General features: G+C 35.3%; 46 protein-coding genes, 1 tRNA gene and 2 pseudogenes (2 of these 49 running past the window's edge). 31 read left to right on the top strand and 18 right to left on the bottom strand.

The genetic code is table 11. The features are described 5' to 3' along the window. The 5 genes from fumC to NOX90_RS03460 all read left to right on the top strand — a co-directional run. On the top strand, positions 1–1,348 hold the 3' portion of the coding sequence (gene fumC, locus NOX90_RS03480; RefSeq protein ID WP_375604521.1) for a class II fumarate hydratase. It extends 47 nt beyond the left edge of the window; 1,348 of the gene's 1,395 nt are visible here — the last part of the coding sequence; the start codon falls outside the window, past its left edge; it ends in the stop codon at positions 1,346–1,348. Between the two features lie 387 nt (positions 1,349–1,735). Further along, positions 1,736–1,813, top strand: a tRNA-Arg gene (locus NOX90_RS03475). A gap of 82 nt (positions 1,814–1,895) precedes the next feature. After that, the gene (gene dnaJ, locus NOX90_RS03470; RefSeq protein ID WP_375604520.1) at positions 1,896–3,014 is read left to right on the top strand and encodes a molecular chaperone DnaJ; all 1,119 of its coding nucleotides are present in this window, start codon (positions 1,896–1,898) and stop codon (positions 3,012–3,014) included. 192 nt (positions 3,015–3,206) lie between these two features. Continuing rightward, on the top strand, positions 3,207–4,841 hold the full coding sequence (locus NOX90_RS03465) for a ribonuclease J (RefSeq protein ID WP_375604594.1): 1,635 nt from the start codon (positions 3,207–3,209) through the stop codon (positions 4,839–4,841). A 5-nt stretch (positions 4,842–4,846) separates the two neighbouring features. Beyond that, positions 4,847–6,109 (top strand): protein TolB, encoded by a 1,263-nt coding sequence (locus NOX90_RS03460; protein ID WP_375604519.1) that lies wholly within the window; start codon positions 4,847–4,849, stop codon positions 6,107–6,109. A gap of 280 nt (positions 6,110–6,389) precedes the next feature. Here NOX90_RS03460 and gatC read toward each other — a convergent pair whose 3' ends face one another. From gatC to NOX90_RS03445, 3 genes are all read right to left on the bottom strand, one after another. Further along, positions 6,390–6,743 carry an Asp-tRNA(Asn)/Glu-tRNA(Gln) amidotransferase subunit GatC gene (gene gatC, locus NOX90_RS03455; protein WP_065094978.1) on the bottom strand — a complete coding sequence of 118 codons (354 nt, stop codon included), beginning with the start codon at positions 6,741–6,743 and terminating at the stop codon, positions 6,390–6,392. Beyond that, the gene (locus NOX90_RS03450; RefSeq protein WP_375604518.1) at positions 6,733–7,659 is read right to left on the bottom strand and encodes a ribose-phosphate diphosphokinase; all 927 of its coding nucleotides are present in this window, start codon (positions 7,657–7,659) and stop codon (positions 6,733–6,735) included. The genes gatC and NOX90_RS03450 overlap by 11 nt, the downstream gene beginning before the upstream one ends. A gap of 258 nt (positions 7,660–7,917) precedes the next feature. Further along, complete coding sequence (locus NOX90_RS03445) at positions 7,918–11,310, bottom strand: UvrD-helicase domain-containing protein (protein ID WP_375604517.1); 3,393 nt, start codon at positions 11,308–11,310, stop codon at positions 7,918–7,920. 81 nt (positions 11,311–11,391) lie between these two features. Here NOX90_RS03445 and NOX90_RS03440 point away from each other — a divergent pair, with 81 nt between their 5' ends. From NOX90_RS03440 to NOX90_RS03405, 8 genes and pseudogenes are all read left to right on the top strand, one after another. After that, on the top strand, positions 11,392–12,258 hold the full coding sequence (locus NOX90_RS03440; protein ID WP_375604516.1) for a 4-(cytidine 5'-diphospho)-2-C-methyl-D-erythritol kinase: 867 nt from the start codon (positions 11,392–11,394) through the stop codon (positions 12,256–12,258). A gap of 3 nt (positions 12,259–12,261) precedes the next feature. Then, positions 12,262–12,618, top strand: a complete 357-nt coding sequence (locus NOX90_RS03435) for an Mth938-like domain-containing protein (RefSeq protein WP_375604515.1) — start codon at positions 12,262–12,264, stop codon at positions 12,616–12,618. Between the two features lies 1 nt (position 12,619). Further along, positions 12,620–13,429, top strand: a complete 810-nt coding sequence (locus NOX90_RS03430; RefSeq protein WP_375604514.1) for a metal ABC transporter permease — start codon at positions 12,620–12,622, stop codon at positions 13,427–13,429. 131 nt (positions 13,430–13,560) lie between these two features. Next, positions 13,561–13,770 (top strand): hypothetical protein, encoded by a 210-nt coding sequence (locus NOX90_RS03425; protein ID WP_250296900.1) that lies wholly within the window; start codon positions 13,561–13,563, stop codon positions 13,768–13,770. Between the two features lie 5 nt (positions 13,771–13,775). Further along, on the top strand, positions 13,776–14,780 hold the full coding sequence (gene holA, locus NOX90_RS03420) for a DNA polymerase III subunit delta (RefSeq protein ID WP_375604513.1): 1,005 nt from the start codon (positions 13,776–13,778) through the stop codon (positions 14,778–14,780). Positions 14,781–16,323: 1,543 nt separating this feature from the next. After that, a pseudogene (gene proS / locus NOX90_RS03415) lies at positions 16,324–17,589 on the top strand (proline--tRNA ligase); the annotation flags it as partial. Next, positions 17,590–17,955, top strand: coding sequence for a holo-[acyl-carrier-protein] synthase (locus NOX90_RS03410; protein ID WP_375604593.1), 366 nt, complete (start codon positions 17,590–17,592; stop codon positions 17,953–17,955). It abuts the pseudogene before it with no gap. A gap of 124 nt (positions 17,956–18,079) precedes the next feature. Then, complete coding sequence (locus NOX90_RS03405) at positions 18,080–19,579, top strand: proton-conducting transporter membrane subunit (RefSeq protein WP_375604512.1); 1,500 nt, start codon at positions 18,080–18,082, stop codon at positions 19,577–19,579. Between the two features lie 611 nt (positions 19,580–20,190). Here NOX90_RS03405 and NOX90_RS03400 read toward each other — a convergent pair. Next, positions 20,191–21,594 (bottom strand): NAD(P)H-dependent flavin oxidoreductase, encoded by a 1,404-nt coding sequence (locus NOX90_RS03400; protein ID WP_375604592.1) that lies wholly within the window; start codon positions 21,592–21,594, stop codon positions 20,191–20,193. A 166-nt stretch (positions 21,595–21,760) separates the two neighbouring features. Here NOX90_RS03400 and coaE point away from each other — a divergent pair, with 166 nt between their 5' ends. Further along, positions 21,761–22,348, top strand: coding sequence for a dephospho-CoA kinase (gene coaE / locus NOX90_RS03395; protein WP_375604511.1), 588 nt, complete (start codon positions 21,761–21,763; stop codon positions 22,346–22,348). Positions 22,349–22,472: 124 nt separating this feature from the next. Here the strand turns inward: coaE and NOX90_RS03390 are convergent, their stop codons facing one another. Next, the gene (locus NOX90_RS03390) at positions 22,473–23,651 is read right to left on the bottom strand and encodes a ribonuclease D (protein WP_375604591.1); all 1,179 of its coding nucleotides are present in this window, start codon (positions 23,649–23,651) and stop codon (positions 22,473–22,475) included. A 186-nt stretch (positions 23,652–23,837) separates the two neighbouring features. Beyond that, positions 23,838–24,080: pseudogene (locus NOX90_RS03385) on the bottom strand (PD-(D/E)XK nuclease family transposase); the annotation flags it as partial. Between the two features lie 456 nt (positions 24,081–24,536). Between NOX90_RS03385 and ltrA the strand changes: the two are divergent. After that, the gene (ltrA, locus tag NOX90_RS03380) at positions 24,537–25,880 is read left to right on the top strand and encodes a group II intron reverse transcriptase/maturase (protein WP_375604510.1); all 1,344 of its coding nucleotides are present in this window, start codon (positions 24,537–24,539) and stop codon (positions 25,878–25,880) included. Positions 25,881–26,150: 270 nt separating this feature from the next. Here the strand turns inward: ltrA and NOX90_RS03375 are convergent, their stop codons facing one another. Beyond that, positions 26,151–26,273, bottom strand: a complete 123-nt coding sequence (locus NOX90_RS03375) for a hypothetical protein (protein WP_375604509.1) — start codon at positions 26,271–26,273, stop codon at positions 26,151–26,153. Positions 26,274–26,301: 28 nt separating this feature from the next. Continuing rightward, on the bottom strand, positions 26,302–26,925 hold the full coding sequence (locus NOX90_RS03370) for a hypothetical protein (RefSeq protein ID WP_375604508.1): 624 nt from the start codon (positions 26,923–26,925) through the stop codon (positions 26,302–26,304). 154 nt (positions 26,926–27,079) lie between these two features. Here NOX90_RS03370 and NOX90_RS03365 point away from each other — a divergent pair, with 154 nt between their 5' ends. The 11 genes from NOX90_RS03365 to NOX90_RS03315 all read left to right on the top strand — a co-directional run bounded on the left by NOX90_RS03365 (position 27,080) and on the right by NOX90_RS03315 (position 41,101). Then, positions 27,080–29,527, top strand: coding sequence for a valine--tRNA ligase (locus NOX90_RS03365; RefSeq protein WP_375604507.1), 2,448 nt, complete (start codon positions 27,080–27,082; stop codon positions 29,525–29,527). Between the two features lie 744 nt (positions 29,528–30,271). Further along, positions 30,272–30,742 carry a hypothetical protein gene (locus tag NOX90_RS03360; protein ID WP_375604506.1) on the top strand — a complete coding sequence of 157 codons (471 nt, stop codon included), beginning with the start codon at positions 30,272–30,274 and terminating at the stop codon, positions 30,740–30,742. Further along, positions 30,679–31,152 carry a hypothetical protein gene (locus NOX90_RS03355; RefSeq protein ID WP_375604505.1) on the top strand — a complete coding sequence of 158 codons (474 nt, stop codon included), beginning with the start codon at positions 30,679–30,681 and terminating at the stop codon, positions 31,150–31,152. Before NOX90_RS03360 ends, NOX90_RS03355 begins: the two co-directional genes overlap by 64 nt. Positions 31,153–32,281: 1,129 nt before the next feature. Further along, positions 32,282–32,587, top strand: a complete 306-nt coding sequence (locus NOX90_RS03350) for a hypothetical protein (RefSeq protein WP_375604504.1) — start codon at positions 32,282–32,284, stop codon at positions 32,585–32,587. 36 nt (positions 32,588–32,623) lie between these two features. Beyond that, complete coding sequence (gene pyrF, locus NOX90_RS03345) at positions 32,624–33,295, top strand: orotidine-5'-phosphate decarboxylase (RefSeq protein ID WP_375604503.1); 672 nt, start codon at positions 32,624–32,626, stop codon at positions 33,293–33,295. 478 nt (positions 33,296–33,773) lie between these two features. After that, a complete protein-coding gene (locus tag NOX90_RS03340; RefSeq protein ID WP_375604502.1) occupies positions 33,774–34,973 on the top strand; it encodes a phage major capsid protein in 1,200 nt (399 codons plus the stop codon). 142 nt (positions 34,974–35,115) lie between these two features. Beyond that, on the top strand, positions 35,116–35,793 hold the full coding sequence (locus tag NOX90_RS03335) for a hypothetical protein (RefSeq protein ID WP_375604501.1): 678 nt from the start codon (positions 35,116–35,118) through the stop codon (positions 35,791–35,793). A 217-nt stretch (positions 35,794–36,010) separates the two neighbouring features. Next, the gene (gene rmuC, locus NOX90_RS03330; RefSeq protein WP_375604500.1) at positions 36,011–37,342 is read left to right on the top strand and encodes a DNA recombination protein RmuC; all 1,332 of its coding nucleotides are present in this window, start codon (positions 36,011–36,013) and stop codon (positions 37,340–37,342) included. A gap of 158 nt (positions 37,343–37,500) precedes the next feature. After that, positions 37,501–38,886, top strand: coding sequence for a hypothetical protein (locus tag NOX90_RS03325; protein WP_375604499.1), 1,386 nt, complete (start codon positions 37,501–37,503; stop codon positions 38,884–38,886). Between the two features lie 288 nt (positions 38,887–39,174). Next, a complete protein-coding gene (locus NOX90_RS03320; protein WP_375603768.1) occupies positions 39,175–39,942 on the top strand; it encodes an IS5 family transposase in 768 nt (255 codons plus the stop codon). Between the two features lie 391 nt (positions 39,943–40,333). Beyond that, entirely contained in the window at positions 40,334–41,101 is a 768-nt protein-coding gene (locus tag NOX90_RS03315; protein WP_375604498.1) for an IS5 family transposase, read from the top strand. Between the two features lie 2,323 nt (positions 41,102–43,424). Here the strand turns inward: NOX90_RS03315 and NOX90_RS03310 are convergent. From NOX90_RS03310 to coxB, 5 genes are all read right to left on the bottom strand, one after another. After that, positions 43,425–46,511, bottom strand: coding sequence for an AsmA-like C-terminal domain-containing protein (locus tag NOX90_RS03310; protein WP_375604497.1), 3,087 nt, complete (start codon positions 46,509–46,511; stop codon positions 43,425–43,427). Beyond that, complete coding sequence (gene rnhA, locus NOX90_RS03305) at positions 46,504–46,941, bottom strand: ribonuclease HI (RefSeq protein WP_375604496.1); 438 nt, start codon at positions 46,939–46,941, stop codon at positions 46,504–46,506. The genes NOX90_RS03310 and rnhA overlap by 8 nt, the downstream gene beginning before the upstream one ends. 175 nt (positions 46,942–47,116) lie before the next feature. Continuing rightward, positions 47,117–48,004 (bottom strand): heme o synthase, encoded by an 888-nt coding sequence (locus NOX90_RS03300; RefSeq protein WP_375604495.1) that lies wholly within the window; start codon positions 48,002–48,004, stop codon positions 47,117–47,119. A 1-nt stretch (position 48,005) separates the two neighbouring features. Then, positions 48,006–49,556, bottom strand: coding sequence for a cytochrome c oxidase subunit I (gene ctaD, locus NOX90_RS03295; RefSeq protein WP_375604494.1), 1,551 nt, complete (start codon positions 49,554–49,556; stop codon positions 48,006–48,008). 15 nt (positions 49,557–49,571) lie between these two features. Then, on the bottom strand, positions 49,572–50,336 hold the full coding sequence (gene coxB, locus NOX90_RS03290) for a cytochrome c oxidase subunit II (RefSeq protein ID WP_375604493.1): 765 nt from the start codon (positions 50,334–50,336) through the stop codon (positions 49,572–49,574). Between the two features lie 734 nt (positions 50,337–51,070). Here coxB and NOX90_RS03285 point away from each other — a divergent pair. Next, positions 51,071–51,313, top strand: a complete 243-nt coding sequence (locus tag NOX90_RS03285; protein WP_375603621.1) for a transposase — start codon at positions 51,071–51,073, stop codon at positions 51,311–51,313. A 64-nt stretch (positions 51,314–51,377) separates the two neighbouring features. Beyond that, on the top strand, positions 51,378–51,836 hold the full coding sequence (locus NOX90_RS03280) for a transposase (protein WP_375604575.1): 459 nt from the start codon (positions 51,378–51,380) through the stop codon (positions 51,834–51,836). On the opposite strand, the gene NOX90_RS03275 is transcribed toward NOX90_RS03280, so the two are convergent. The 4 genes from NOX90_RS03275 to NOX90_RS03260 all read right to left on the bottom strand — a co-directional run bounded on the left by NOX90_RS03275 (position 51,827) and on the right by NOX90_RS03260 (position 54,731). Beyond that, the gene (locus NOX90_RS03275; RefSeq protein WP_375604492.1) at positions 51,827–52,108 is read right to left on the bottom strand and encodes a transposase; all 282 of its coding nucleotides are present in this window, start codon (positions 52,106–52,108) and stop codon (positions 51,827–51,829) included. The two genes, NOX90_RS03280 and NOX90_RS03275, sit on opposite strands and share 10 nt — an antisense overlap. 60 nt (positions 52,109–52,168) lie before the next feature. Continuing rightward, a complete protein-coding gene (locus NOX90_RS03270; RefSeq protein ID WP_375604491.1) occupies positions 52,169–52,720 on the bottom strand; it encodes a hypothetical protein in 552 nt (183 codons plus the stop codon). A gap of 146 nt (positions 52,721–52,866) precedes the next feature. Next, complete coding sequence (tatC, locus tag NOX90_RS03265; RefSeq protein ID WP_375604490.1) at positions 52,867–53,625, bottom strand: twin-arginine translocase subunit TatC; 759 nt, start codon at positions 53,623–53,625, stop codon at positions 52,867–52,869. Then, positions 53,622–54,731 (bottom strand): type I glyceraldehyde-3-phosphate dehydrogenase, encoded by a 1,110-nt coding sequence (locus tag NOX90_RS03260; protein ID WP_375604590.1) that lies wholly within the window; start codon positions 54,729–54,731, stop codon positions 53,622–53,624. The genes tatC and NOX90_RS03260 overlap by 4 nt, the downstream gene beginning before the upstream one ends. Positions 54,732–55,309: 578 nt before the next feature. Between NOX90_RS03260 and NOX90_RS03255 the strand changes: the two genes are divergently transcribed. The 3 genes from NOX90_RS03255 to NOX90_RS03245 all read left to right on the top strand — a co-directional run bounded on the left by NOX90_RS03255 (position 55,310) and on the right by NOX90_RS03245 (position 57,573). Beyond that, complete coding sequence (locus NOX90_RS03255; protein ID WP_375604489.1) at positions 55,310–55,843, top strand: HK97 family phage prohead protease; 534 nt, start codon at positions 55,310–55,312, stop codon at positions 55,841–55,843. Between the two features lie 124 nt (positions 55,844–55,967). After that, on the top strand, positions 55,968–57,179 hold the full coding sequence (locus tag NOX90_RS03250) for a hypothetical protein (protein WP_375604488.1): 1,212 nt from the start codon (positions 55,968–55,970) through the stop codon (positions 57,177–57,179). Beyond that, positions 57,151–57,573, top strand: a complete 423-nt coding sequence (locus NOX90_RS03245) for a hypothetical protein (RefSeq protein ID WP_375604487.1) — start codon at positions 57,151–57,153, stop codon at positions 57,571–57,573. Before NOX90_RS03250 ends, NOX90_RS03245 begins: the two co-directional genes overlap by 29 nt. A 15-nt stretch (positions 57,574–57,588) precedes the next feature. Here the strand turns inward: NOX90_RS03245 and NOX90_RS03240 are convergent, their stop codons facing one another. Beyond that, positions 57,589–57,671: the end of a transposase gene (locus NOX90_RS03240; protein ID WP_375604573.1), read on the bottom strand. Its footprint extends 301 nt past the window's final position; only the last 83 of its 384 coding nucleotides appear in the window; the start codon falls outside the window, past its right edge; the stop codon is at positions 57,589–57,591.

The raw sequence follows: 57,671 nt of genomic DNA, 5'->3' as shown, positions 1-57,671 counted from the left end.
AGTACCAAGTGAACATTACTGGGGAGCGCAGACTCAGCGTTCTTTAGAAAATTTTAAGATTGGCACAGAAAAAATGCCAGAGCCTCTGATTAAAGCATTAGCAATAGTAAAACTTGCAGCAGCGCGTGTTAATATGAAACATGGTGGTATAGATGATAGGGTAGGGGACGCAATTTGCACAGCCGCGAGGGAAGTAATAGATGGCAAATTTAATAATGAATTTCCGCTTGTTGTTTGGCAAACCGGATCCGGAACGCAGACTAATATGAATATGAATGAAGTGATCAGCAATCGTGCAATAGAGATTTTAGGTGGTAATTTGGGTAGTAAATCTCCGATACATCCAAATGATCATGTGAATTATGGTCAGTCGTCAAATGACACCTTTCCAACAGCAATGCATATAGCAGCAGCAGAGCAAATAAACTGCTTGCTTATTCCAAATCTTGAAAAATTGCATAAGGTGCTGGATAATAAGGTTCAGGAATTTAAAGATATAATAAAAGTAGGACGTACTCACTTACAAGATGCAACGCCCCTAACACTAGGACAGGAGTTTTCTGGCTATGCAGCCCAGATTAAAAAGGGGATAGAGAGAGTAAAATCAACTTTAAGTGATATATACGAGCTTGCACAAGGTGGCACTGCGGTTGGCACGGGACTCAATACTAAAAAGGGTTTTGCTGAAGATTTTGCTAGAGAAGTTGCAAAAATCACTAATCTTCCATTTACTTCAGCAGGTAATAAATTTGAAGCGCTAGCAGCAAATGATGCTTTAGTTGAGCTCAGTGGAACACTCAATACAGTAGCAGTCAGTTTAATGAAAATTGCAAATGATATAAGGCTGCTTGGTTCTGGTCCAAGATGCGGAATTGGGGAAATAATGTTACCGGAAAATGAGCCTGGTTCTTCAATTATGCCAGGTAAAGTGAATCCAACTCAGTGTGAAGCGGTGACTATGGTATGCACTCAAGTTATGGGAAATCATGTTGCTGTAACAATTGGTGGCTCAAGTGGTCATTTTGAACTGAACGTATTTAAGCCAGTGATAATTTACAATGTTTTGCAGTCTATAAGACTTTTAGCTGACGCAAGTTTAAATTTTGCAGAAAAATGTGTAATTGGTATTAAGGCAAATGAAGAGAGGATAAAAGATTTACTGAACCAGTCGTTGATGTTGGTCACTATATTAAATACGCATATAGGGTACGACAATGCAGCAAAAATAGCAAAGCTTGCTTATAAAGAAAATATCACTTTAAAAGAAGCAGCAGCAAAACTTCAACTGCTCACTGAGGAGGAGTTTGAAAGGATAGTGAAACCAGAGAAAATGGTGAATTATTTGTAACCGCTCACAGATTTCCACGCAATCTCATCAAAGACGTTTTTTTAGCATAAGACAGCTGCTTTCTATGCTTACCAGCTCAGTTATACTTATTTACAATCAAAATGTCTGGATTCTAGTGTCTGGGCACTACCTTTGTGTTTTAGGCAAAACTGACTATAACATTTCTTCGCAAACAAATGTTCGTACAGTTATGCGTCACGAGCTGACCATTTGTTGTACTTAACAAAAGCAAATGTTCGTATAGGTGTGGGCTTGACCATAAAATGATTCTTAAGAAAGCAAATGCAATTTTTTGCAGGTTTCACGCATGATAAAAATTAACAGTTTTATTTTTAGCCAAATTAATTGAATCAAGCTACAAAACCTGCTAAAGTTAACTTTGTGAAAGCACCCTTAGCTCAGTTGGATTAGAGCATTTGACTACGGATCAAAAGGTCGGGCGTTCAAGTCGCTCAGGGTGCACCACATTTTATAGGAAACAGAAGTCACACTTGAAATTAATATATGCAATACCTATCTTTAAAGGTTAAACATTAAACTATTATATATGAGCAAAAAAGACTACTATGATCTGCTGGAGGTAGGAAGAAATGCCAGTATTGATGAGATAAAAAAAGCGTATAAAAAATTAGCGTTAAAATATCATCCTGATAGAAATCCTGGCAATAAAGAAGCAGAGGAAAAATTTAAAGAAGTAACAGCTGCATATGAAGTTCTGTCTGACTCTGAGAAAAGGGCAGGCTATGACCGTTATGGCCATGAAGGTGCTTCTGGTGGGTTTCAAGGCTTTAGCTCTGCAGGAGATTTTAGCGACATATTCAATGACTTCTTTGGTGGAGGATTCGGTGGTGATGCAAGTAGATCGAGAGCAAAAAGGAGTACAACAGGAGTATCTGGAGCAGACCTACGTTATGATCTTGAAATTACCTTGGAAGATGCATTTAAAGGAATACAAGCGCCTATACATTATGTGACAAATGTAAAATGTGATACATGCCAAGGCACAGGTGGCGAAGGAGCAATTAAACCAGTTCAGTGCCACACATGCCAGGGAAGCGGTAGGGTTAGAACTCAACAAGGCTTTTTTACCATCGAAAGAACATGTACTACATGCTATGGGGAAGGAGAAATAATACGAAATAAATGTAAGAAATGTGGTGGAAGTGGACGTAGAAGAGATGAAGTAAATATATCCGTTTCAATTCCAAAAGGCATAGAAGAAGGAGCTAAGGTAAGGGTAAGTGGTAAAGGAGAAGCTGGAGCAAGAGGTGGAAAAAGTGGAGATTTATACGTATACGTGAAAATAGCTCCCCATAAAATCTTTACTCGAAATAAGGCAGATTTACACTGTAAAGTGCCTATAAGGATGACATTAGCAGTGCTTGGTGGTGAAATCAATGTACAATCAATTGATGGAGCTAAAATAAAAGTAAAAGTTCCAGAGAGCACTCAAACTGGTACCAAGTTACGTTGTAAGGAGAAGGGTATGCCATATATGAACTCATATGCTCGTGGTGATTTGTATGTACAGGTAATAGTTGAGACTTTAAATCCAAAAAATTTAACTAAAAAGCAAATTGAACTATTAAAAGCGCTTGAAGAAGAGGAAAATGCAAATGTACAACAGCAATCTGAAGGGTTTTTTAGTAAAGTAAAAAAAAAATAAGAAATCTGCTAAATGACATGAAGGGGTAACTGTTTATACTTAATCCTGCAATTCTTTGATCTTATTAATGGAAAACTTAACAATAATTAGCCAACAGAAACTTCTCAGTTCCTTAAAATTATATAAAAGCAATAAATTTCTTTATTTAAGACCGAAGTTTTGCTATTCTCGAGTTTTAATAATTTAAAATTAATGAACATAAACAAAAATGAGTTTTTATTTCTTCCGCTTGGGGGAGTAGGAAGAATCGGGATGAACGTTAGCCTATATCATTACCAAGGCAAGTGGATTATGATCGACCTTGGTATCGGTTTTGCAGATGAAACTATGCCAGGTATTGAGCTGCTCATTGCTGATGTGGATTTTATTGCTCAAAGAAAAAAAGATTTGCTTGGAATAATAATTACACATGCACATGAAGACCACTGCGGTGCAGTGCCCCACTTGTGGGAAGAATTGCAGTGCCCCATATATACAACAAAGTTTACGGTTAATTTTCTCAAGGAGAAACTAAAGGAGTTTCGATTGGAAGGTGTGGTACCTGTGAAAGAGGTAGACATAAATGGCAGCATAAATTTGGGTCCTTTTACCGTTGAGTTTATAAATGTAACTCATTCAATTCCTGAGGCAAATTCAATATTAATTAGCACTGAAATGGGTAGTGCACTTCATACTGGAGACTGGAAATTTGATCCAAAACCTGTTGTTGGATTAACTTCCAATATGGAGCGTTTAAAAGAAATTGGCGATAAAGGTAATCTGCTTGCAGCAATTTGCGATTCAACCAATATATTAAGCAAGCACCACCCTGAGTCAGAAGGTGAAATTTATAATAACATTTATAACATAATAAAGCGGTCTAAAAAATTAGTTGCTGTATCGCTATTTGCTTCAAATGTGGCACGAATTGAAACGATAAGCCAAGCTGCGAAAGCACTAAATAGAAAAGTGGTTTTACTTGGTAGATCTTTATGGAGAATAGTGAAAGTTGCTCAAGATAGTGGTTATTTAACTGATTCTCCTCAGTTTCTTGAAGCAAAGGAAGCAGTAAATTTTCCAAGGGAAAAACTGGTGCTACTTTGCACAGGTTGTCAAGGTGAGCCACTGGCAGCTACCGCAAGATTTGCTGCTAAGAGTCATCAAGCATTTAAAATGCAGCAAGGTGATACCATGATCTTTTCGTCAAAAATCATTCCTGGAAATGAAACTCGTGCGCACAACATGCTCAATGCCTTTATTGAGATGGGGGTAGAAGTTGTTACTGAAAAAACAGAGCATGTTCATGCTTCTGGGCATCCAACAAGAGAAGAGTTAAAGGAAATGTATTCTTTAATAAAACCGAAGATGTCTATTCCAGTTCACGGCGAATATATTCACACGCATGCACATGTAAGATTTGCTAAAGAGTGCGGTGTGGCAAAAGCAATAATGATTGCACCAGGTGATATCGTTAATTTGGAGAATGGAGAAAAAGTTAATTCAATCGATGTTGACTACTTTGGTATTGATGGTATGTTGCTACGTCATCCGGAGTGCAGTGTTATAAAAATGCGTAAGAAAATGAGAGATGCTGGAGCTATTGTAGTGACAGCAGTTGTAAACAAGAAAAATAAATTGCTTGCTAAGCCAAAAGTATTTGCACCAGGTGTTTTCGAAGCGCAAGAAGATGCAGTCATTGTGCAAAGGATCATAGAGAAGGTTGAGTCAGCGTTTAGTTTACAGCCAACAAAAAAAATAAGAAATAAGATTGAGAGTTCAATATTTAGTATCTTAAAGGAATATTTACTAAAAAGGCCTATAATTGAAGTCCAGATAGAACAGGTATGAAATGAATGAAGTTATTCGTTCAGCTGGTGTTATTTATTTCGTTATTTATTCCTTATTTTACAAAAGCTGCTTTATATGTTGATATAAAAAAAAGCAGTGTTGGTAACATCAGTCTTGTTGTATCTAAATGTACATGTAAAACAGCGCTGGAAAGCGAATTAAGCGAAAATATTGCAAAGGTAATTGGAACAAATTTATCTAATTGTGGCTTATTTAATGTAAAACGTGGCGTAGAAACTGAATCTAAATCTTGGAAAAGCGATACTGTAGTCACAGTAAGTTTAAGTGAAATATCTGGTAGTGCATTAGAGCTATCATTTCGTTTATTTGACACTTTTACAAAAAGAGAATTACTTACTCAGTCAGTTGTTTTTCCAGCAAAAGACTGGAGAAAAATTGGTCACCTCGTTTCGGATGTGATACATGATAGATTGATTGGTGAGAAAGGGCACTTCAACACAAAAATCACGTATATTGCTGAAGAAAAAGATAGCAATTATAAATCCGTACGTAAAATTGCTGTGATGAATCAAGATGGGAGTAATATAAAATACTTAACAAATGGCGATAGATTTGTGTCAACACCGAGATTTGCGCCGAATGGGGAGAATATTGTTTATATCTCATACGCAAATGGTAAAAGTTATATAATATTAAAAAATTTAAAAGATAACACTGAATCAATAATCAGCACATTTGAAGGAGTTATTTCTGCTCCTAGATTTTCTCCTGATGGTAAATCTCTTTTAATTTCCCACTCATTGGGTGGTGAAACGAATATATTATCTTTAGATTTAAACAGTAAACGGACAAAAAAAATTACTAAAGGTTCAGCTATAAGCACTTCTCCCTCTTTTTCTCCAGATCAAAAGTACATGGTTTTTAGTTCTGACATAAGTGGAAGTCAGCAACTATATATCATCGATTTCACTACAAAAAGCAAAAAACCTAAGAGAATTAGTTTTGGAAGTGGAAGATATGCTACGCCTGTTTGGTCGCCAAAAGGAGATCTGATAGCTTTTACAAAGATTCAGTCGGAAAAATTTTACATAGGAGTTATGAAGCCAGATGGCAAAGAAGAACGTCTGCTTTCAGAGGGGCATAAAATTGAATCCCCGGCATGGCTACCAAATGGTAGAGAAATCATTTTTACAAGAACAGAATCACCAAGCAACTCTAAACTATATTTAGTAGACTTAGTAAAGAAAAATCAAAAAATGGTTTCCACTCCCACAAATGCTTCTTTACCGGATTGGTCTTATTTTTGAAAGTAGATTTATTGTATCTGTTCAGATGCATGGCTAATGCTGAAACAAAAATTCCAGTGCTCCCTTTCTTGTCATCCCAGTCTGGGATCCAGATTGGGCACTAAGTTGGTAAACACGAAAGCGCTCTACAACGTTTTTGATGGAACTGTGCAAAAGCCAGTGTCAAGCACTGGAATGACACCCATTTGTTCCTATAGTTGTCTTTTCTCGTCTACCTTATTTTGCCACTCTGCTGAACAGATACGATCTATTATAGGTTTGATATAAGCCTTGTTTTACCTTAATCGTTTATAACCTTTGGCACTACGAAATACCCATGCTCAGGTTTTGTATTGGACAATATCTCTTCTTTAATGTTTTGAGAATTTATAACATCATCGCGTACATGAATGTCCTTGTCTATACTGCCATAACGCATAGGAGAAACACCTTCAGTATTAACTTGCAATAAAGTATCATGTATCCAATCCAGCATTGTCAGTTCTTTGGAGTAGTGATCAATCTCGTCATTTGATAACTTAATCCTTACAAGCTGTGCAATTTTAAGCATTTCTTCCTTGGTAATTGTTATTTTTCTCTTATTTGCAAATTCTATTAGTGAAGTAATAACGTCTTCTGTTGACTTAGCTGGCATTTCTACCTCCTTGGATGAAGTGAGTTAAAATATTTACAACCGAAACAACTTCTATTTTACCAGTTTTTTCAAGTTTGTGAAGTATGGTATCCGTAATCACTAATTTATCTAAAGAAGAGGAAGAAATTTTTTCAACTGCACTTCCTGAAAGCACGCCATGTGTGATGCATGAAATTACGGACTTTGCTCCGCAATTTTTTAAAGCAAGGGCTGCATTACACAATGTTCCACCAGAATCAACTATATCATCAACAATGACACAATTTTTATTCGCAACTTCTCCTATTATGTTCATTACTTGAGATGTGCCTGCTTTCTCCCTATATTTATCTACTACAATAATCTTATCACTCAGCTCCATCTTGTACTTTTCCTCTAAAGCCCTCGCAAAAGCACGTGCTCTGCCGATTGCTCCAACATCAGGTGCAACAATTGCCAAATTTTCCGTGTGTATACAGTCAACAAATGCTTCAAAACAGTTCAAATTAGTTATCGGTACATCAAAGAATCCTTCAATTTGATTTGAGTGCAAATCAATAACTGCGACACTACTTGCACCTGCAGTTTGAATAAGATTTGCAACTAATTTGGCACTTAAAGCAGATTGCATATTATTGTTTTTGATAATTCTATCTTGCCTGCTATATCCATAATAAGGAATAATTGCCGTTATTCTTTTTGCTCCTGACCTATTTACTGCATCAATTATAAGCAGAAGCTCCATAAGGTTATCATTCACAGGGGGAGAAAGAGATTGTACTATGTATACTTCTTGATTATATAGATCATTTGCTACTTCTACATTGACCTCACCATCAGCAAACTTTGATATCCAAGCAGAGGATGGTTGAACATCTAGCTGGTTAACTACTGATTCCCCTAATCCTTCACTAGCACTACCTATTATTATCTTCATAATATACTAATTGAGTTTTTAAGATTATACAGAAATTGTAAAATAATTGAAATGTAAGTTTCTTTATCTGTATCTGTTCAGCAGAGTGGCAAAATAAGGTAGACGAGAAAAGACAACTATAGGAACAAATGGGTGTCAAGCACTGGGATGACATTATAGAGGCACTGGGATGACAAATTTGTCGTTTTTTAAATTGTTGCTAAACCAGAATTACTTTAGCTATAGATTCTTTTACCGCACTCTTGCAATCAAGTTTCATCAAAAGTCAGATTGCAGAGTTAAATCTTCCACCCAAATGACCATGAACTCTACCTGCTTGTTTGGAGATATTTCTTGTACTAAGGTTTTATAGGTCAACATTTGCTTTTTTATTTCATTTAATGAGGAAACAGAAACGTTACGGTGTGATTTGTAGTCAATTATGATTGCTTTGTCTTGCGTTATGCATAGCCTATCTAGTCGTACTAATACTGACTTGCCATCAATTATTCCACTCAGTGTAATTTCTGACTTACCTTCCAAATCAAACAAATAGCCATATTTTTCATTAAAAGCTAATATTTTACTATAAATTTCATCCTTATCTTCACTGGTGTTTATATTGTCAAGATATTTTCTGACCCAATTTTTTCTCCTTTCTTTTTCTATCTTGGGCATATACTGCAATATGCTGTGAATGATCAGGCCTCTTGCATAACCATCTGTCATCCCAGTGCCCCTTTTATTGTCATCCAAGTAGCCAGACACTGGCTTTTTTTCTCCAGGTTCCAGCGTCACGTGCTGAAATGACATCGAAGAGTGAGTAGCTGATGCTGGCTTTTCTTCTTTTTCCAGTGTCAAGCACTGGAATGACATTGATAGGTTTGGCGGAAGCGAAATCACTGGAACGTCAAAATAATCACGTTTTTTATAAATGTAAGGGTAGTTTGCGTTCACACATAGCACTTCAACTTTTTCTTTAAATATTGGCTGTAAGTATGCTTGTTTCTTTTCATATGGTTCTCCATACTGAGTGATTAGATCATACCAAGAGCCCTTTTGCACTGGCTCTTTACTTAAGATGTATAACTCATCTTCAGCACGTGTGAGTGCTACGTATAATAAACGCAAATATTCATTATAATCCTCTAGTTTTTTCTCTCTTTTTACTTGATCACAATAAGCGTTGTTGTTTTTTCCACACCAAAATGGCACTTCTGTTCCATCAAAGATAATGCTTTCACTGTTTCTTGGCACTGTGTTTGTATCAACCAAAAATACTATGGGAGCTTGCAGACCTTTTGATTTATGAATTGTCATTATTCGCACAGCATTGCGTTCTGATTGCATATCATTCTTAATCTCCGGGTTATTCTCCTTGATCCACTGAACAAATGCTTGAAGAGATGGGTTTTCAAATTGCAACACAAGGTTCATAAATTCGTCTAGAACCTCGAAGCACTCAAGACCTAGCCTTGCAGCAAATTTCTTCTTACCTGTGCGCAATATATGCGTGAATAATGCAAGAGGGGATTCTGTGCGAGATAAGTTAATGAGATAGTTTAATTCACTATAGATAACCCCATGATAATCTTGAAGTCTTTCCCATAGTGAATGCTCTTTACGGTCATATGCAATGTTAAATAAATCATCCTCAGTGAAATTAAATAGCGGTGATTTTAAAGCATTTGCAAGAGCTAAATCATTTGCCGGAAGGAGTAAAAACTCAGCCAAAGCTATTAAGTCCTGCACAGCTATATAGTCCATAATCCTAAAATAGTCCCGTCCTACAACTGGCACGTTTGCTTTTTTAAGTTCGCTTATTATGTAATCAACTAAGACGTTTCGTTGCCGTACCAAAATCATAATGTCTCTTGGTTCTATATGGCGATCTTTAGCGACTAAAATCCGCCCTTCGTTTAACCAATTGTGAATTCTGTTGGCTATTGTTTGAGCAAGTAATCGGTCTGTTATTATATAATTTTCCCTGCATGTCAGAGGAATTTGTAAAGCTTGCTGTTCTTTCTCTTTACACTTTGGTAACGCTGGCCAAATTTCAATATACCCTTGGTCATTTTCTCTATGTAGAACATGTTTTATTTCATTATCAACAAAAGATATTTCTGCGCGGAAGTTATTAAATATTCTATCTACAAGCATCAAAACTTCTGGAGTTGAGCGGAATGACTTTTCAAGTTGGCATGATATCCAATCTCTACCACCAGTTTTCGTATGAAAGTATTGTTGCATATAGTTAAATAGATGGGGATTTGCTCCTTGAAATCTGTATATGGATTGTTTCACGTCACCAACTACAAATAAGGTTCGCTTTTCATCATTACCGGCAAAAAATTCATCGCAGAGATTTGTTATAATTTTCCACTGGCTGATGCTATTGTCTTGCGCCTCATCAACAAGAATGTGATCTATTTTTTGATCTAAGTTAAACAATATCCAATCTTTATGATCTGGGTCGCTGAGAAGATTTGTTGCTAAATCAATTATATCATTGTAGTCAAGCAGTGCATTTTTTGATTTTTCGCTACTATATAGATCAACATATACTTTAAATATACTGAATAAACTACTGGTTCTCTTGAATATTTGATAAGAGTTTATGTCTTTTATATGAGTAAACACTACATTCTGAACGCTCTCTATTATTTGCTCTGCATCTTTGAATTTCTCCAAAATACTTTTTGTTGCAATGGATGATATGCTCTTTTTTTCGTGCGATTCTGATTTGAGAAATACCTTGGCTAGGTTCTCTATTCTGGTATCTTTCCGCTCCATTCCGGTGTCATCCGAGTAGCTGACACTGGTTCTTTTTTTCTGGATTCCAGCGTCACGCGCTGGAATGACAGCAGAATAAAGCATTGCACTATAACTCTGATCTCTTTTACTGCCTTCACTTAATATCTCTGCTAATCTTTTTATGTACTCAGTTGTTTCACTCTGTAAGTCATGAATTCCATCTGGAGCATTGAGTTTATCTTTGATATATTCCAAGCTATTAGATATCACGCACGTATTTTCTTCATAGATCCCAGTGTCAGCTACTTGGATGACAGAAAGTGCTCTTTTTATACATAAAGTATAAAGCAAATCGCGTAGTTTATTTTCATCAATTTCAGTTGCAATAGAGTTTATATCATCCTGCACAGTTTCGTTATGAAGCACTTTATTGAATATGATGGGATGTAATTCTTTGCATTCGCTCAGCGTGCAATTTGGGGCGATGCCAGCTTCTATAGGAAAGCTGGAAATTAATTTGTAACAGAAAGCGTGTATGGTTTGTATAGTTAAACCAAGATTTTCCAGTTCAGAGAAAAGCCTTCTTGCTCTTGCTAAATAACGATCAAGTGCTTCATTTTTTCTGGATCCCAGTGTCACGCACTGGGATGACAAGTAGGGGTACATCGGAAAGAAATCTAGTTGTTCCAGATCCATTATTAATTCACTGCCTGAACATATTGCCCACCTACTAAGTGTACTGTGAATGCGGTTCTCCATCTCATTTGCTGCAGCATTGGTAAACGTTAAGCAAAGAATATTTCTTTTGTTTTCTAATAAAAGTCTCAATACTCTGTCTATTAAGATTTTTGTTTTGCCTGTACCAGCGGACGCATTTACCCATACAGAGAAATTAGGATTTATGGCATTTGATCTCATCAGAAGTGCGAAAACCTTATAAAAGTTGACTAGAATAGCATTATACATATAATGTAAAAATAATCTTAGTGAAGATATATAATGAAAAGTTTTTGTGTAAAGGCGCCTGCAAAAATCAATCTTTTTTTGCATGTTGTAGACAAAAAAGAAACAGGGTATCACTTGATTGAAGGTTTATTTGTCTTTGCTAATCTCTCTAATTTTTTGGAAATAAAAGTAGGTGAGAAGGATTCTAGGTACGATAACTCTACAGTTGAATTTATAAACTCCGAGTCTAAAATAAATAACCAGTATAACACTGTAATGAAAGCGGTTAATCTGCTGCTTAGACATGCTCCTATACGCACTAAAGTCACTGTAAAGGTTGTAAAAAATATACCAATTGCTGCAGGACTGGGTAGCGGGTCCTCAGATGCTGGAGCTGTGATACGCACGCTAGGGAAGCTGTGGGAGGTTGATAGGACGATTTTAAATGAAATAGCCCTAAGCGTTGGCGCTGATGTTCCAGCAAGCGTAGATAGTAAGCCTGTTTTTGTTAGAGGTATTGGTGAAGAATTGTGCCACATTAAAAAGTTCTCTTTACCCACGAATGTGGTGCTTGTGAAACCGAAAAAAAAGTTTTTGAGTACACCAGAGGTATTTTCCAAACATGAAGGAAAATTTTCTGAGCCAATTAAATGGAGCGATGACGCTGAAAAGGATTTGTTGAAGCTTCTTAAAGAGATGAGAAACGATCTTCAAGAAATAGCAATAAGCCTTGTTCCTGAAATTAAGGATGTGATATCAATACTTGAGTCACAAGAAGGCTCTATACTTTCTCGCATGTCGGGCAGTGGTGTATCATGCTTTGGAATATTCGATAATGAGGAAAATGCAAAAGCTGCTGCAGTTAATATCGGAAAAAAGCAACCAGAATGGTGGGTATGCAACACTCAATTAATAGTTTGACTTATGGATATAACTCCTTTAATTCTCAAGGATAAAAATCTTATAAATGGTTATAGGGAAGGAAAATTTTTAGTGAATAATAGAGAATATTGCGGCTCAATTATAATTTTTCCTGAAAAGGTGATTAAATTGAAAGAAAGTGATATAAATAATTTTAAATCTTTTTTAACAGAGGAAATAGAAATTTTGTTAATAGGTACTGGTAAAACACGCAATATACTAAGTTCTTCAGTGAAGTCCTATCTTATGGAACAAAAAGGTTTAAATTTTGAATTTATGACAACCAGTGCAGCATGCAGAACCCATAACGTTTTAATATCCGAAGATAGATTTGTTGTCAGTTATCTAATAGCCATATAGCATGCTTGAAATGTTTACCCAGGACTTTTTCATCAACAGTCTAATTGCAGTAGTTATGATTAGCCTAGTAACAGGCGCTTTAGGATCGTTTATGATATGGCAAAGGTTATCTTATCTTGGTGATAGTTTGTCCCATTCTTCATTGCTTGGTATTGCACTTGCTTTAATCTTTAAGATTAGCCCATCGCTTAGCATAATGCTCATTGCAATTACATTTGCTATACTACTTTCTCTTAATTTTAACAGATTATATTCTGCTGATACGATATTGAACATTGTTACCAATGTAGTTTTATCATCGAGTTTAATACTTATGTCTTTTCTTCCATCGGGCAATAATAGTATTATTAGCTCACTGTTTGGTGATATATTAACGCTCGATCAGAGTGATATAGTATTGATTTTTTTAACCTCTGCAGTAGTTACTTTGATATTAATATTTAGATGGCGTTATTGGTTAATGATTTCAATTAATCAAGATTTAGCAGTAGTTGAGAAGATTAATGTTAATTTTGTTAGACTAGAATTTTTAATCACTCTTGCTATATTTATAGCAATTGCTGCCCAATTAATAGGAATATTACTTATTGCTGCATTTTTGCTAATACCAGCAGCATCTGCAAGGCTCATCTCAAAAACTCCAATGCAGATGATTATTGTTGCAACAGTTTTTTCTGTGATCTCTGGGATATCGGGTCTCATGTTATCTGCAAGTTTTGATTTGTTAACTGGACCTGCAATTATACTTATTTCAGCTGTATATTTAATTATCGCTTATTTTATAAGGCTAGTATTAAGTAGGTTGGCTTAATTTTAGTCTCGAATGTTAATAGTTTTGTAATATACTCATTATAAAACATCACTATCTTAGCACAAAATAGTCTTTGCTATACTATTATTTATATGCTAATGATAAGCTGTTAATTTTATGGAGTAAGCAATATGAGCGAAGAAGGATTTTTTTCCAAATATATATCTCAACCTGTGAAAAAATTTTATAATTATATTACAGGAAAAACAGAAGAGTCGGATAATGTGCAGAGTACGGCAGATGATCTGCAAAGTACAGCAAATGATGTACACAATATTGTGCAAGAAAACTCAGAGTCTTTGGATACTCATGTACAATCAAATGAGAATGATATCATATAGGTGGCATGAGGGTTACACCATCCAAAGTTAAAAGATTCCTAGAGAAACCTGATGCTTTACGTGGTGTGTTAATTCATGGAAGTGATAACAGTAGGGTTGATTTTTATGTACAAGAAATAATTGCCAGTTTGGATGAGTATTCAGTTCAGGTGATGGATTTTGCAATAGTAAATAAGTCACCCGGTTTACTGTTTTCTGAATTGGCAAACATTTCGATGTTTACCAGCAAAAAATTAATTAAGCTGATAAATGTGAGTGGAGGTATATCCAAAGAGTTAAAAAATGTATTGGATTATAACGCAAGTGGTCACTATGTAATGATGGTAGCAAGTGATCTTCCATATAATTCTGCGACTAAAAGTTATATGGAGAGTTCAAAAATTTTTGGTGTAATTGCTTGCTATAAGGACAGCAACAGCAATCTTTATGACATTATATCAAGTTACTTGAAACAAAATGATATAAAATGCACAAATGAGATAATCTACCATTTGCAATCTTACTTTAATCATAGCAAGCTGCCTATATGTTCAGAACTTGAAAAGTTAGTTTTGTACTTAGGGGAGAGAAAAGACCTAAAACTTACTGATATAGAATTATGCTTTTCAACTTCCGGCAACGACTATGCTACACTTGATGATCTATGCTCTGCCATAGCAAGTAAAGATATGTCGCGCTTCATTAGAATTTCTGATGCATTGATATCGCAAGAAAATTTTTCACCGATAGCGCTGATTCGTATTATATCAAATTACTTTTTGCGTCTTAAAAACGTTTTGCTGTCAGTGCAAGGTGGAATGAGTGAGCAGGTTGCAATTGATCAGCTAAGCCCTCCATTGTTTTTTAAACAATTGCAAAGTTTTAAATCTCACTTGAGAAGTTTGCAACTTTCAGAACTTAAGAAGATTTTGGAAAAATTGATAAGCTTAGAAGTTACCTGTAAAAAAACTGATTTAGATCATAAAATGATTTTTCAACATGAGATTAACTACTGGTGTAGCCCCTTATGATGTCATCCAAGTAGCTAATACTGGTTTCCATCCAAGACGGTGTCATCCGAGTAGCCCCTCTTCTGTCATCCCAGTGCGTGACACTGGGATGACAGAAGAGGGGCTACTCGGATGACATTAAGGGCTACTCGGATGACAGGCTAACCGTCCCCGCTACGTGTTAGCGGGATCTAGAGATACCACGGCGGTATAGCTACACCTTTTACTTAATGCAAGAAGTCTATTATTACTGATCGTATATTATTCAAATTGTAACTTTATTTTTCATAATTAATTTATTGACAAAATTTGATAATTGAGTTATTATTAAATTATCGTTAACAAGTGAGGTAAAAAAATGATGACATCCAATAATTCTCCGTTGCTAAAAGGTAGTCAGAAAACTAAGGGGACTATATGGAAACCTTTAATTGCTATTTCATCATTATCTATATTTAGTTTTATATCTGGTCAATATCTTTCTTATGTTATTGTAGCAGTTTCTGGTTCTGGTGCCATTGCAGCAGTTCCTTTAGCAATTTTTGCTGTTTCTACGGTTGTTGCACTGGTTTTAGCGACATATCTTATTAAACTTGCCGTTTCTAGAGATGATAATAAGAAAGAAGTAGGTCCTGATGGAGAGGAATCTGGCCATATTGCATCTCAAGAACCACAAAAATTTGTGTGTGAAAGTTGTACTAATCTGGAAAATCGATCAAGTGTACCTACTCCTACACCGCCTTCAGTAACATTGGGTACACAACCAAATCCAAGTGTCAGTGCACCACCTTCGCCACCTCCTATACCAACTACTCAATCACCTCCAGTAACGCTTGGAACACAGCTAANNATCCAAGGTGTCAGTGCACCACCACCACCACCTCCTCCTTTGCCTACTGAAGGTTTGAAAAATTGGAACCCACTAAAGAATAGTGCTACTGGTAAAGGATCTCCTGTTGGTACTACACAAAAAAACGCTTCCTATCCTAAAAAATCCACATCCCCGGAAGATAAACCATCTGTTAATCTGAAGGATATTCTAGAAAGTAGGGAAAAACTTAAGAAAACAGGTGCTAAAGAGGGACAAAAGCCGGATGGAGGAAATAGTCACTCAATGAGTATTGGTTTGATTCTTATGAGGAGACCAGCCATGGCACACTCAGATGATGAAGACGAGCATGAAAATGACAGTGATATATCTAATGACGAATGGGATGAGTCAAATGACAAACATTCAACACCTCAAAACCCTCAACTAGACAGTAAAAAAAGAAGCAAAAGTCCCGATAGTGATTATGGATCTGGTTCTGAACTCACATCTCCGTCACATTCTGTGCCAAAGGCAAAGTCACCAGAATCGCCTAAGCCTGTTAATTCAAAAACGAAATCTGAAGCTCCTCCTGCAACAACAGTGACTGAAGTGAAAGACTCATCTACTCGTTCTGTTAAGGGTCTCACGGAGATGTTTAACAATTTGGGGGGTAGCCCGGCCTTCTCTTCTTAAAATAAGTTTACCTACAGGTCTGATTGTACTAAGATTACTTAGTACAATCAGATTTATCAAATGCGTTTATCTCAATATTACCTACCAACTCTAAAGGAAAAGCCTGCTCATGCTAAAATTATCTCCCATCAATATTCTTTGCGTGCAGGTTTAGTAAAACAGATAGCATCTGGTATCTATACATGGTTACCACTTGGTCTGCGAGTACTTAAAAATATTGAAGATATTATCAGAGATGAAATGGATAAATCTGGTGCAATTGAAGCATTAATGCCTTGTGTGCAACCAGCGAGTCTTTGGCGAGAATCAGGACGCTATGATGATTACGGTAAGGAAATGCTACGCATAAGGGATAGGCATGAGGAAGATATGCTTTTCGGTCCAACGCACGAGGAGGTGGCAACTGATTTAATTAGAGATGTGGTAAAAAGTTACAAAGATTTGCCACTTTGTTTATATCAAATTCAATGGAAGTTTCGTGATGAAGTAAGACCACGTTATGGCGTTATGAGGGGTAGGGAATTTTTGATGAAGGATGCATACAGTTTTGATGTAGATTACGAAGGCGCACTGAATTCATATAATTTGATGTACAAAACTTACATAAAAATCTTCAAACGCATGGGACTTACTCCAATTGGAGTTCGAGCTGATACGGGGCCAATTGGAGGAAATTTGAGCCACGAGTTTCATATATTGGCAAACACTGGTGAGAGCACTTTATATTATGACAATAAATTTTCTGAACTACTGGAAAGTGAAGATATTGAAAGTCTGAAGAGCATATATGCAGTTGCAGACGATATGCATGACCCTAAAAGTTGTCCTATACCGCAAGAACAGTTAAATGTTAGTAAAGGTATTGAAATAGGGCATATTTTTTATTTTGGCGATAAATACTCAAAAACAATGAATGCAAAAGTCACCTCACAAGATGGAAAAAATGTCAATATACATATGGGTTCGTATGGCATTGGGGTTTCAAGGCTTGTTGGTGCAATTATAGAAGCTTTTCATGACGATAAAGGAATTGTCTGGCCGGAGGCAGTAGCTCCTTTCAGAATTGGTTTAATCAATTTACAACCGAAAGTAACGGAGGCTGCAGATAAAATATACAAAGCTTTAAAGAGCGATGAAGTGCTTTACGATGATACGGAAGGAAGTGTAGGAGTAAAATTTTCTAGAATGGATCTGATAGGCTTGCCGTGGCAAATAATTGTCGGAAAGAAAGCGGTAAGTGAAAATATAGTTGAAATAAAAAATAGAGCAACTGGGAAAATAGAGGAAATAAAGATTGAAGAAGCGATAAATCACTTTAGCNACAAAATGATACGCGGTATCGGCACTGACATAGTATATATACCAAGAGTATCGAGGATATTACAAAAATACGGGGAAAAATTTCTCAATAGAATCTACACTGAAAAAGAAATAGAGCTAAGTAGAAAGTATAATAGCCAAGAAGTAAGGGCAAAATATTTTGCTAAACGCTTTGCGGCAAAGGAGGCTTTTATTAAAGCATTAGGCAGTGGTCAGGGCATTACAATGAAAGGTATAGAAATATACAGCGATGTAAGAGGAAAACCATATATTGCTGTCAGAAAGGATTTCATCTCAAAGGACTACAAGATTCACCTTTCTTTAAGTGACGATGGAGATTACGCTACTGCATTTGTTGTAATTTGTGGCTAGCAGATATTGTTTCAATTTATGCAGTTGACTTTATGCTATTTATAGCATACACAACAACTAAAAAAACATAGCGGTTTTTCTATGATTTGAATATAATTCTAGCTTTACCTAAACAAAAAATTTAATGGACTATATCTTAATATCTCTTTCCTTACCATTTTTTATTACTGAGAATTATTTGTTAATTACTGCGTTGATTCCGCTTTTAAGTGCTTTTGTTATTTTTTTTACTAGTAAATGGCCAAAAGTAAGCAGTAGCGTTACTGTTGCTTCTTCTATGCTTCTGTTTGCGTATACGTGTCTATGTACTTTATATTGGGTATATGGTGATCATTCTCAATTTATTCTCATGGATTTTGGTAATAGTTTGCATATTAGTTTAAAGCTAGAGTCTACCGGAGTAATATTCAGTTTATTGATATCGTTTTTATGGATACTAACCAGTATATATGCAATATGTTATATGCAGAATAACTATGCTGATAGCAATCACTCAAGTTTTCTATGCTTTTTTTCAATATCGATTAGCTGTGCAATGTTTATTGCTTTTTCTGGAGATTTGCTTACTACATTTGTCTTTTATGAGCTTCTAACTATTAGTACATACCCTCTGATTACTTATAACTCAACAAATGAATCAGTTGTTGCAGGACGCTATTACTTTGGTGTGCTATTTTTCTCTTCTTTGGTATTATTTTTTCCTGCAATAGGCCTTTTATATAATGAATTTCATACTTTAGACTTTGTAAGTGGTGGAATATTCAAATTTGATACTTCACTCATCACTTTCATTGCGGTATGTTTTGCTATGCTGATTTACGGAATAGGAAAGGCTGCATTAATGCCAATGCATTTTTGGTTACCAAAAGCAATGGTTGCACCAACTCCTGTGAGTGCACTACTGCATGCTGTTGCTGTTGTGAAATCCGGAGTTTTCATCATCATAAAAGTTATATTATACACCTTCGGCGTCGATAACATGCAACGTTTTGCGCAGCAAAATTGGTTTGCTGGAGGGTGGCTTCCGTACGCTGCTGGATTTACTATTATTACTGCATCATTGATTGCATTAAAGCAAAAAGAATTAAAGAAATTGCTTGCTTACTCTACCATCTCTCAGTTGTCGTATATTATATTATTCGCTTCAATTTTTAGTGAGCCCAGCATGAGGGTTGCAATTTTCCAATTAGTTTGCCACGCATTTGCAAAAATCACTTTGTTTTTCGTTGCCGGAGCAATAATAACAAGAGCAGGTGAGAAGTATATAGATAAGATTTACGGTATAGGACGCAGTATGCCAATTAGCATGACAGCATTTGCTATAGGTGCATTATCTATGATAGGGGTGCCGCCTGCTCCGACTTTTTGGGGTAAATTTCTCATTTTTCAAGCTGTTTTCAACTCTGGCAATGTAATACTTTCTGTGTTTGTAACTCTAGTGTTAATTGTTAGTACTATACTCAACGCTCTGTACTTTTTACCGATAATTTACAACGCTTTTTTCTTAAAACCTTCTCAGAATTACTTTATTAAAAAAACGCCAATTCTTCTAGTTTTACCTCCAGTTATTACTGCTACATGCACTTTAGTTATTTTTTTGTATATGTTCAGCATAGAGGTTTAAGAAATAATAGATAGAAGGTTTTGGTATCCGTTCAGCCAATGGCGTCAACTTAAGGACACATTTTAGACTTCTTTGTTGAAATAAAACAGCAACAAAAGTGCTATTTATTGCAGCTTTTGGGTAATTTAATGGTAAAAATTTTAGAGAGAAATTTTATACACTATCACCGATATTTTTCCTTAAGTTGACGCCATTGGCTGAACGGATACACAGACCGAAAGCATCACCAACACAATATGTTTTGGTAAAGAACTTGCTAGGAAAGCGTAGTGCGGATGCTGCGTTTGACGAGGCGGGAGCTGGAAACGTTAACATGGGAATTTGGATTGAGGCCCACAGTGAAAACGACGGAATAGCCACTAAACCCTAAAGGAGGCGCGCCAGTTCTCGACCCTACAGATTTTCTTGAAGGTTAGGTCTAATTTTGGATCGAGAAATTTTGATGGCCAAAATGCTTAAAAAATATTAATAATTATACACTATTCTATACCAATATTCAATCTTTTTTGATATTCGTTCAAGTGTGGCAGAAGAACTTATTCAAATAAAGTAGGTAGTAAAATATAAACATTTTATAAAGTGAAAAATGGACTTTTCAGGCCACTGCTGACTCAATACCCAGTCAATATCCTTTCCACCAGCTCTTTTACTGTCGGTACGTAGCCATTCTCATAAAACAGATCTTGCTTAAATTTGTACACGTTGTGCCCGGAAAACATGAGTTCATTTTCAATATCGCCGTCATGTATAATGTTTTGCAGTGTTTTTTGTATACAAAAACTCCGTGGATCTGGCTTTCGTCCTGTGGAATGGTCGCCGTGATCCTTCCAATTGCTAAACAAACAATGACTTAAGCATCCCATACAATTGATTTGATCTTCTCTTATTTGTTTAAATTTATCTGGTGTCACAAAAATAACAGTTGTATCTGGAGTTTTCATTGCTTCTGTATACCCTGCTTTAGTCCATGTATTTGCCAGCTCTTTGTCTTTTGAAGTAAGGTAGATCTTCCTACCTCTGCTACCCATTGCAAATTCACTACTAAATTCTTCGCTGGCATTTTCTGAAAATTTTATTTGACGTAAGTTTCTCTCCTGTAACTCACGTATGAAGTTATTTTTTACTGCAGATGAGTAAAACCCTGTTGGACTGAATTTATTTAAAAATACATCACCTTCTTCTAAAGTGAGTAGCTTCTTTTTCCACTCTGCAGAAATTGGGCTTTCTTTCGTCAAAAGTGGACGAGTGCCAAACTGAAAAGCTATTGGTCCAATTTGCAGATTGTCAAACCAATGTTCCCAATCTTTCAAATGCCACACTCCTCCTGCCATAACAATTGGTGTTTCTGAAAGACCGATCTCGTTCATGAAAGATCTAAGCTCTGCAACTCTTTCAAATGGAGCCTGTGGTAGCTCTGGGTCTTCACTGTTACTGAGTCCATTGTGCCCTCCAGCAAGCCATGGATCTTCATACACTACTCCACCAAGCAAATAGGAAGATATTCTTTGGTAAGTACGCTTCCATAATGCTTTAAAAGCACGCACCGATGAGACAATAGGGTAATAATAAACCTGATATTTAGCTGCAATCTCTCCAAGCCTATAAGGCATACCAGCACCGCAGGTAATACCATGAACTAAGCCTTTTGCTTTTTCTAATATGCCATGAAGCACGCGTTCTGCTGCTCCCATCTCCCAAAGCACATTCATATGTATTCTTCCATGACCTTTTGATATTTCATTCGCTATTTTTGCCTGACTGATTCCAGCTTTAATACTATACTCAATCAATTCACTGTGTTTTTCATTTCTTTTTTTGCCTTTGTAAATCAGCGGCACTAACTCACCATTATCATCAATAAGCTTAGCATTTGCACCAGAAAACGTACCCACAGCATCTGCTGCAGCAAATGCTCCACTTGACCTTCCATCACTGATTGCGATGCCTTTGCCGCCCTCAATGATTGGCCACACTTCCTTTCCTGAAATTACTATCTTTTTTATCTTATTTTTCAAAACTTCCTCGCAATCTTTCACTCTATTTTACTTAATTACTAAAAAAATAATAGCTGTTTATTTTTTCTTATATCATCAGAGCCTCTGCATAGCCAAATTTGGGTTTTTAGTAGACACAGCAGCTACTGTAAATATAGTTTCGAAAGAAGTTAATGTATTTTGCTATATGATCATAGGTCTAACAGGCGGAATTGGGGTAGGAAAGAGCTTTGTAACTAATTGCTTTCAAGAGTTTGGTGCTGCTGTGTTTGATGCTGATTCTGTTGTACACCAACTTTATAAAGTGGATAAAAGCATAATAAGTTATGCAGAAAAAAATTTTCCTGGAGTGGTGGCAAATGGTGAAATAGATAGAACAGTACTGTCTAAATATTTCTTAGCCTACGATGAAAATTGGAAACAATTTCAATCTTTGGTTCACTCTGCTGTGCTGCGTGAATTAGAATTTTTTATTGCTAAGGAAAAAAAGATCGATAGAAAGCTTTTAGTTTTAGATGTGCCACTTCTATTAGAAACAAAATTTCATTCATACTGTGACCTTATTATTTTTATCTATGCAGATAGCGTTGTGCAAGCTCAAAGACTTAACGAACGCAACATAGATAAAGAAAAGCTAAATTTAATCTTCAATGTTCAGTTATCTATTGAGGAGAAAAGGAAGATGAGTGACTTTATTATCGACACCAGTGTAAGCAAAGAGTATGTTTTTTCTCAAATAAAAAAAATAGTGAATTCATTAAACCTCAACACGTAGCTCTACGTCATACCGCCGCGGTATCTCTTAGCCGCTAACACATAGCAACTGTTCTCCCTTGTCATACCGTCACTTGGCCGCTAACAAGCAGCAGAATGACGATTGTCGATAAATCTAAGTTACTTTAGCAACAGTTATTCTCCACCAAATCACTCCGAATTTTAGTTGTATTATTTGCGGATTTCACTGCTGAAATCTCAAATTTTGAGCTTGTGTTCAAAAATGATTCAACTGACCTGCCAAAAAAATCATATCTCCATCCCTTGAATAATTTATCTGTCTGTCCAGATATTGACCCGGTTAACTCATCTTTTGAAGAAACTAATTTCCTTGATATGTTACTTTCTTTACATTTACTATCTAAAATAATTGAGAGTATATCAAGTACAGATTTGTCATAATTACTCGATAAGGTGTTGTTTTGCTGCATCCAATTTCTCTCATTTTCATTAAAAATATTCACAAACTCTAGTAAATCCGCATCTTTTATATTTTTTGTATTCCTCTTGAGATCATCTAAAATCTCATCAACATGCTCTACATTTTTTTCAATAAAATCAGCTATTACAGCATTATTGATTATTTTATTACGGTTCATATTATAGCGCTGTGCTAAGGTCTCTTGCCATTCACTAACTGCTTTAACAGTTAATACCAATCTTGGATTTGCTTCATAATTAAATTTAATTCTCTTCCATGCATCTTTTGGACTATGTAAATACTTATTTATATTAACTATTGATTCCATCTCTTCTTGAAACCAACACATCCTATTATTTTCTTCAAGTTTATTGCACAATATTTGGTATAAGTCATATAGGTGTACCACGTCGTTTATTGCATAGTCTAACTGATCCTCGGACAACGGACGCCTTAACCAATCTGAATTTTTAGCTTTAATTTTATCCAGCACTACTCCTTGATATTGCTCTACTACTTTTGAGTAACCAATAAAGTCATGATAATAATGACAAAACATAGCAGCAACTTGGGTATCAAAAATGGGAGTGGGAATACATTTAAACACAGTGAGTAAGGATTCTATATCCTGCCGGCAGCTATGAAACACTTTAGTTATTTCTTGATTCAGCATTATTTTCTTAATGAATGACAAATCAATTTCTGGCACTAATGCGTCTACAACAAAACTCTTCTCTCCATAAGAAATTTGAATTAACGATAATTTTGGGTAGTAGGTTAAATTATTTCTAATGAACTCCGTGTCGACTGCTATAAATTTCGGTTTTTTTGCTATTAACTCTTCACATGTATTCTCCAGTTCTGATGTTGTACTAATTAGCATATATTTTTTATTCAGTGGATTTATTTTATAATTTATATTAAATTTTTGCAATTAATGACTTATTGCAGGACTTTTTGTCATACAACAGTGGGTTAGGTGACATCTGGTTTAATAAGTTTTAGAACTCTTTCAGTTTCTTTCTGAAGCTCCCTTCAAACAATATGACCGAAGACTTTCAGGTCGCACCATCTCAATGATATATCTGGACTCACTAGAATCCCTGCAAAGAACATCAACTATACTTTGTCTATCAGAGGCAGTTTCAGCATCCATGATAGTGCTGAGAAATTCTATTTCTTCTATTTCATCTTTGCCAGTGAAGTCCAATATATCATTGAGAAAGTGAATGAGAGTATCTTTGTTTTTTTCAGTACCAAGTGCGTCCAGAGAAGGTGAGTATTGTTCAGTAGGAGATAGACCTACCAGGATAAAAGTCGGAATCCTGTAGCTTGGGTAGCAGCATGGAGGGAAACCAAAATGTTGAAGCCTACCGACAACATTATCGTAGGATAATGGCGAATTACCAGGCCGTAGCGAAAGCGAATACACAGATTGCCTCGAAAGAAATATTCTGAAGGTCGAGCCATCTTGGTACTGGCGAAGACAGAATAGACCAGACGAAAAACGAATGAAACGATTGGTCTACTTCAGCGGGGTGTTAGTAACGGCATGGCAATGAGGACATACAAAGCAACTGGAGAAGCCCTCCTCATCCCAAGGAGAAATACCTTGGAGAGATAGGTTCTATAACTGGAAAACAGGAAGTGAACCGAAGATGAGAGGGTGGCGGATGGGTGCGTAGTAGTGAAGAAGTGAGGCAACGCTCATGGAGCAAAGGCACCCTGCTAGTAGAAATCTTTTAACAAAAGGAAGGTAAAGGTAAAAATGATAAAAATGCCAATAAAATTACAAGACCTGAGAAGAAAGATATATATCAAAGCGAAAGCAGAACCGGAATGGCGATTCTGGGGAATCTATGTTCACGTCTGCAAGATGGAGACACTGGAAGAAGCATATAAACTAACAAAGAAGAGTAATGGGGCACCAGGAATAGATGGGATGACATTCGAATCGATAGAGGCAGAAGGCTTAGAAAAGTATCTTCAACAAATAAGACACGAACTAATAACCAAGACCTATAGCCCAAATAGGAACCGGAGGAAGGAAATACCAAAATCTGGAGGAAAATTCAGAAAGTTGAACATACCCTGCATCCGGGATAGAATAGTGCAAACAGCACTGAAGCTAATACTTGAACCGATATTCGAATCAGACTTCCAAAAAGGATCATACGGATATAGACCTAAGCGTAATGCGCATGAAGCAGTACAAAAAGTAACGGAAGCAGCAATCAAAGGCAATACAAAAGTAATTGACGTAGATCTGAAATCCTACTTCGACAATGTGCGACATCATATTCTGATGGAAAAGATTGCCAAAAGAATAAATGACAAAGAAATCATGCGCATGATTAAGCTAATCCTCAAAACAGGAGGAAAACGAGGAATAGCACAAGGATCACCACTTTCGCCACTACTAAGCAATATATACCTAAATGAGGTAGATAAAATGTTGGAGAAAGCAAAAGAGGTGACCAAAGAAGGAAAGTACCAACGTATGGAATATGCCAGATGGGCAGACGATTTAGTGATACTGATTAGTGAACACCCGAAACGGGAATGGCTAGAAAGAGCAGTATACAGAAGGTTGGAAGAAGAATTAGCAAAACTAGAAGTGAGCGTAAATGAAGAAAAGACAAAAGTCATCAACCTAAAGAAAGGAGAAACATTTAGCTTCCTAGGGTTTGATTTTCAAGAGAATATCACAAAACAAGGAAAGTGGAATGTCAAGAAAACACCGCAGATGAAAGCACGAACAAACCTGCTACGCAAGTTGAAGGAAATATTTCGGCGCCATAAATCGCAACCGATAAAAAGAGTGATAAATGACATCAATCCGATATTGAGAGGGTGGGTAAACTACTTTAGGATAGGAAACTCTAGTCGAAAGTTCAGTTACGTAAAACACTGGGTGGAAAAGAAGGTAAGACGCAATTTAATGCGAGCCAGGAAAGCAAAGAAAGGGTTTGGTTGGAAGAAATGGAGTAGCGAATGGATATACAAAACGCTGGGTCTATATTCAGACTACAGAATAAGGTATTACAAACCGAAAGCATCACCAGTACAATATGTTATAAACTTTGGTAAAGAATCTGCTAGGAAAGCGTAGTGCGGATGCTGCGTTTGACGAGGCGGGAGCTGGAAACGTTAACATGGGAATTTGGATTGAGGCCCAGGATGAAAATAATGGATCAGCCACCAAACCCTAAAGAGGCGCGCCAGTTCTCGACCCTACAGATACGCCAGAGTGCAACATCATCCTTGGGATCGAGAAATTTAGAAAGAGCCATAGTAAAAATACTGAGAAAAGATTAATAATTATACACACAACTATTCAACCATATTTTAAGCTTAACTTGATACTATAGCTCAACCCTTATTACTTGCTTTTCTTATCCCCACTTACTTCTTGTGCTTTCACTCCATCTACTTGAGTACTAGGTAATACTGCATATGTAATACCACCAGCTACGAGTGCAGATGCTACTGCTATACCAATCATTACTAACATCTCTAATCTAACTGTACGTTCAAGTGCAGTAAATGCTACCAATCCAGCAGCAAGACCCATACCAATACCAGCAGTGTACCGTGCTGCCATTGCTTTGTTTTGGTTGCTCAGTTGTTTTGTTTTTAGCTTCTAGTTCTTTATTTTCCTTCTTTAGCTTGTCAACTTCTTTCTCTTTAGCTGTTAAGTCTGCCTTCAGTTTGTCAACTTCAGCATTTGGCTGTTGTTGTTTTAGTTGTGCTATTTCATTCTCTTTCTCTGTTAACAGTTCCTGTAAGTTCGCAACTTCTTTTGTATTGTTTTGAGCTTTTAATGCTGTTATTTCAGTCTCTTTATCTGTTAACAGTTGCTTTAAGTCCGCAACTTCTTTTGTATTGTTTTGAGCTTTTAATGCTTCCTCAGCTTTCTGTTTTTCATCCTTTAATGTGTTTATTTCACCTTGTAATTCTTGCTGTTTCTCCTCAGCTTGTTTCTTTGCATCTTCTAGTGCTTTATTTTTATTCTGCGCAGCTTCAGCCAATTGAGTTTGTAAGTCTGTTATTTTCTTCTCAGTTTCGTCCCGTACAGATAATATTGCTTCTTTATCTTTCTTGCTTAAGTTCTGACTACTATCTAATAATTTTTCTTCTAATGTTTTACTAAACATATTAAACCTCATATAAATATTATTTAGGCAGTATAATGCTTTTAAAACTTAACGTAAAGTAATATTTTTCATAGTGTGTTATGCTCGTAAAATTTTGGCGTAGCCGTATTTGCTTAATTGTGCTAACTTAGAGCTTGAAACTTAAGAAATATTTATGTTAAAAGAAAAATACGGCTTTAAAGAAATTGAAGACAAATACAACATATTATGGGAAGGCAGTAAAGTTTATAAGTGGAATGGTGAAAAGGATAACACTTTCACTATAGACACACCTCCACCGACAATATCGGGAAAACTCCATATCGGCCATATATTTAGCTATTGCCACACGGACTTTATTGCAAGGTTTCAGCGCATGCTGGGGAAAGATGTGTTTTATCCAATTGGGTTTGATGATAATGGGCTTCCCACTGAAAGATTGGTTGAACAAACCTATAAAACCCGTGCAAAAGAAGTTGGCAGAGAAAAATTTATAGAGATGTGCCATGAAGTTATTGAGAAATCAAAGCAAGAATTCAAGGAATTATTTAAATTGGTCGGCATTAGTTATGACTGGGATTTGGAATACCACACGATCAGCAAGGAAACTGTGACGCTTTCACAGATGTCATTCATCGATCTATATAATAAGGGATATGCGTATAGAAAAATGCAGCCCATCCTTTGGGATTCGGTTGATAAAACCGCAATTGCGCAAGCAGAAATAGAAGATAAAGTTTTTGAGTCATCCTTAAATACGATAGTTTTCTCTACTGAAGAAAATGAGCAGATCAACATTGCAACTACGCGACCTGAGTTACTTCCCGCATGTGTTGCAGTTTTTTGTCATCCAGAGGATGCGCGCTACACCCATCTGATCGGAAAAACAGCGGTGGTGCCAATAACAAAGGAAAAAGCACTAATCATTGCTGACGATAAGGTCAAAATAGATAAAGGCACTGGGCTTGTTATGTGTTGTACATTCGGTGATGAGCTCGACATATATTGGCAGCAAAAGCATAATCTGCCGATGAAAATTATCATCGATCAGGATGGGAGGATGAACCTGAATGATGTCATTCAAGTAGCTGACACTGGAATCTATAGTGAAATAAATGGATTGAAAGTTACAGCAGCAAGAAAGAGGATGATCGAAATCCTAACTGAAAAGGGTCTTTTAATAGAAAGCACTAACATTTCTCATTCTGTTAAGTGTGCAGAAAGATCTGGTGCACCACTTGAGATATTGCCTACTTATCAATGGTTTATCAAGACCTTAAAGCAAAAAGCTCAAGTATTAGATAAAGTAAAAGAATGCAATTGGCATCCAGCTACTATGCGTAAACGCATGGAAGTGTGGATAGAAGGGCTAAATTGGGACTGGTGCATCTCAAGGCAACGTTATTTTGGTGTGCCATTTCCAGCGTGGTATTCCAACCGTAAGGGAGAAGAAGGTAAAATTATTCTAGCTGAGATAAAGGATCTACCTATAGATCCACTCAAAGATTTGCCAAAAGGGTATAGCAAAGAAGAGGTTATCCCAGATCAAGATGTAATGGATACCTGGGCCACAAGTTCAATTACTCCCCAATTGAATGCACTGGCAGTAAACAGTGAGTTTAGCTTACCAAATCATCGCTATGATGCGATATTTCCTGCAGATCTGCGCAGCCAGAGCCATGAGATAATAAGAACTTGGGCTTTTTATACTATTTTAAAGGCACATTATCATGAAAATTCTTTACCTTGGAAAAACATTATGATCAGCGGTTGGTGTTTAGCCGATGATAAGAAAAAGATGAGTAAATCAAAAGGTAACATCATCACTCCTCATGTAATACTTGAAACTTATGGAGCTGATGTAGTGCGCTATTGGGCAGCAAACTCAAGGCTTGGAGTTGATACAGTCTACTCTGAAAATATATTCAAAATTGGCAAGCGCCTCATTACAAAACTTTGGAATGCCAGCAAGCTTGTTTCCATGTTCATCGAAAAACATCAAGCATTGAGCATAAATTCCGTCAGTGAGACGATGGATAAGTGGATATTGTCTAAGTTATGCAAAGTTATAGAAAAGGCAACGAACAACCTATTGCAGTTTGAATATTGTGAAGCTTTGAGCGCAGTGGAAGAATTTTTTTGGAAAGATNTTTGTGATAATTACTTAGAATTGGTAAAAAAACGCGTATATGGTGATGAAGCAAATTTAAGTGCAAAGCAAAGTTTGGCATATGTACTGAATATTATTTTGCGGTTATTTGCACCTTTTCTGCCGTACATTACGGAAGAAATATACCACCAGTTGTATAGTTATAATTCTGTACACAATCAAAGTAATTGGCCGAGCAAAGAAGAGCTTATCTACGATAAATATTCAGAGAAAATGGGAGACAATTGCGTGCAGATATTAAACATTATCAGAAAGATAAAAGCAGATAATAATGTATCAGTTAAGCATATGATAAAAAAGTTGATGATAAAAGCGAGCGTACAAGAGGATAAGTTGGATCAATCCGCACAGGATGATTTGCAGGCAGTTTGCAATGCGGAAACGATAGAGTGGATGCAGTCTGAGCTTGAAACTGAAGACGAGAAATACATAGTGAATATAGATTTATATTGATTTTTATGTTAAATTTNNTTGACTTCCTTTAATGTGAGCGTTACCATAACGATAGCTTTANCTTATGAGGGAACGATAGTGGGAAATCTATATAATAAAACTAATGCGCCATATCTTATAGCTGGTACTCTTGCTACTTTGGCATTGCTTGCATCTGGGACACTCGCTGTTGCTCCTTATGTTGCATTCTTATCTCCAATTGCAGCCTTTAATGTAGCTCTTCCTGTTGCCTTGAGTTTATCTATACTATCTACTTTGATACTCGCACTTTCATGCAAGATGATTAGCAAGAATAGGAAAATGGAGGCTGAGAGAAATAAATTTGCTGAAAAAGAGCAAGAGTTAAAACAACAATTTGAGAGTAAGGTACAAGAGTTAGAAAATAAAATAGCTCTGGGAGAGAAAGCTAAAGAAGCTGTAAATAAAGAAGTGAAGAATCAATCAAATAGATTANACTCGAGAAAAACAAGATTTGGAAAGCGAAGTGAAGAAGTTAAATGATGAGAAAGAACAACTGAAAGCCGGCAATAAAAATACTCTCGATAAGCTGCAGAAGGAAAAAGCTGAGTCAGAGCAAAAGATAAAAGGTTTAGAAGGTAAAGTTGAAGGGTTAAATAAGGAAGTGAATCGGTTAAGGGGACAACAAGCTACCACAGAGCAACAATTAGATCAGAAAACTCAAGGGTTAGCTGCCAAANNACACAAGAATTGGGGGATGAGTGTGAAGAAAAAGAACAATTAAGAATGCAGTTAGAAACAAAGGAGAAAAAAATCGAGGAATTAGAGGATAAAAGCGAGAAAACAGGGAAGTTATTGGGTGAGAAAGTAACAGAGATATTGGGACTGAAAAGTGAAATAGAAAATTTGCGTGTAAAAATTGGAGAAATCACCAAAGAAAAGGAAAATTTATCTGGAGAGTTACATAATGAAAAGGTTTACATTAATGAGCTGCTTGATGGGTTAGATAGGATACAGAAAGGTTGTGATAGTAAGGTAAAAAAGTTACAAGATTTACTTTTTGATGAATCCAGTAACAGGGAACTTCTTGAGAAAGGTTTGTTAGAAGAGAAAAAGAGTGTTGCACAACAGATAATAGAATATATGACAAACAAGGTAAACGAGGTAGAAGAATTAACAAAAAAAATGAAGAGATGGGAGATCTTGAAAGAAGAGCAGTATTATTTGCAACCAGATTTGTCAAACATAAGGTATTAGAAGAAATTGATGAGCAATATTTGTCACGCAATGATACGACAAGCAGTGAACATTCATCAGAATTTGAAGGAACAGGTAAAAGTGAGTTTACTAATGGACAATTTTCGAAACCAAAATTACCTTACACATCCACACCAAGAACGGCTTCTACTCAAGAATTTCCAGATTTTCTCATATCTCCAATTGCGGAATCCACTCAAACAAATGCAATAGGTAATTCAACTTCGGGTGAATTAGGCCAAAGTGTACTTAAGTTGCAAAATGAACGAAAGTCTCCAAAAAAGAACAAAAGAAGATCTTCTAATGAGAATAAAGAAAACTCAGGGCCACAAAATCAAAAAAGTCCTAATGCAAGTTTCAGCAACTCTAAGATATCGCCTTTTAAAAATAGAACAAATAATCTTGGCTAAAGCTTAACTCTGTAAGTCCAGGGTGATCGTGAATATTTAACACTCCCACAAGTAAGAGAATCTTAACAGATATAAACAAGACTGCCGAAGTTGTGTGTGTAAAGAGGGAGTAATGAGCAATTTGTTTAACAAAGCTAACACATTTTATTTTGTAGCTAGTTCTCTGGCTACTTTTACGCTACTTACATCTTTAGCGCTTACTGTAACTTCTAATGTGCCTCTTCCTCTAACTCTCGCTTTAGCTGCATTATCTGTTTTGGTGCTTGCACTTTTATATAAAATAATTAGTAATAATAAANAAATAGAGGTTGAGAGAAATAAATTCGCTCAAAAAGAGCAAGAGTTAGAAAATAAAATAACTCTAGGCAAAGAAGCTGAAGAAGCTGCAAACAAAGAAGTGGAAAAATTAAAACATGAATTAACTCGAGAAAAGCAAAATTTAGACAAGAGAGCAAAAAAATTGGCTCAGAAAGTAAATGAGTCAGAAGTTGAGAGAGAATCTCTTCTTGAANGAAAAAAATCTTTAGAGAAAAGATTAAAAGCCAAAGCGAATCACATATTTGAAATAACAGACGAGTTGAAAAAGATAANNCGAAGGAAAAAGATGAGCTTGGTAAGCAAGAAGAAGAATTACTTTATGAAATCACGCGTTTGTGTGAACATTTACAAGAAAAAGAAGGCAATCTAGCTGAAAAAGAAAAACGCATAACGGAATTGAAAAGGAAAGTAGACAATAATCAATGCAAAGAATTAGAAAATAAAAAATTGAATGAGGAAATAGAAAAATTATCTAAAGAAAAAGAGGAATTATGTAAGGAAATAGAAAAATTATGTAAAGAAAAACATATATTATATAATAAAAAAGAAGAATTGTATAAAAGACAAGAAGAACTTTATGCAGAATTAGNATGAGTTACAATGTAGATTTAAAGAAATTAATCAGAAAAATAAAAACTTATCTCAAGAATTAAAAAAGAAATTCGAAGAGTTAGATGAAGCAAATGGTTTAATTGAAAATCAGTCTTTTAAGTTAGACGGAATAAGAAAAGATTGTAACAATGAGGTAAAAGGTTTAAAAAATTTACTTTTAGAGCGAGACAGTCAAATAGAACAACTTGAAGAAGGTTTTTTGAAAGAGAAGAAAGAACAAGTAAATTTTGCGCAACTGTTGATAAGATGCGTAACAGACAATATAGAAGAACCAATAAGAAATAATGATGAAAAAGCAATATTAGATACGATTCAAATATTAAAGTTTGCGTTACAAAAAGAAATTGCACGGCTTTTGCCAGACAAAACGCCTTCTTCTTCGCTGGAAGATCTTGGATATGAATCATTACCTGTCAGTCGCTCATCCACTCCGACCAAGTTGCCAAATTCACTATTGACAGAATCTTATGAACGTAGTCAGAGTGAAGGTATTTGCAAAACATAATAATTAGCTTTATTATAAAAAAAATTATGCAAGATAATGAACCCAATAATATGCGCACTGGATACACAAGACTTAAATAAGGCCATATCTTTGGCTAATGCTCTGCGTGGTAAAGTTGGCATGGTAAAGCTGGGATTAGAATTTTTTGCTGCTCATGGTCTCTCTGGAGTGCAAGAAGTTGCAAAATGCAATGTACCAATTTTTTTAGATCTGAAATTGCATGACATTCCAAACACTGTAGCTAAAACAGTTGAAGTAATAAAAGTTCTGAACGTTGAAATGTTAACTCTGCACATCAGCGGTGGGACAAAAATGCTTGAAGAAGCACTAAGTGTGGTGCAAGGCACAAAAATAAAGCTGATTGGAGTGACAGTGCTAACTAGTATGAGCAATGAGGATTTAAACGAGCTTGGAGTAGCAAGAGAGGCAAAATCACAGGTAATTTTGCTTGCAAAGCTTGCAAAAAAGATTGGACTCCATGGAATAGTCTGTTCTGCACTAGAAGCTCAGGAAGTGCGCCGAGAATGCGGTGAAGACTTGAAAATTATTACTCCAGGAATTCGTATAGATCCAGGTCATGACGACCAAAAAAGAACAGCAACACCAAAAGAAGCAATAAATTCAGGAGCTGATTATATCGTCATTGGCAGACCCGTTACAAAAACTGCAGGTAGTGCAGAATTAATACTGAAATCCTTTACTAATTGAAGCAGATAAAAAAAGTGCTTGACATAAAAAAACGAACATTATATAGTGTTATTATCTTTTGTTTTACCTCGCTTAATTTAATTACTGGATTAAGCTTACAGTACTAAGCGTGGCACTTTGTGCCACGTTATTTTCCGGTTTATATTTTCAACAAATAAAAATGATGCTATTTCAGTGCCAAGCACATAACTGTACGAACATTCATTTTTAAAGGTAAATTGCACAACAGATGATGTCATTCCAGTCTGGCATCCAGTCCTTTCGCACAGTTCCATCAAAAACGTTGTAAAGCGCTTTCGTGTTTACCAACTTAGTGCCCAATCTGGATCCCAGACTGGGATGACAAGAAAGGGAGCGCTGGAATGACATCATTTACTATGTACCATATTGCAATGTTCGTACAGATGTGGGAAACATCTATGGATGCCATTCCTATTACCTTATTTCCATTTCCATTTTATTTTCAAAGGAGGCTATTATGTCACTTACCGATATCGCTCACCGTATTAATGAACTCGCTTCATCATGGGAGCAATTTAAATTAATAAATGATCGCAAACTAAAAGAAATTGAAAGCAAAGGGCGTGCTGATTCTGCAACGATTGAGCAGCTATGCAAGGTAAATAATGCCATTGATAGTTGCAAAGAGCGTTTAGACTTGATCGAAACTGCAGCTCAACGTCCAGAAGTAAATACAGATTTTAGCACAAGCGATAAATATTTTTCTGATTATATCCGCAAGGGAATAGAAAGCGGTTTATCACACAAAACCCTCAGTGGAGATGATAATGATATCGGAGGGTATCTAGTTACTCCGCATATTGTAAAACGCATAAACAAGCGCGTAACTGATTCGTCTCCAATGCGACAAATATGCTCCAGTCAAAGAATCTCTACTGAAACATTGGATTACATTATAGAAGATTTTGACCGTGCCGGTGCAGGTTGGAGCAGTGAAACAGTAGATGATGAGGACGGTGGCAATAAATCTAAGTATGATTTTGCAAAAGATACGGACACGCCTAAAATCCAAAAGATTTCTATCACGACTTACGAGTTATATGCTCAACCACAGATATCACAAAAGTTACTCGATGATGCGTTTGTCGATGTTGAGAGTTGGCTGGTGGAAAAGATTGCCGAGACTTTTAGTAAGGAAGAAAGCGAAGCCTTCATTAAGGGTGAGGGCACTTTTCAACCAAAAGGAATTTTAGCTTATGAAAATGGAAACAGTTATAATAAAATAGAGCAAGTTAAAACTGAAAAATTAGATAGTGATTCAATAATGATGTTGTATTACTCTCTGGACGAATATTATTCCAAAAATGCGTCATTTTTGATGAACAGGAGTACGTTGAAGGACATTAGGCTACTAAAAGCTCAAACAGGTCAATATCTCTGGCAACCAAGTTTGTCGCTTAAAGCTCCAGATACCTTAATGGGAGTGCCAGTATACCAGTCTGCCGATATGCCACCTGCATCAAACATTCAGCTACCAGTAATTGCAATGGCAGATTTCAAACAAGCTTATAAGATTGTAGATAACAGAGGAATGAGAATATTAAGAGACCCTTATACGAATAAACCTTATGTGAGGTTTTTTGTCACTAAGCGTGTTGGCGGAGAGGTTGTAAACACCAGTGCTATTAAATTGTTGAAAGTTGCGAGCAAGTACTAAAAACTTCCACAGCACCGCCTTCAAAACCTTTTTACTTCTTTTTATGCCATATACTTTCTTTCCATAAGAGAAAATTGACAAGTTGAAATTAATGTGTAATACTTAAACATTATTTATTTTTTATTAATTATAGGAGTAAAATATGTGGAAAAGCATAAAAAGAGTTTTTAAGTGGATTGCTGATCACACAGGAATTTCATGGATTGCAAGAAAAATTTCATCAGGTTGGAAGTGGTTATTTGGTGGTAAAGCAAAACAAAATACATCACAGCAAGAGGGACCTTCAGGTAATGAGAGACATGAACCTGCTCAAGCAAATGATCAATCAAAAACTACAATACCAAAAATTCTAGATGAAGAAGCTAATCCTGATCAACCACCGGCAAGTTCTAAAGCAGATCTTAATGAACCTAAGTCTGAACGTATAGAAGTTAGTGGTGAAAAATTAGGATTAGTTGTAAACGCAGATAAGGAAGATTTTATGCAGGCCAGTAAGAATCCGAGCAATTCAGAGGAATATCTAGTATATGTAGAACATGCTAAAGGTATACACCGAATTACCGGTCCTAACATGTGTGTGAATCCTGGTAATGAGAATGAGCTTCAATATTTCGCTATAAATTCAATAGCAACTCAAGATGGTAAAATTGTATCTGGCGACCCAGTAGAAATGAAAAAAATGCTAGGCTTAGAAGAAAGCAAAGGATTTACTGACATAACTGGAATATCTAAAGATCCGATTAAGGTTCCTAAATCAGAAATTGCTAGTTCTGCAACGACACCAGGCGCTAGTAATAGTACATCTTTTAGTATAATATAGAGCCTTATTGTGTCTACTTGCAAGTATATAAATATAATAGTTTTTCATAAAATTTAGATCCCAGTGTCACGCACTGGGATGACATCAGCGGTTAATATTTTATATACATTTTATAACTAAACTAGACATTCGTACGGTTGTGTGCGGTATGACGTCGTTACTTATAGCTATACACACAGAAATCATATAGAATTATAGATACAGTTTTTTTATTCTGATGCTTTTCAATTCTATAGCTCTGGTTGTCTCTCTATTACTATTTTTCTACATTATCGTAAAAAAACTGAGCGAAAAGAAAGCAAACCTTGAGGGTAATTTATGTAAATTAGAGCAAGAACTTCAAGAGACAAAACAAAGTTTGCTTACGAAGAATGAAGAAATAGTTGATTTAAGGATCAAAAAAGCAGAACTTGAAGTAACTCTCCAAAAAGAACGTGAGGAAAAGAAAAAGGAAATAGAATTACTCACAAAAGCAGAGGAGAGGCTCACAAATACTTTTAAAGCACTTTCTTTTGATGCTTTGCAAGTGAACAATAACAATTTTTTGAACTTAGCAAAGGAAGTAATCGATAGTAAATTAAAAGAAACGGAAAGCGATTTCAAGAAAAGACAAGCAACGATCAACGAAGTTGTAACTCCAATAAAAGAAAAATTAGAAAAATTTGATAATGAAATACGTGAGCTGGAAAAAGAGAGGGTAGGGGCCTATGAAGGTTTAAAGGAGCAAATTGGAGCGCTGATGAACCAAACTTCCAGCCTTGCTAATGCCTTGAGAAAGCCTCACATCAGAGGAAAGTGGGGTGAAATGCAGCTCAAAAGGGTGGTAGAAATGGCGGGAATGATTGAATATTGCGATTTTTTTACTCAGCCGTCAGTGGTTGATAAAAACGAGGATAATTTATTGCGTCCTGATTTAATAATCAAAATGCCATCTGGAAAGCAAATAATAATAGATGCTAAAGTGCCGCTTGATTCTTACATGGATGCTATATCACAAAATGATTTGCAAATACAAAAGGAGAAATTAAAGAATCATTCCCTGGCAATAAAGAAACACATAAATGACTTGGGTAAAAAAGAGTATTGGAATCAATTTGAAAATACGCCAGAACTTGTGGTGCTTTTCTTAACAGGGGAGGGGGTTTTTAGCGCAGCACTGGAGTATGAGCCTGCTTTGATAGAGATTGGAGTGGAGAAAAAAGTGATCATTGCAACACCGATCACTCTAATTGCGTTGCTGAGAGCAATAGCGTATGGATGGAAGCAGGAGATGATAGCTGAAAACGCAAAGAAAATCAGTGAACTAGGTCATATTTTATATGAGCGCATTTGCACAATGGGCGAAAACTTTGATAATTTGCGCAGGAGCTTAAAAAGTGCTGTTGATCATTATAATAAAACTGCTGGTTCGCTTGAAGCAAGGGTGTTTCCTGCTGCCCGAGAATTCAATAAGCTTGGTATACATGCAAAAAATAAAAGTTTAAGTGCTGCAAAGGAATTAGAGTCCTTACCGCGCAGTTTACATACTGAAGAACTGAAAGTAGATTAGACTTCTATTGCACTAGCAAACAAAGAAAGTATTGTTTGTGGCGGAAAATTATTACTTAAATATTTCTCACTCAAGTTTCATTTTATTAACATACTAAGGAAAAAGTTGATGTTTTGTCTAAAGTGATATAGAATAAAATAATAGTTGGTGAGGTAAAAATGTCAGTATCAAAAGAGCGTAAGGAATATTTACTAGAAAAGTTTAAATATGCTGCCAAAGAATTTGGCAAATCTGGTACAAAGTCCAATCATAAAACAGTACCAAAAGAACAGCAACTCTCTATTGATTTAGGTAACAAAAAAGTTTTTGGTATTATAAACAGAATTTTACACTGGATAGAAAGTAAATTTACATATTTTCTTCCACGCTATAATTTATTTCCAGAAGTTGGAGTCGAAGGAAGAAAAATCCCTGGAACTAATACAAAGGTTAAGTATTTTACTCCAGATGATCAAGTAGAACATACTAAAATTACTTATAAAGGAAAATTATACATAGACTTAATGCCAGAAATAGAAGGTAATAAGTTAAAAGGCTTTAAAGGCAAACTATATGATACAACTGATAAAATTAGTAAGGGAGAAAAAGGTTGTGTAGCTTATGTGATCACGCTTGATGGAAAGCTAGTCACTCATGAACATATTAATGTTAATAAAAGCGAATGGGCTTATCGTCATTCAACTCTTGCAGGTGGTAGGCCAGTTTTATGTTCTGGTTTAATAAAANAAGTGGTAAATGGTAAAATAACTTATATAGACAATAATAGTGGGCATTATAAACCAGAATCAGCAAATTTGTACAATGCAGTGAAAAAGTTAGAAGGTCTATTTTCGAAAGATGCAAAAGTTGTCTGCTTACCATATTGGGTTAGCTTGCAAAAACAAATTCCGCTTATACGCAAAATTATTCCAGCAAAACAAGAGCCGGTAGAGAAATTCTTGAAAAGGATGGAGAAAAAAGGAAAAGATGGATTGACTCAATATGAAAGACATTTTAAAGGAGTAAAAGAATATAATGAACAGTATGAACAAAAGTTGCTTCTTGCAAGCTATAAGTCACCTACAAATGAACTGCCCTGCAAACCAACTATACATAAAAAACACAAGTTGAAATACTCTGAATATATTAACTTACACCTTAATTTTTTGAAAGAGTTCGATGAAAATCCCGAAGTGCAAAAAATGGCAACAGAACACTCAATAAGAAGAATTATTGGAGCAAATTATGGCCATCAACCTACAGTTGCGCTTGCTAAGGCACAGATAGCTAAAAATGGAAAGTTGCAAAAAACGGACGAAATAGTAGGTATAAATGTAACCTTTCACCATGAGAACGATTGTAATAGCTTTGCTAAATTTCTGGATCTCAAAAAGCATAGCTATAATTGCACATCTCATCTGAAGGACAAAGAAATAGAAAAATTAATGCCCAATAAACATACAGTTTTTATGAGTACAGACCAGGCTGATAAGTTTATAAAGGACACTTTACAAATTGAAATTGATAGCGTTGAACAATTGGGTACCCGTTTAGTGGAGCATTAAAACAGATAAACAAAGCAAGACAAAAAAGGTAATCAAAGAGTGAGTGTAAGAGAACTCTGCAAAAATTTACAGTAAAAAATAGAAAAATTAGAAGCAAAAAGAATAAACTTCTTTCATGTATTAAATAAGTTTGATCTGACACTTAAAATAAGTAAGTTATAAAATAGTAAAAGAAAGGAGTGTTAGAAATGAGAAACAAAAATACTAAAACCAAAACTAGGGTTATTAGAGCATGTCTTCAAACTAAGTAGAAAGGAGTTAAGAAGTGTGTTATAAGATATATTTTAAATGTACCCAAGCGATATAAGTGACAAAGAATGGAAGATGATAGAGCAATATTTTGAACCTAAAAAGACCGGCAGACCAAGAAAACACAGTATCAGAACGATTATCGATGCAATAAGGTATGTGATGAGAACAGGCTGTCAATGGAGACAACTACCTAAGAATTTTCCACCATGGAAAACCGTGTATAGTTGTAATTCGCGTTTAAAAAAAAGTGGAATATGGCAAGAAATTCATGATTTTCTAGTTAAAAAACTAAGAAAGATAATTGGTAAGAATGAAACTCCATCAGTAGGAATAATTGACAGTCAATCAGTAAAAACCACTCAAAAAGGGNGATCCAGAGGATATGATGCTGGCAAGAAAGTAAAGGGTAGAAAACGCCACATCGTTGTAGATACTCTAGGTCTTGTAATTGCTGCTGAAGTACACAGTGCAAGCATTCAAGATCGTGATGGTGCACTAAATCTTTTTGTTCAAGCCAAATGCAAAGCTCCAACATTACGTAAGTTTTTTGCTGATCAAGGATATACAGGTAAATTGCAAAACCGCTGTTTATTGGAAACTGGATGTTTGTTGACGATTACCAAGAAAGTAGTTGATACAGGATTTCAGGTTATTCCTAAACGTTGGATTGTTGAGAGAACCTTTGCTTGGCTCTCCAATTTTAGACGTATGAGTAAGGATTATGAGCATTCTCCTCTCACTTCAAAAAATAACATCTTTTTTAATATGATCACTATTATGCTTCACAAATTAGCTCATTCTTGAGTTTGAAGACATGCTCTTAGATATGGGAAATGAACGTGAGTCAAGTAAAACAATCAGCCCAATTAGTAAAGCAATACTTTAAAAAAAAAGACAAATAAAGGGCTATGTTAGAACTAAAAATTGAAATTTTAAGTGTTTTTAAAGTAGCAATTTAATCTTAAAGAGGTACTTTAATAATTCCTTTTAAGTACTAATCCGGAGGTTCGACAAGTTGCTGTTTAAAAGGTTGGGAAATAGTTTTATTAGCATTGAAAATTACATAATGTATATTATGGAAAATAAAATTACATAACATAAGAAGCAACGCTAAAAATAAAATTACATAACATAAGAGCATGTCTTCAAACTAAGTAGAAAGGAGTTAAGAAGTGTGTTATAAGATATATTTTAAATGTACCCAAGCGATATAAGTGACAAAGAATGGAAGATGATAGAGCAATATTTTGAACCTAAAAAGACCGGCAGACCAAGAAAACACAGTATCAGAACGATTATCGATGCAATAAGGTATGTGATGAGAACAGGCTGTCAATGGAGACAACTACCTAAGAATTTTCCACCATGGAAAACCGTGTATAGTTGTAATTCGCGTTTAAAAAAAAGTGGAATATGGCAAGAAATTCATGATTTTCTAGTTAAAAAACTAAGAAAGATAATTGGTAAGAATGAAACTCCATCAGTAGGAATAATTGACAGTCAATCAGTAAAAACCACTCAANAAAGGGGATCCAGAGGATATGATGCTGGCAAGAAAGTAAAGGGTAGAAAACGCCACATCGTTGTAGATACTCTAGGTCTTGTAATTGCTGCTGAAGTACACAGTGCAAGCATTCAAGATCGTGATGGTGCACTAAATCTTTTTGTTCAAGCCAAATGCAAAGCTCCAACATTACGTAAGTTTTTTGCTGATCAAGGATATACAGGTAAATTGCAAAACCGCTGTTTATTGGAAACTGGATGTTTGTTGACGATTACCAAGAAAGTAGTTGATACAGGATTTCAGGTTATTCCTAAACGTTGGATTGTTGAGAGAACCTTTGCTTGGCTCTCCAATTTTAGACGTATGAGTAAGGATTATGAGCATTCTCCTCTCACTTCAAAAAATAACATCTTTTTTAATATGATCACTATTATGCTTCACAAATTAGCTCATTCTTGAGTTTGAAGACATGCTCTGAGAAGCAACGCTAAAAATAAAATTACATAACATAAGAAGCAACGCTAAAAATAAAATTACATAATAAAGAGCTATTTCAGCAAAGTTTCAAACAAATAAAGTTAATTACTTCACAATTGATACCTTACGAGAAAAGCACATTTGATACAGATTTAAAATACAAGTTAACGAATTATTATGATTTTTACCAAGATAATAATATAGTAAGGTTTGGTAGTGAGGTATCAAAATGGGAAAACACACTAATGCATGGTTTTATAAGAAGACTGACCCAAATCATCACGATTGTGCAAATGATGGCACTTGCGGGCAATCTATAAAGGATTTTAGGATTGGTGATTCTGATATTTTCTTCTATGATAGTAATGGAACAGCGATTGCGCAGATACCTAAGTTGCCTAACGGAAACTCTATTACATACTATAATAATCTATATAAAACTGCACAATCAAAAAACTTTGGTGAGAATACAAAATACGTAGGATTACAAGATGTATTACCTAATCAATTCAATTTTGAATATGGAAAGTTGAATTGCGTAATACATTATGACAATGTATCGCAACGGGAGCAAGATCAAATAAAGCTTGATATTCAAAATGCCTATGAGGCATATAAAGCAAAGTTTTGTATGGATAGTGATACTCAAGTTACTGTGCATACCTATATTTTTAATAATGGAGATGATTATAGGAGATATGGCACTTTGGTTCCTGGGTTTTCATGGAGTCAATCTTCGCTCAACACTTCTGGTGGGATGACAAATGGAAAAAGCGTATTGCTCTATAAAAACGCCTATACGGACAACGTTTTAGCTCATGAATTCGGTCATGTGTTTCAATTTAAGCTTTCCGAAGCAAAAGTAAGAGAATTGGACTTTGTAAATGGTCAGCTGATGGCAAATGCAATTGGACTTGAGGTAGAAGAANAAAATTATAAAGCTATTTGCAAGCAGATGGGTGTAGATAAATATGAAGACCGTGGATGGATATTTAGTTTTAAATACAAAGGCACCACTTATAACGTAAGATGCAAGGACTTTTCAGAAGATGAAAAATTTCAATTTATCAAAGACATTAAGAACTCTCATGAATCGCTCGTTAGTGAATGTGATGGATTGGGGAATGAGAATACAGTTTTATCGATTCACGTTGATGAAAATAAGGAGATAAGTCGAATGTATTTTCAAAATTCCGACAAAAATATATTCAAACAGCTAGATAAGACGCTTATAAGCAGAAGTAAGTCTGAAGAAGAGGCAGAAGAAGAACAAAAAGGCGATGAATACACAGAGTTTACAGGAGTGTTGCAATTTAAGTACAAAGGGACCAATTATGATATACAACACAAAGGTTATCTTTCAGCAGAAAAAGAAAAACTTCAATTTATCAAAGACATTAAGAACTCTCATGAATCGCTCATTAGTGAATGTGATGGATTAAATGAGGGGCCATTAAGTCAGAATGCAACTGTAGTAATTTTTGTTGATGAAAATAAGGAGATAAGTCGAATGTATTTTCAAAACTCCGACAAACATATATTCAAACAGCTAGATAAGACATTTATAAGCAGAAGTAAACCTGAACAAGAGGTGGAAGAATCAAATGAAGTAGAACAAAGTAATGTAGAAGAAGAAAAAAGTAACCAGCAAGACACTCAGCAACCCAGTAATTTCTTATCCAATATTTTTTCAGCAATTAAATTCGTTATTGGTTCTATCTCATCACTCTTTTCATGGTTATTTGAGTCTAAAGAGGAAAAATCTGATGAATCTACGCAACAACCTTCTGCTGCTAACCTTTCTTTGCTTAAACCTGATGTTAATCACGATGCTGACGAAAATTACGTAGGCAATTACTCACTATGTAATCATGATTATCACCAACATGATGACCTAATATAGTAAAATAACGAACTTTTATCCCCTACCCTTCCAGTTGACTTTGCAGATATGGGGAGGCGATAAAGGGTGCTTAAACAACTAGATAAAAAATCAGGTAGATCATTCTGAAATTCTTGCATTTTTTGTCTATAGCTAACCCAAGAAAGGTTTTCCTACGTCATACCGCCGCGGTATCTCAGCATAGATTCCGCTAACAAGTAGCGGGATGACGTTTTTCAAATTATCGGTAAACCTAAGTCACTTTAGCTATATAATTTTATAAAGAAATAACTTTTACTTTATCATAATCAAGTTTCCAAAAAGAGAGTGGTATTACTTAAACAACTAAATAAAAAACCAGGCGGATCATTCTGAAATTCTTGCATTTTTGTCTATAATTTTGTTAAAACACTTCCCTTTTGGTCATATCGAACTAAATTTCTTTTTCATACTACCTTTTAAAATGCTTTCGTTAGTTTTTGTCATAATGCGATCAAACACTCCCAATAACCTCTTTAATAGGTTTGGAGTTAGCGAAGAGATAAGATCAACAGATACGTTATTGTTTTTGTCATCCCCACTTGCTTTATAGTCTATTGAAACGATTCCCCTACTTTTCCCACCAGTAAGAAGTTTTCCAATTATAGGAATTTTTAACAAAGATTTATTAATTGAATATGCTGGTATTACTTGTCCTGCAACCTGGAATTTATAATTTCTAATATCGAGCTTACCACCAGTGCTAATACCTAACTCCGCCCCTTCAAGCCAAGATTCTTCAATTTCAACAGAGCCATCTTTATATGAGAAAGGTACATTACATTTATAAAAGTATACACCTTCATCCTTTATAGCATTCACAATACCAGGAAGCGAAGACATCGATAATAAAGTAGTGAGTAGTGGAGCATCTTTGATGTAGAAATTGCTAATGGATAACGTACCATAATGTTCTCCACTTTCTCTCTGAGGAGAGAGATAAAAAGACAATTTGCCGTTTTTAATTGATTTACTAATGCCTAAGGAACGCGAAAGTATACCTGCATTATCCGCATATATTTCGAGCCCTATTCCACTGTATTCCGCTAGTATGTTGCTGCTATCTTCTAGAAACTGTCCTGTAAATTGACTTCCATTGCAATTACCTTTAGTACAGGTTACATTCAGCTTAGCATTTTTGATAACGATGCCTTCTTTCATCATTACATTGTCAACATTCATACTAATCTCTATATCTTTGTTTAATCCATTACTGTTTTTACCAAGCAAGCCTAAAATATCACTTAAGTTAATTTCCTCACCATAAATAGTTATGGCATTTTTTTCCTTACCTGATTCAATTTCTATACTAAAATCATTATCAGGCAATTTAAAATTACTAGAATTTAAATATAAATTTCCATTTTCTACTCTTCCGCTGAATTTTATATCTAGGTCATTTCCTACAACATCTAATTTGTCTATTAACAATTCACCTGCTCCTTTTAGCCTTGTAGAAAACAAAATTTTATTGTGATCTTCAAAACGATTTTTCCACCCTAAGTAGCTTGAATGTGATTCAAATTCTGATAAATCCATATTACCATTAACATATCCCGTCTTATCTTGATTTATCACCGATTCTATATTTGTATTGACATAGCCACCATCAAAATTAAGTATTTGAGCGGGTAAATCTCCGGTCAAATTCCAGGCGAAACTTTCATTCCTATTGCTACTTTTCAGGTCAAATAATAGCTGTGTGTTATTTACCATACCACTGCCATTTAAATCTATAAAGTCACTGCCAAAACTAAGCTTAATGTCATATTTACCAAGACTTGCATTATAGACGGCCAAATTGTCAATTTCAGAATGAAAATTGGCCGAAAAATCTACTTTTTTGTCATCAGCGTTTAGATTAGAAATGCGAAAATTAAATACGGATTTTGCCATTCCACTTACTTTATCCCTTTCAACCTTCACCACATCATCCAGCTTAAATCTTATAGGCTCATATAAACCATACGCATCACTTACAGCTTGGCCATTAATGGTTAGAACTGAATTTTCCTTATCGAGAGATTTCATTTCAATATCACCACCATTAATAGTGAAATTCTGAAACTTAGCGCTATTTACAGTAATTTTGAGATTGTTATTCTTGAAAGTAAGATCACCGCTTAATTCTTTTATTTGTTCAAAATCTTCATCAAATTTTACGCTGCCATTTTCTATATCAGCAGCTATCACAATACCTGAGAAATCATTATCAACTAAATTGTTAATTTTGCCATTGAAACTTACAATGGTATTTAAAACATCGCCATTAATATTATCACAATACCAGCTTTTAAATTTACTATTTACTACACTATCTGGTACATAAGTACATAAATCCTTTACAGCAAACTTGCTAATATTAATTCTAAGCAAAGCATGACTTGTACTAAAGTTCATCTTGCCTATTAAAGAGAGATACGTGTCATTTAACTTAAAATGGAAGTTTTTTACACTAATAATTCCATCACTATATGTTAAATTTATATTTACATTAGTTAAGGCCAAATTTTTGTTCAAATAATTTTCTGTATTCAATACGTATATATTTCCATCTACAATTTCATCCTTTTTATTAATTTTCACTGAGAAGCTTCCTTTGAATCCTATATTTTTGTCCAAATTGTAGCTTTTAACTAATGTAGAAAACTCGCTCAATAGTCCCAATTTTAGATCATAAAATGTCCCGTACACATTTAACAAATTGTTGCGATTTTTTATCGTAATTGATAAATCGTCCAACAATCCCTTTCCATCTTTTGTATTTACATGAATATCTAAAACATTAAAATCTTCCCCCTTCCCTATATATAATTTATCAATAAAAAATTTATCTTCTGTGCCTTTATTAATAGCGATGTTAGTAAATTCAATTTTTGAATCCGCATTTAAGTCAAAAAANAATTCCCTTATTGTTTTTAATAGATTTTTTGCACTGCTTTCTGTCATCTTGAAATTCTTCCCTGTCATCCCAGTTGTCATCCCAGTGCTTGACACTGGGATCCAGGTTTCTTTTTTTCTAGTCACGCGCTGGAATGACACCGAAGGAAGGTGGTTATCACTTAAATAATGATTATCCAAAAGGTCTAATGAGTTTTGCGGATTAGCATTAGTTTCTTCTCTCTTGATACATACATGCACATTATCAGCTGAAACCTGAGAGAGATTTGTGCTAGCTTTAAATAAGGAACTTAACTTAAAATGTACAAAAAGCTCAGGAACTTTTATAGTAAAATTAGGATTTGCTATTGCCAAATCTGTAATGACTAAATACGCATCTTTCTGCCAAACAACTGAGGTATTCTCCATATTAACGCTTGAGCCAACAAATATTTTTGATATTTTATGTTTAACATAAAAATTAATATAATTAATATTGATTTTTAAAGGACTCTCACCCTTAAAAAAGACAAATAAGCAGAATACGAACAATAGAACTATGGAAAGTGATATAGTGATTTTTTTAAGCATCGATTATTGCTTTTCTTGCTAAACTATCAGCCTCCTCATTATACTTATCGCCACTGTGTGCTTTAACCCACTTCCAATCAATTTCGTGTTGTGAGGCAACGCTGTCTAACTCTTTCCACAATTCCATATTTTTTACTGATTTTTTATTACTTGTTTTCCAACCATTCATTTTCCACTTATTTATCCATTCTGTTATGCCATGCTTAATATAAAGACTATCCGTATATAAATTAATATTACAAGAAAATTTCAATACTTTTAGTCCATTGATCACCGCTGTTAACTCCATTTTATTGTTTGTGGTATTTTCTTCTCTACCATAAATGTCTTTTCTGTAATCTTGAAATAATATGATAGCTGCCCATCCTCCCGCTCCAGGATTACCAGAACACGCCCCATCCGTATATATTGTCACTTCTTTTTTACTCATCTTTGTTTATATCGGTTAACAAAGTATATAGTTGCTTTTATGAAAGCACAATTTCTAAAGGTAGTTTAAGCTGCACCTTTAAATTTTATTATAGAAACAAAAAAAAGTGTGACAACGAGCATTACCAAAAGGAAAAGGAAAAAATAGTTTTTATGTTTCTGCCGTTCTTTCATAACTAAAATAAATCAATAGAACAAAAAATAATACTGGCGAATAGGGAAAATAGATAAGAAATCGAGTAAGAAAACATTTGTTTCTGTGAGTTGTGGTTCTTGAATCTGAGAATTGATATAGCGTACCAAATAAAGATGCAACCTGCAAAAATTGCCATGCTTAGATAAAGTAAAGCCTTTTTCAAGAATAGAGCTGGAAGCAAGCTAGTTAGCACCAGCAAGACACTATAAATTAATATATATTTTCTTGTTTTTTCCGGACCATAAACAATATTGAACATTGGAATCGATGCCTTTGCATAGTCTTCAGACTTATTTAAAGATAGGGCCCAAAAGTGTGGTGGAGTCCACATAAAAATTACTAAAAATAAAATGAAACTTTCCCAACTTACAGAATTAGTCACAGCTGCCCAGCCAATCATTGGAGGGAAAGCACCTGCTGCACCACCGATAACGATATTCTGCGGAGTACGCCTTTTTAGCCAAATTGTATATATGAAAACGTAAAATAATATGCTAACAGCAAGCAAAGCAGCAGAAATATAGTTTACTGCTATTGCCATGATAAATACTGATAATATTCCAAGAGTTATACCAAATTCAAGCGCGCTTTCTGCAGAAATTCTACCTGAGGGTATAGGGCGGTTTTTTGTCCTTTCCATGAGCAGATCTATGTCTCTGTCATACCACATATTTATAGCACCTGCAGATCCTGAGCCAAGAGCAACACATATAAGAGATATTAGTGCTAGAAAAGGGTGCATACTACCTGGTGCAGTAACCATACCAGCAACTGCAGTAAATACCACAAGATACATTATCCTTGGCTTCAGCAAACGCCAAAAATCCAGTATTGTTGATTCAACATTTAGCAAAACACTTGTGTACATTCTATTTTACCACTGGTGGTTTTTCGAAAGTATGAAAAGGTGGTGGTGAAGATACCGTCCATTCCAAGGTGTCACCTTTCCAAGGATTATCTCCAGCTTTTTTGCCCCATTTAAAGAGATGTATAACTATAAACACAAAAAACATAACTGAAATGAAGGACATATATGAGCCAATTGAGGATATATAATTCCAAGGGATAAACGCATCAGGATAATCAGGTATACGCCTTGGCATACCAGCTAATCCCAAGAAATGTTGAGGTAAAAAAGTGATATTGGTGCTAATAAAAGTAAGCCAAAAGTGGATTTGACCTAAGCGCTCATTATATTGTTTACCCGACATTTTACCAATCCAATAATAAAAGCCAGCAAAAGCTCCAAATAATGCAGCAAGTGACATGACATAATGGAAGTGAGCAACAACATAGTAGGTATCATGCAGAAGCTTATCTATTCCACCATGAGAGAGAATTATTCCCGTTATGCCACCGCCAACAAACATGAAAATAAAACCTAGTGCAAATAGCATAGGGGTTTTAAACTCAATTGCTCCACCCCACATAGTTGCAATCCAACTAAAGACTTTTACACCAGTTATAACACCGATAAAAATTGTGGTGGTGCTAAAAAATGCAGCAGCGTCAGCACTAAGCCCAACAGTGAACATATGGTGAGCCCAAACCATAAAGCCAAATACTGCTATACCTATCATTGCATAAACCATCCCTATGTAACCAAATACAGGTCTGTGAGAAAAAGTTGATACAACCTGACTTATGATGCCAAATGCAGGAAAAATAATTACGTAAACTTCTGGATGACCAAAAAACCAAAATAAATGTTGAAATAACACAGGGTCACCACCACCTGCAGGATCAAAAAAGGAAGTACCAATATTGCGATCAGTAAGAAGCATAGTTATAGCACCGGCAAGCACTGGTAAGGCAACAATCAACATAAATGCTGTTAGCAAGACAGACCAAACAAACAGTGGCATCTTAGTTAATGACATGCCTTTTGCGCGCATGTTAAATATAGTAACTATAAAGTTGATCGCCCCAACAATTGACGACATACCAGCAACATGAAGTGCAAGTATAGCAAGGTCAACTCCTGCACTTGGATGGGACATTACCTGTGATAAAGGTGGATATAAAGTCCAACCCGTACCTGGACCTTCTCCAGCAAATGCTGAGAGAATGAGCAAAACAAAAGATGACACTAATAACCAGAAACTCAAATTATTCATACGAGGAAATGCCATGTCGGGTGCACCGATCATAAGAGGCACAAACCAATTACCAAATCCTCCCATGAGGGCTGGCATTATCATAAAAAACACCATTATCAATGCATGCCCTGTAACCATTACGTTATATAATTGATAGTTATTGTTAAGTATATTAATGTGCATTAGCTGAGTACGAATAATCACCGATAATAATCCACCAATAATTCCAGCTAATATGGAAAAAATAATGTACAGTGTCCCTATGTCTTTATGGTTGGTGGAAAATAACCAACGCTTTATGCCCTTTGGTGCGTCACTCATATCTATACTCCAAATTTAACTCACTAATTTTCTATTTTCGATCCACTTATTAAAATCTTCTTTGCTTACTGCTTCAACAACAATTGGCATAAATCCATGGCCTTGACCACACAATTCGTAGCACTGCCCATAATAAACACCAGGCTTTTTGATATTAAACCACGCTTCATTTAGCCTACCTGGTATCGCATCAATTTTTACACCAAAAGCCGGTACTCCCCAACTGTGTATCACATCTCCTGCTGTAACTTGTAAACGAACGTTAGTATTAACGGGTAAAATGATGTTGTTATCAACAGAGAATAGCTTTAAATCTCCTTCGATAAAATCTTCTTTTCCCTTAATATAACTATCAAATGACACACCTTGATATTCTGGATATTGGTAGCTCCAATACCATTGATGGCCAATGACTTTTAGTGTTATATCAGCTTTCGGTATTTCTTCCTGTAGCTTCAGTAATTTAGCGTTTTCAAAGGCTAATATACCAACAATAATCGTTGGTATAACAAACCAAATAATTTCTAAAGGAACACTATGGGTAGTTTTACTTATGTTTGTTACTTTGCTTTTACGAAAGCGAAACGCTATATAAGCAAGCAGCGCCCACACAAAAAGCATTATTGCAACCATCACAAGCATCACAAACGAATGTGCCCTAACTACAGCCTCCATTACTTCAGTTGCAGGAGCAGGAAATCCAAATTGCCAGGAAGTAGGAGCAGAGGCAACAGATATATTTGAGTAAAATATTATCAATAGTGCAAATAACTTCACCATATCTTTTGTTTGTTTGCTATAAAACTAAATGATATACTGTATAATAGTATATATAAACTTACTATGCAAATAGAGATTAGTGATGGTTAATAATTTTTTAGCATTCAATAAGTATAATAGTACAATACTAATTTGAGGAAAAAGCATTTACATAAATCTATTGTAAGTAAAAATATTATAATATTTTAAATTAAGAATTTACTTTAAGTAAATTCTATAATAAGTTTAATAGTGTCTGTTACTGCTAATAACCCTCTAGCCTCACACCTAAAAGCAGTAACAGACACTATTAAACTTTATGACAAATTTGCTTATCTATAACTTGCAAGATCAAAATCTTACAAGTGTCTTTATTTCATTATACATTGCAGTTTGTTAATTAACTTTTAATGCCTATGGTAGCATTTACAGCTTGGACCAAAGGTTTATGCATTATAGAAAATAATTATAAAAAAACACACTATTTGTATACCATACAAACTTTTTTCATTTTGCATAGCTGAGTTACTAGGTCCAGAGTGTGATGGTGTGGATTTAGTATCAGGAGTACTGTAAAGATATAAACTCAAAAGGTGTTAAGAGTTTTGAGTCTTTTAGCGTAATATAACAAAGTCATAAAGATGCTCTGTGAGTTGCTGGTGAGACTGACTTCTTAACCATACGCGTCAAGTTAAGAGCATGTCTTCAAACTAAGTAGAAAGGAGTTAAGAAGTGTGTTATAAGATATATTTTAAATGTACCCAAGCGATATAAGTGACAAAGAATGGAAGATGATAGAGCAATATTTTGAACCTAAAAAGACCGGCAGACCAAGAAAACACAGTATCAGAACGATTATCGATGCAATAAGGTATGTGATGAGAACAGGCTGTCAATGGAGACAACTACCTAAGAATTTTCCACCATGGAAAACCGTGTATAGTTGTAATTCGCGTTTAAAAAAAGTGGAATATGGCAAGAAATTCATGATTTTCTAGTTAAAAAACTAAGAAAGATAATTGGTAAGAATGAAACTCCATCAGTAGGAATAATTGACAGTCAATCAGTAAAAACCACTCAAAAAGGGGATCCAGAGGATATGATGCTGGCAAGAAAGTAAAGGGTAGAAAACGCCACATCGTTGTAGATACTCTAGGTCTTGTAATTGCTGCTGAAGTACACAGTGCAAGCATTCAAGATCGTGATGGTGCACTAAATCTTTTTGTTCAAGCCAAATGCAAAGCTCCAACATTACGTAAGTTTTTTGCTGATCAAGGATATACAGGTAAATTGCAAAACCGCTGTTTATTGGAAACTGGATGTTTGTTGACGATTACCAAGAAAGTAGTTGATACAGGATTTCAGGTTATTCCTAAACGTTGGATTGTTGAGAGAACCTTTGCTTGGCTCTCCAATTTTAGACGTATGAGTAAGGATTATGAGCATTCTCCTCTCACTTCAAAAAATAACATCTTTTTTAATATGATCACTATTATGCTTCACAAATTAGCTCATTCTTGAGTTTGAAGACATGCTCTTAGTTTTTTAACTAGAAAATCATGAATTTCTTGCCATATTCCACTTTTTTTTAAACGCGAATTACAACTATACACGGTTTTCCATGGTGGAAAATTCTTAGGTAGTTGTCTCCATTGACAGCCTGTTCTCATCACATACCTTATTGCATCGATAATCGTTCTGATACTGTGTTTTCTTGGTCTGCCGGTCTTTTTAGGTTCAAAATATTGCTCTATCATCTTCCATTCTTTGTCACTTATATCGCTTGGGTACATTTAAAATATATCTTATAACACACTTCTTAACTCCTTTCTACTTAGTTTGAAGACATGCTCTTAGATAGCTCCTCTGTGTTTAATTGGATTACTTTGAGGTACCGTATCAGTAGCTGGATTACTTTTACTATTTATGGTACTTTCATCACTAGCTAAGCTACTTGTTTCAGGTAGATCTTCTTTATCTCCCGTATTATCAATTTGGATACTCTCTTCAGTTACCATGCTCTTCTCATTTTTTAGTCCTAATTTGTAGAATTCCCCAATTACCCCACGAAATTCTGGTGAAAGGTTGCCATTATAACCTGTAATATATTCAATCAGTGAAATATGCCTCACCTCATCTCCATCCTTAGAAGATAAAATCTCTGCTTTTAAAGTTTCTTCAAGAAGATTTAGTTCTTTCGCGCGATTCAAAACTGCTTTAATTTGTTCTGGCAAAACTGATTCAACACTTCCAAGTAATGTCTCCTTACTTTCCCTATTTATTGCTTTAAAAATTTTAAGAAAATCATCTCCTGTTACTTCTCTTACAATTTCATCAATATTCTCCTTCTTTCTGACTGATTTATATAAACGATGACATAAATATTTCTGTTCTTGTGTTAGCATATCAAACTCTCCCACTAAAAATAATAATATACTTTAATTATTATACATTTAAGTAATAAAGTCAAATACTTACCTAAATATCACAAACACTCAAGCAAGAAAAAGGTTCTCGTGCTCGAAAAAGAACGTTACAAATACATATTTATTCAATCCTTTGCCTTCTTCTCAATATACCTACATATCAGAATGGACAATTCATATAGAATCAGCATAGGTATTGCAAGCCCTACTTGGCTTAATACATCAGGTGGAGTTAAGATTGCAGCGATAATAAAAATCACCACTATCGCGATTCTGCGTTTATTTGACAAACTTTGTGTAGTGAGTAACCCTACCCTCACCATCAATGTGAGTATTACTGGAATTTGAAATGCAGTGCCAAATGCAAACATAAATTGGAGAACGAGGTCTAAATATTCGCTAACTGATGGCATAAACTCTATCGGTATATCGAAGGATTTACCACTGTGTTCGAAGTTGATAAAAAACTTCCAGGCTAAAGGAAATATATAGTAATAGACTACAGTAGCTCCCGTTACAAATAAAACCGGTGTTGCAATTAAGTATGGCAACAACACTGCCCTTTCACTTTTATATAACCCAGGTGCTAAGAACATATAGAATTGCCATGCAAACACAGGAAAAGAGAGCAAAAGTGCACTCATCATTGCAACTCTAAGATACACAAAAAATGCCTCCGTTAAGTCTGTGTAAATTAAAGAAAAACCTTCGCTATCTTTTGTTGCTTCTATTAAAGGTGCAAGTAAAAAACGGTATATATTTTCCTTAAAGTAGTAACAAAAACCAAAAGCAACGCAAAAAAATAGAAAGCAAAAGATAACTCTTTTTCTGAGTTCCGCAAAGTGCTCATAAAAAGAGGCATATTTGTTCGAGTTTTCATTCATACTTTACTATGGCTCAATAATGCTATGTCTAACATTCTCAGCGAAAAAGCCCATTCATTGTCATACCACGCTGCAACCCTGCATATATCACCTGTAACATATGTACCAGTTAAATCCACAATTGCACTATAAGGGTTATGCACAAAGTCTATTGAAACTAAAGGTTCCGTACATATAGAAAGTACATTTGACATTGGAGAACCCTCTGTCATCCTAGTACCCCCTGATGTCATCTTAGTACCCTCTGATGTCATCCGAGTAGCTGACACTGGATTAGATTCCAGCGTCACGCGCTGGAATGGAGTAGACGAGAGAGCTGCATCCTTAAACATTTCATTGATTTCTTTAACGGTCGCTTTCTTATCAGTCGTAAATGTAAAATCAACCATAGAAACATTGCTAACTGGAACTCTGACGGCAGTGCCATCTAGCTTTCCTTTTAATTCAGGGATGACAGAACCAATTGTTTTTGCTGCCCCGGTTGTAGTTGGCACCATAGATAATCCGCAAGCTCTTGCTCTACGCAAATCTTTATGATTACCATCAAGAATATTTTGATCATTCGTGTAGGCATGTATAGTAGTCATAAAACCGCTTTTTATGCCTAAACTAGAATGTAGGACTTTCACAATCGGAGCAAGGCAATTTGTAGTGCAAGAACCTGCTGATATCACTTTATGCTCTTTTTCGAGCATATCGTTATTCACACCATAAACTATAGTGACATCAGCATCCGGAACTGGAGCAGAGACAATTACTTTCTCTGCATTGTGCCTTATTGCTTCTTCACGTTTGTTGAATGCACCAGTACATTCAAGTATTACATCAACATTCCAAGGAATATTTTCAGGGCTCCGTTCTCTATATAAAGAAAACTTTTTGCCATTTATAGAAATCCAATTTTGAGACTCATTAAAATCAATATCACCACTGAATTTGCCATGAACAGAATCATATTTAATCAAATGTGCATGCTGCTTTGCACTGAGTGATCCATTTACAGCTACAACTTCTATTTGTTTGCTATATTCTTCTATTTCGAAAATAGCACGCAATACGCCTCTGCCTATTCTACCAAGACCATTAATTCCTACACGAATCGTCATCTCTTCATTCAAAAAAGTTAATTATAGAGGATATCGCTTGATATTTCATTTTATTCTTTTGCTTTTCTATTGATATGAATTCTGTTTAGTAAATTTCTTAACGTTTATAATTTAGATTAGTTGCGGCTTAAAAGCAGCTAAATCGCTCTTAATCAAGCGTTTTAGAATAAAAAAAACGCCGATATTTTAGTACATAGTAAATAGCCAACCACCACGGGGCTTCTTTTGCCTTTTTTTTCATTTGGTAAATTTCTTAAATATTTATACGGAAGGTACCGCGTGACGCTGGAATCCCAAAAAAAAGGATGACACCTCTGGGCACTGGGATGACAAAAAAAGGAGGCTACTTGCATGACACCATTCTTTTTCCTCGATCCAAGTAGTCAAGGCACTGGGATATAGAGTGAACCAGTGTCAGCTACTTTCATGACATCGTTGTAACATTGTACCATATTACAATTTAGCGTTTTTAGTAACTAAAAAAATGCTTCCTCCTTTTAGAGCACTGCATATAATAGAATTATATCGCAGTGCATTGCGAAACAAAATTCCCAATACTATAACCTACAGGAGGCTTTATGAATAAGAAATTTCTCTATTCACCATTGTCAATAAAAATCATAGGAGAAAACGGTATATTTTCTGGTTATGCTAGCGTTTTTAACATAGTTGATAAACAAAATGACCTGATCTTACCTGGGGCATTTAAGGAAAACTTAAACAGAAATAAAATAAAACTCCTTTGGCAGCATAATCCTGACGAACCCATAGGTAGCATCATAGATATTTATGAAAATGATGTTGGTCTATATATAATTGCACATTTACTTTTGGGTATTCAGAAAGCAGAAGAAGTGTATTTGATGCTCAAAACTGGAACAATTAACGGACTTTCCATCGGCTATATACCTATAGAGTATGATGTTGATCATAAAAGCGGAGCTCGGGTGTTAAAACAAGTGGAATTATGGGAAGTCAGTTTAGTCACTTTTCCTGCAAACTCAGCCGCCCAGGTGATCAACGTAAAAAATCAGAACAATGAACAGGAAATGTTAGCAAGAGCGATAGAAAAAGCAAATGCTGTACTTACAAACACGTGTATTTCTGCTTAAAGTGTAAAGACTTTACCATAATTTGACACCTGCATTAGTATTTATTTAATATTTACACTAATATATATAACTTTATTACTGTTAAAATTTTCTGTAAATCGAAGTTAAAAACTAAGGTAATTTTATGCACAATACTAATAATAAGGTTGATTATGAAACTAATGTTAAACAAAAATACAGTTGGTCTACTGTATTTTCTTGGTTATTTCTAAAAACGATTGGACGAATACTACCAAAGAAATGGAACAAATGGGCAGAAAATATTCTATATTACAATACAACTACTGGAAGTGATGAAACTCATACTGATAAAACAACAGATGAAAGTGCTCAAATTGATTTAAAACCTGAAGTAGCAGTAAAAGAAAGTCAAAGTGAAGTAGTGAGTGAAGATGAAAAAGTTCAAACTAATAAGGATGAAGCTACATTTCAAGATACGACAATGCAGACCGAGTGTGTTGAAACAACGGATAAAAATATTGGAGCTGACTTAAAACCTGAGGTTGCAGAAAAAGGGAGCCAGAGTGAAGTAATAAGTAAGGATGAAGCTACATTTCAAGATACGACAATGCAGACCAAATACGTCGAAACAACGGATAGAAATTTCCAAGCTAGTTTAGAATCTGAAAAAGAAAAGGCATTGGAGGATAAGAATGAAGAATTAAAGGAACAACTGGAGGATGTAAGTCAGGCACTAAAAGCGTTTATTAGGCTCTGTGATGATCAAGCACAGCAGATTGCAGACTTACAATTAGGAGATGACTTCTTAGAAGAGGAAAATAAAGAGTTAAGATCTAAACTTGCAGAACTTGAAAGGAATTATAGAGAATTGGCAGAAGTTGCAAAAAAACGAGGAGAAGAATTTTTAGCAAAATTAGAGGAAAAATCTAAGGAGATATTGAAACTGAACAAAGAATTAATTGAGCGCAGTACAGAATTTGCCAATAAAACAGAAAAGCTTTCAGTAGATGCAGAAAAAAAAGACGCAAAAATAAATAATTTAATGCGGTTAAATGAAGGATTAGATGAAGATAAAAAGAAAATGGAAGCTGAAGTGGAGAATCTGAAAAAACAACTACAAAGTGCTCAGGAATCCAAACAACAACTGGAGGAAGGAAAAATTGATTTAGAAGGTAAATTGAAAGATTTAAGCAGTCAATTAAGCACTGCAGTAAGCGAGAAAAAGGACTTAGAAAATGAGGTTGCCAGGCTACAAGAACAAGTACGGACATTAGAAGAAAGTAAAGAATGGGAATCAGCTGGAATAGAGGGTAAATTAAAGGAAACTTCCTCGATCGTGATGGAAATTGTTAGTGCAGCAACTACCACTAAATAATCAAGAGCAACAACTACAGGGAAAAGAAGTTGACTTAATAGAAAGACTAAAGGCAGAATTAAAGAAAAAATCAGATGAAGAGTTACAAGAAACCAGAGAAAAGCTTGCAGAACAAGAGAAGTTGATTGAGCAGTTACAAAAGGAGCAGCAGCAAGCAGAAAAAGCTGATATTAAGAAACTACAGGAAGAAAAAGAAAACATGGAAAAACAATTGAAAATAATGCAACAACAACTGCTAAATAATCAAGAACAACAAAAGTTGGAAGAAAAGTTAAAGGGTGTTGATAGAAGATTAGAAGATATTGGTGAAAAAACTAAAAAATCACAAGAACAAACAAAAGCTCACAAGCCAGATACAGTGAGTACAGTATCTACTGCAAAATCAACTACTTAGAGCATGTCTTCAAACTCAAGAATGAGCTAATTTGTGAAGCATAATAGTGATCATATTAAAAAAGATGTTATTTTTTGAAGTGAGAGGAGAATGCTCAT

The sequence above is a fragment of the Wolbachia endosymbiont of Anurida maritima genome (assembly GCF_042182995.1).
In the GTDB taxonomy this organism is placed as follows: domain Bacteria; phylum Pseudomonadota; class Alphaproteobacteria; order Rickettsiales; family Anaplasmataceae; genus Wolbachia.
Note: the sequence above shows the minus strand (reverse complement) of the source record. Positions and strands in the feature narration are given on the sequence as shown.

Bases quoted from the DNA above. Each gene is read 5' to 3' on its own strand.
- dnaJ (WP_375604520.1), top strand. From the start codon at position 1,896: ATGAGCAAAAAAGACTACTATGATCTGCTGGAGGTAGGAAGAAATGCC.
- NOX90_RS03465 (WP_375604594.1), top strand. From the start codon at position 3,207: ATGAACATAAACAAAAATGAGTTTTTATTTCTTCCGCTTGGGGGAGTA.
- NOX90_RS03460 (WP_375604519.1), top strand. From the start codon at position 4,847: ATGAAGTTATTCGTTCAGCTGGTGTTATTTATTTCGTTATTTATTCCT.
- gatC (WP_065094978.1), bottom strand. From the start codon at position 6,743: ATGCCAGCTAAGTCAACAGAAGACGTTATTACTTCACTAATAGAATTT.
- NOX90_RS03450 (WP_375604518.1), bottom strand. From the start codon at position 7,659: ATGAAGATAATAATAGGTAGTGCTAGTGAAGGATTAGGGGAATCAGTA.
- NOX90_RS03445 (WP_375604517.1), bottom strand. From the start codon at position 11,310: ATGAGATCAAATGCCATAAATCCTAATTTCTCTGTATGGGTAAATGCG.
- NOX90_RS03440 (WP_375604516.1), top strand. From the start codon at position 11,392: ATGAAAAGTTTTTGTGTAAAGGCGCCTGCAAAAATCAATCTTTTTTTG.
- NOX90_RS03435 (WP_375604515.1), top strand. From the start codon at position 12,262: ATGGATATAACTCCTTTAATTCTCAAGGATAAAAATCTTATAAATGGT.
- NOX90_RS03430 (WP_375604514.1), top strand. From the start codon at position 12,620: ATGCTTGAAATGTTTACCCAGGACTTTTTCATCAACAGTCTAATTGCA.
- NOX90_RS03425 (WP_250296900.1), top strand. From the start codon at position 13,561: ATGAGCGAAGAAGGATTTTTTTCCAAATATATATCTCAACCTGTGAAA.
- holA (WP_375604513.1), top strand. From the start codon at position 13,776: ATGAGGGTTACACCATCCAAAGTTAAAAGATTCCTAGAGAAACCTGAT.
- NOX90_RS03410 (WP_375604593.1), top strand. From the start codon at position 17,590: ATGATACGCGGTATCGGCACTGACATAGTATATATACCAAGAGTATCG.
- NOX90_RS03405 (WP_375604512.1), top strand. From the start codon at position 18,080: ATGGACTATATCTTAATATCTCTTTCCTTACCATTTTTTATTACTGAG.
- coaE (WP_375604511.1), top strand. From the start codon at position 21,761: ATGATCATAGGTCTAACAGGCGGAATTGGGGTAGGAAAGAGCTTTGTA.
- NOX90_RS03390 (WP_375604591.1), bottom strand. From the start codon at position 23,651: ATGCTAATTAGTACAACATCAGAACTGGAGAATACATGTGAAGAGTTA.
- ltrA (WP_375604510.1), top strand. From the start codon at position 24,537: ATGATAAAAATGCCAATAAAATTACAAGACCTGAGAAGAAAGATATAT.
- NOX90_RS03375 (WP_375604509.1), bottom strand. From the start codon at position 26,273: ATGATTGGTATAGCAGTAGCATCTGCACTCGTAGCTGGTGGTATTACA.
- NOX90_RS03370 (WP_375604508.1), bottom strand. From the start codon at position 26,925: ATGTTTAGTAAAACATTAGAAGAAAAATTATTAGATAGTAGTCAGAAC.
- NOX90_RS03360 (WP_375604506.1), top strand. From the start codon at position 30,272: ATGCAGTTAGAAACAAAGGAGAAAAAAATCGAGGAATTAGAGGATAAA.
- NOX90_RS03355 (WP_375604505.1), top strand. From the start codon at position 30,679: ATGGGAGATCTTGAAAGAAGAGCAGTATTATTTGCAACCAGATTTGTC.
- pyrF (WP_375604503.1), top strand. From the start codon at position 32,624: ATGAACCCAATAATATGCGCACTGGATACACAAGACTTAAATAAGGCC.
- NOX90_RS03340 (WP_375604502.1), top strand. From the start codon at position 33,774: ATGTCACTTACCGATATCGCTCACCGTATTAATGAACTCGCTTCATCA.
- NOX90_RS03335 (WP_375604501.1), top strand. From the start codon at position 35,116: ATGTGGAAAAGCATAAAAAGAGTTTTTAAGTGGATTGCTGATCACACA.
- rmuC (WP_375604500.1), top strand. From the start codon at position 36,011: ATGCTTTTCAATTCTATAGCTCTGGTTGTCTCTCTATTACTATTTTTC.
- rnhA (WP_375604496.1), bottom strand. From the start codon at position 46,941: ATGAGTAAAAAAGAAGTGACAATATATACGGATGGGGCGTGTTCTGGT.
- NOX90_RS03300 (WP_375604495.1), bottom strand. From the start codon at position 48,004: ATGTACACAAGTGTTTTGCTAAATGTTGAATCAACAATACTGGATTTT.
- ctaD (WP_375604494.1), bottom strand. From the start codon at position 49,556: ATGAGTGACGCACCAAAGGGCATAAAGCGTTGGTTATTTTCCACCAAC.
- coxB (WP_375604493.1), bottom strand. From the start codon at position 50,336: ATGGTGAAGTTATTTGCACTATTGATAATATTTTACTCAAATATATCT.
- NOX90_RS03285 (WP_375603621.1), top strand. From the start codon at position 51,071: ATGTACCCAAGCGATATAAGTGACAAAGAATGGAAGATGATAGAGCAA.
- NOX90_RS03275 (WP_375604492.1), bottom strand. From the start codon at position 52,108: ATGTACCCAAGCGATATAAGTGACAAAGAATGGAAGATGATAGAGCAA.
- NOX90_RS03270 (WP_375604491.1), bottom strand. From the start codon at position 52,720: ATGCTAACACAAGAACAGAAATATTTATGTCATCGTTTATATAAATCA.
- tatC (WP_375604490.1), bottom strand. From the start codon at position 53,625: ATGAATGAAAACTCGAACAAATATGCCTCTTTTTATGAGCACTTTGCG.
- NOX90_RS03260 (WP_375604590.1), bottom strand. From the start codon at position 54,731: ATGACGATTCGTGTAGGAATTAATGGTCTTGGTAGAATAGGCAGAGGC.
- NOX90_RS03255 (WP_375604489.1), top strand. From the start codon at position 55,310: ATGAATAAGAAATTTCTCTATTCACCATTGTCAATAAAAATCATAGGA.
- NOX90_RS03250 (WP_375604488.1), top strand. From the start codon at position 55,968: ATGCACAATACTAATAATAAGGTTGATTATGAAACTAATGTTAAACAA.